The organism is Achromobacter veterisilvae (assembly GCF_900496975.1).
GTDB lineage: Bacteria > Pseudomonadota > Gammaproteobacteria > Burkholderiales > Burkholderiaceae_B > Achromobacter > Achromobacter veterisilvae.
In genome coordinates this window covers 1-57304 of the sequence record NZ_UFQC01000013.1, presented here as the reverse complement: position 1 = coordinate 57304, position 57304 = coordinate 1, and the positions used below count along the sequence as shown (strand labels likewise).

At 66.5% G+C, this 57304-nt stretch carries 51 protein-coding genes, 1 pseudogene and 1 riboswitch (1 of these 53 cut by a window edge); of the genes and pseudogenes, 32 read left to right on the top strand and 20 right to left on the bottom strand.

Annotated elements, in window-relative coordinates:
• A protein-coding gene (locus tag AVE30378_RS14125; protein WP_129241508.1) for a TonB-dependent receptor crosses the window boundary here: on the top strand, positions 1–1314 show its 3' portion. The gene continues 1140 nt to the left of window position 1, outside the view; 1314 of the gene's 2454 nt are visible here — the last part of the coding sequence; its start codon lies beyond the left edge, outside the window; the stop codon is at positions 1312–1314.
• 189 nt (positions 1315–1503) lie between these two features.
• Here the strand turns inward: AVE30378_RS14125 and AVE30378_RS14115 are convergent, their stop codons facing one another.
• Complete coding sequence (locus AVE30378_RS14115) at positions 1504–2385, bottom strand: LysR family transcriptional regulator (protein ID WP_165360186.1); 882 nt, start codon at positions 2383–2385, stop codon at positions 1504–1506.
• Between the two features lie 143 nt (positions 2386–2528).
• On the opposite strand from AVE30378_RS14115, the gene AVE30378_RS14110 reads away from it, so the two are divergent.
• From AVE30378_RS14110 to AVE30378_RS14095, 4 genes are read left to right on the top strand one after another with little or no spacing between them, the layout of a single operon-like run.
• Positions 2529–2960 (top strand): VOC family protein, encoded by a 432-nt coding sequence (locus AVE30378_RS14110; RefSeq protein WP_062684611.1) that lies wholly within the window; start codon positions 2529–2531, stop codon positions 2958–2960.
• Positions 2961–2984: 24 nt separating this feature from the next.
• The gene (pxpB, locus tag AVE30378_RS14105) at positions 2985–3716 is read left to right on the top strand and encodes a 5-oxoprolinase subunit PxpB (RefSeq protein WP_129241506.1); all 732 of its coding nucleotides are present in this window, start codon (positions 2985–2987) and stop codon (positions 3714–3716) included.
• Positions 3713–4705, top strand: a complete 993-nt coding sequence (locus AVE30378_RS14100) for a 5-oxoprolinase subunit C family protein (RefSeq protein WP_129241505.1) — start codon at positions 3713–3715, stop codon at positions 4703–4705. Before pxpB ends, AVE30378_RS14100 begins: the two co-directional genes overlap by 4 nt.
• A gap of 13 nt (positions 4706–4718) precedes the next feature.
• Positions 4719–5498, top strand: coding sequence for a LamB/YcsF family protein (locus tag AVE30378_RS14095; protein WP_129241504.1), 780 nt, complete (start codon positions 4719–4721; stop codon positions 5496–5498).
• Here the strand turns inward: AVE30378_RS14095 and AVE30378_RS14090 are convergent.
• Together AVE30378_RS14090 and AVE30378_RS14085 are read right to left on the bottom strand one after the other, a co-directional pair.
• Positions 5483–6184, bottom strand: coding sequence for a GntR family transcriptional regulator (locus tag AVE30378_RS14090; RefSeq protein ID WP_244235042.1), 702 nt, complete (start codon positions 6182–6184; stop codon positions 5483–5485). The two genes, AVE30378_RS14095 and AVE30378_RS14090, sit on opposite strands and share 16 nt — an antisense overlap.
• Positions 6185–6434: 250 nt before the next feature.
• Positions 6435–7073, bottom strand: coding sequence for a trimeric intracellular cation channel family protein (locus AVE30378_RS14085; protein ID WP_129241502.1), 639 nt, complete (start codon positions 7071–7073; stop codon positions 6435–6437).
• Positions 7074–7295: 222 nt separating this feature from the next.
• Here AVE30378_RS14085 and AVE30378_RS14080 point away from each other — a divergent pair, with 222 nt between their 5' ends.
• Positions 7296–8165 carry a universal stress protein gene (locus AVE30378_RS14080; RefSeq protein ID WP_129241501.1) on the top strand — a complete coding sequence of 290 codons (870 nt, stop codon included), beginning with the start codon at positions 7296–7298 and terminating at the stop codon, positions 8163–8165.
• Between the two features lie 191 nt (positions 8166–8356).
• Here the strand turns inward: AVE30378_RS14080 and AVE30378_RS14075 are convergent, their stop codons facing one another.
• The 4 genes from AVE30378_RS14075 to AVE30378_RS14060 form a co-directional block, all read right to left on the bottom strand.
• A complete protein-coding gene (locus AVE30378_RS14075; RefSeq protein ID WP_129241500.1) occupies positions 8357–9604 on the bottom strand; it encodes a muropeptide transporter in 1248 nt (415 codons plus the stop codon).
• Positions 9605–9711: 107 nt separating this feature from the next.
• Positions 9712–10326 carry a methionine biosynthesis protein MetW gene (gene metW, locus AVE30378_RS14070; RefSeq protein ID WP_129241499.1) on the bottom strand — a complete coding sequence of 205 codons (615 nt, stop codon included), beginning with the start codon at positions 10324–10326 and terminating at the stop codon, positions 9712–9714.
• Positions 10323–11582 carry a homoserine O-succinyltransferase MetX gene (gene metX / locus AVE30378_RS14065; protein WP_129241498.1) on the bottom strand — a complete coding sequence of 420 codons (1260 nt, stop codon included), beginning with the start codon at positions 11580–11582 and terminating at the stop codon, positions 10323–10325. The genes metW and metX overlap by 4 nt, the downstream gene beginning before the upstream one ends.
• Positions 11572–11653, bottom strand: a riboswitch (SAM riboswitch). (Overlaps the previous gene by 11 nt.)
• 86 nt (positions 11654–11739) lie before the next feature.
• Positions 11740–12495 (bottom strand): GntR family transcriptional regulator, encoded by a 756-nt coding sequence (locus tag AVE30378_RS14060; RefSeq protein WP_129241497.1) that lies wholly within the window; start codon positions 12493–12495, stop codon positions 11740–11742.
• A gap of 180 nt (positions 12496–12675) precedes the next feature.
• Between AVE30378_RS14060 and AVE30378_RS14055 the strand changes: the two genes are divergently transcribed.
• The 5 genes from AVE30378_RS14055 (at position 12676) to AVE30378_RS14035 (ending at position 17349) form a co-directional block, all read left to right on the top strand.
• A complete protein-coding gene (locus AVE30378_RS14055) occupies positions 12676–12957 on the top strand; it encodes a UxaA family hydrolase (protein WP_129241496.1) in 282 nt (93 codons plus the stop codon).
• 28 nt (positions 12958–12985) lie between these two features.
• Entirely contained in the window at positions 12986–14161 is a 1176-nt protein-coding gene (locus AVE30378_RS14050) for a UxaA family hydrolase (RefSeq protein ID WP_129241495.1), read from the top strand.
• A 185-nt stretch (positions 14162–14346) separates the two neighbouring features.
• Positions 14347–15360, top strand: a complete 1014-nt coding sequence (locus AVE30378_RS14045; RefSeq protein WP_129241494.1) for a Bug family tripartite tricarboxylate transporter substrate binding protein — start codon at positions 14347–14349, stop codon at positions 15358–15360.
• Positions 15361–15374: 14 nt separating this feature from the next.
• Positions 15375–16331, top strand: a complete 957-nt coding sequence (locus AVE30378_RS14040; protein ID WP_129241493.1) for a hydroxyacid dehydrogenase — start codon at positions 15375–15377, stop codon at positions 16329–16331.
• 10 nt (positions 16332–16341) lie between these two features.
• The gene (locus tag AVE30378_RS14035; RefSeq protein WP_129241492.1) at positions 16342–17349 is read left to right on the top strand and encodes an Ldh family oxidoreductase; all 1008 of its coding nucleotides are present in this window, start codon (positions 16342–16344) and stop codon (positions 17347–17349) included.
• Between the two features lie 49 nt (positions 17350–17398).
• Here AVE30378_RS14035 and AVE30378_RS14030 read toward each other — a convergent pair whose 3' ends face one another.
• Positions 17399–18295 carry an AEC family transporter gene (locus AVE30378_RS14030; RefSeq protein ID WP_129241491.1) on the bottom strand — a complete coding sequence of 299 codons (897 nt, stop codon included), beginning with the start codon at positions 18293–18295 and terminating at the stop codon, positions 17399–17401.
• Between the two features lie 121 nt (positions 18296–18416).
• On the opposite strand from AVE30378_RS14030, the gene AVE30378_RS14025 reads away from it, so the two are divergent.
• Positions 18417–18644 carry a helix-turn-helix domain-containing protein gene (locus tag AVE30378_RS14025; protein ID WP_129241490.1) on the top strand — a complete coding sequence of 76 codons (228 nt, stop codon included), beginning with the start codon at positions 18417–18419 and terminating at the stop codon, positions 18642–18644.
• On the opposite strand, the gene AVE30378_RS14020 is transcribed toward AVE30378_RS14025, so the two are convergent.
• Complete coding sequence (locus tag AVE30378_RS14020) at positions 18634–19173, bottom strand: hypothetical protein (RefSeq protein ID WP_129241489.1); 540 nt, start codon at positions 19171–19173, stop codon at positions 18634–18636. The genes AVE30378_RS14025 and AVE30378_RS14020 overlap by 11 nt on opposite strands.
• 58 nt (positions 19174–19231) lie before the next feature.
• On the opposite strand from AVE30378_RS14020, the gene AVE30378_RS14015 reads away from it, so the two are divergent.
• The 3 genes from AVE30378_RS14015 to AVE30378_RS14005 all read left to right on the top strand — a co-directional run bounded on the left by AVE30378_RS14015 (position 19232) and on the right by AVE30378_RS14005 (position 22338).
• Positions 19232–20125, top strand: coding sequence for an alpha/beta hydrolase (locus AVE30378_RS14015; protein WP_208742392.1), 894 nt, complete (start codon positions 19232–19234; stop codon positions 20123–20125).
• Between the two features lie 32 nt (positions 20126–20157).
• Complete coding sequence (gshA, locus tag AVE30378_RS14010; protein ID WP_129241487.1) at positions 20158–21729, top strand: glutamate--cysteine ligase; 1572 nt, start codon at positions 20158–20160, stop codon at positions 21727–21729.
• A 90-nt stretch (positions 21730–21819) separates the two neighbouring features.
• Positions 21820–22338, top strand: coding sequence for a lipocalin family protein (locus AVE30378_RS14005; protein ID WP_129241486.1), 519 nt, complete (start codon positions 21820–21822; stop codon positions 22336–22338).
• 4 nt (positions 22339–22342) lie between these two features.
• On the opposite strand, the gene AVE30378_RS14000 is transcribed toward AVE30378_RS14005, so the two are convergent.
• The 6 genes from AVE30378_RS14000 to AVE30378_RS13975 all read right to left on the bottom strand — a co-directional run bounded on the left by AVE30378_RS14000 (position 22343) and on the right by AVE30378_RS13975 (position 28281).
• Positions 22343–23287 carry a M14 family metallopeptidase gene (locus AVE30378_RS14000; RefSeq protein WP_129241485.1) on the bottom strand — a complete coding sequence of 315 codons (945 nt, stop codon included), beginning with the start codon at positions 23285–23287 and terminating at the stop codon, positions 22343–22345.
• A 44-nt stretch (positions 23288–23331) separates the two neighbouring features.
• Entirely contained in the window at positions 23332–24321 is a 990-nt protein-coding gene (locus AVE30378_RS13995; protein ID WP_129241484.1) for a Bug family tripartite tricarboxylate transporter substrate binding protein, read from the bottom strand.
• A gap of 145 nt (positions 24322–24466) precedes the next feature.
• On the bottom strand, positions 24467–25381 hold the full coding sequence (locus AVE30378_RS13990; protein ID WP_129241483.1) for a LysR family transcriptional regulator: 915 nt from the start codon (positions 25379–25381) through the stop codon (positions 24467–24469).
• Between the two features lie 19 nt (positions 25382–25400).
• The gene (locus AVE30378_RS13985; RefSeq protein ID WP_129241482.1) at positions 25401–26162 is read right to left on the bottom strand and encodes a GntR family transcriptional regulator; all 762 of its coding nucleotides are present in this window, start codon (positions 26160–26162) and stop codon (positions 25401–25403) included.
• A gap of 22 nt (positions 26163–26184) precedes the next feature.
• The gene (locus AVE30378_RS13980; protein WP_129241481.1) at positions 26185–27096 is read right to left on the bottom strand and encodes a fumarylacetoacetate hydrolase family protein; all 912 of its coding nucleotides are present in this window, start codon (positions 27094–27096) and stop codon (positions 26185–26187) included.
• Between the two features lie 63 nt (positions 27097–27159).
• Positions 27160–28281, bottom strand: a complete 1122-nt coding sequence (locus tag AVE30378_RS13975; RefSeq protein WP_129241480.1) for a cupin domain-containing protein — start codon at positions 28279–28281, stop codon at positions 27160–27162.
• Positions 28282–28492: 211 nt separating this feature from the next.
• Here AVE30378_RS13975 and AVE30378_RS13970 point away from each other — a divergent pair, with 211 nt between their 5' ends.
• From AVE30378_RS13970 to AVE30378_RS13945, 6 genes are all read left to right on the top strand, one after another.
• Complete coding sequence (locus AVE30378_RS13970) at positions 28493–28738, top strand: hypothetical protein (protein ID WP_129241479.1); 246 nt, start codon at positions 28493–28495, stop codon at positions 28736–28738.
• A gap of 150 nt (positions 28739–28888) precedes the next feature.
• A complete protein-coding gene (locus AVE30378_RS13965) occupies positions 28889–29539 on the top strand; it encodes a response regulator (RefSeq protein WP_129241478.1) in 651 nt (216 codons plus the stop codon).
• A 126-nt stretch (positions 29540–29665) separates the two neighbouring features.
• Entirely contained in the window at positions 29666–32434 is a 2769-nt protein-coding gene (locus AVE30378_RS13960) for an ATP-binding protein (RefSeq protein ID WP_129241477.1), read from the top strand.
• A 2-nt stretch (positions 32435–32436) separates the two neighbouring features.
• Positions 32437–33666 carry an EAL domain-containing response regulator gene (locus AVE30378_RS13955; RefSeq protein WP_129241476.1) on the top strand — a complete coding sequence of 410 codons (1230 nt, stop codon included), beginning with the start codon at positions 32437–32439 and terminating at the stop codon, positions 33664–33666.
• A 96-nt stretch (positions 33667–33762) separates the two neighbouring features.
• Entirely contained in the window at positions 33763–36981 is a 3219-nt protein-coding gene (locus AVE30378_RS13950; RefSeq protein WP_244235040.1) for a hybrid sensor histidine kinase/response regulator, read from the top strand.
• A 550-nt stretch (positions 36982–37531) separates the two neighbouring features.
• Positions 37532–37966: a hypothetical protein gene (locus AVE30378_RS13945; protein ID WP_129241474.1), complete on the top strand. Its 435-nt coding sequence runs from the start codon at positions 37532–37534 to the stop codon at positions 37964–37966.
• A gap of 98 nt (positions 37967–38064) precedes the next feature.
• On the opposite strand, the gene AVE30378_RS13940 is transcribed toward AVE30378_RS13945, so the two are convergent.
• Both AVE30378_RS13940 and AVE30378_RS13935 read right to left on the bottom strand, forming a co-directional pair.
• On the bottom strand, positions 38065–41409 hold the full coding sequence (locus AVE30378_RS13940) for an autotransporter outer membrane beta-barrel domain-containing protein (RefSeq protein WP_208742391.1): 3345 nt from the start codon (positions 41407–41409) through the stop codon (positions 38065–38067).
• A 415-nt stretch (positions 41410–41824) separates the two neighbouring features.
• Positions 41825–42619 carry an IclR family transcriptional regulator gene (locus AVE30378_RS13935; RefSeq protein ID WP_129241473.1) on the bottom strand — a complete coding sequence of 265 codons (795 nt, stop codon included), beginning with the start codon at positions 42617–42619 and terminating at the stop codon, positions 41825–41827.
• Positions 42620–42832: 213 nt separating this feature from the next.
• Here AVE30378_RS13935 and AVE30378_RS13930 point away from each other — a divergent pair, with 213 nt between their 5' ends.
• The 3 genes from AVE30378_RS13930 (at position 42833) to AVE30378_RS13920 (ending at position 46438) form a co-directional block, all read left to right on the top strand.
• Complete coding sequence (locus AVE30378_RS13930; protein ID WP_129241472.1) at positions 42833–44194, top strand: MmgE/PrpD family protein; 1362 nt, start codon at positions 42833–42835, stop codon at positions 44192–44194.
• A 21-nt stretch (positions 44195–44215) separates the two neighbouring features.
• Positions 44216–45403: an acyl-CoA dehydrogenase family protein gene (locus AVE30378_RS13925; RefSeq protein WP_129241471.1), complete on the top strand. Its 1188-nt coding sequence runs from the start codon at positions 44216–44218 to the stop codon at positions 45401–45403.
• Positions 45404–45469: 66 nt separating this feature from the next.
• Positions 45470–46438, top strand: a complete 969-nt coding sequence (locus AVE30378_RS13920; RefSeq protein WP_165360185.1) for a Bug family tripartite tricarboxylate transporter substrate binding protein — start codon at positions 45470–45472, stop codon at positions 46436–46438.
• Between the two features lie 22 nt (positions 46439–46460).
• On the opposite strand, the gene AVE30378_RS13915 is transcribed toward AVE30378_RS13920, so the two are convergent.
• A complete protein-coding gene (locus tag AVE30378_RS13915) occupies positions 46461–47480 on the bottom strand; it encodes a D-2-hydroxyacid dehydrogenase (protein ID WP_165360184.1) in 1020 nt (339 codons plus the stop codon).
• A 289-nt stretch (positions 47481–47769) separates the two neighbouring features.
• On the opposite strand from AVE30378_RS13915, the gene AVE30378_RS13910 reads away from it, so the two are divergent.
• The 6 genes from AVE30378_RS13910 to AVE30378_RS13885 are packed head-to-tail and all read left to right on the top strand — an operon-like array spanning position 47770 to position 54473.
• The gene (locus tag AVE30378_RS13910) at positions 47770–48747 is read left to right on the top strand and encodes a Bug family tripartite tricarboxylate transporter substrate binding protein (protein WP_129241468.1); all 978 of its coding nucleotides are present in this window, start codon (positions 47770–47772) and stop codon (positions 48745–48747) included.
• A gap of 48 nt (positions 48748–48795) precedes the next feature.
• The gene (locus tag AVE30378_RS13905) at positions 48796–50034 is read left to right on the top strand and encodes a CaiB/BaiF CoA transferase family protein (RefSeq protein WP_129241467.1); all 1239 of its coding nucleotides are present in this window, start codon (positions 48796–48798) and stop codon (positions 50032–50034) included.
• On the top strand, positions 50031–51236 hold the full coding sequence (locus AVE30378_RS13900) for a CaiB/BaiF CoA transferase family protein (RefSeq protein WP_129241466.1): 1206 nt from the start codon (positions 50031–50033) through the stop codon (positions 51234–51236). Before AVE30378_RS13905 ends, AVE30378_RS13900 begins: the two co-directional genes overlap by 4 nt.
• 45 nt (positions 51237–51281) lie before the next feature.
• Positions 51282–52058 carry an enoyl-CoA hydratase/isomerase family protein gene (locus tag AVE30378_RS13895; RefSeq protein WP_129241465.1) on the top strand — a complete coding sequence of 259 codons (777 nt, stop codon included), beginning with the start codon at positions 51282–51284 and terminating at the stop codon, positions 52056–52058.
• A 24-nt stretch (positions 52059–52082) separates the two neighbouring features.
• Positions 52083–53267, top strand: coding sequence for an acyl-CoA dehydrogenase family protein (locus tag AVE30378_RS13890; protein ID WP_129241464.1), 1185 nt, complete (start codon positions 52083–52085; stop codon positions 53265–53267).
• Positions 53268–53282: 15 nt separating this feature from the next.
• Positions 53283–54473, top strand: a complete 1191-nt coding sequence (locus AVE30378_RS13885; RefSeq protein ID WP_129241463.1) for an iron-containing alcohol dehydrogenase — start codon at positions 53283–53285, stop codon at positions 54471–54473.
• A gap of 94 nt (positions 54474–54567) precedes the next feature.
• On the opposite strand, the gene AVE30378_RS13880 is transcribed toward AVE30378_RS13885, so the two are convergent.
• Positions 54568–54960 carry a Zn-ribbon domain-containing OB-fold protein gene (locus AVE30378_RS13880; RefSeq protein ID WP_129241462.1) on the bottom strand — a complete coding sequence of 131 codons (393 nt, stop codon included), beginning with the start codon at positions 54958–54960 and terminating at the stop codon, positions 54568–54570.
• A gap of 15 nt (positions 54961–54975) precedes the next feature.
• Complete coding sequence (locus tag AVE30378_RS13875; protein ID WP_244235039.1) at positions 54976–56157, bottom strand: thiolase family protein; 1182 nt, start codon at positions 56155–56157, stop codon at positions 54976–54978.
• Positions 56158–56280: 123 nt separating this feature from the next.
• Here AVE30378_RS13875 and AVE30378_RS13870 point away from each other — a divergent pair, with 123 nt between their 5' ends.
• Together AVE30378_RS13870 and AVE30378_RS13865 are read left to right on the top strand one after the other, a co-directional pair.
• Positions 56281–57102: an IclR family transcriptional regulator gene (locus tag AVE30378_RS13870; protein WP_129241461.1), complete on the top strand. Its 822-nt coding sequence runs from the start codon at positions 56281–56283 to the stop codon at positions 57100–57102.
• Between the two features lie 92 nt (positions 57103–57194).
• Positions 57195–57304: pseudogene (locus tag AVE30378_RS13865) on the top strand (electron transfer flavoprotein subunit beta/FixA family protein); the annotation flags it as partial.

The window sequence follows — 57304 nt, the reverse complement described above, 5'->3', positions numbered from 1 at the left end:
GGCGAGGACATCGGCCATGCGCCGGATCCGAAGCGCAACTTCTTCCCCGACTGGACCTACTGGAAGGCGAAGGAGTGGACCGGCGACGTGCGCGCGGAATACGACCTCTCCGACGACTGGACCGTGTACGGCGCGCTGGGTGCGCGCAAGCACGACTTCGAAAGCCTGCAGACCACCTGGCTGATGCTCGACTCGGACGGCATGATCGGCTCCATCCCCGCGCGCCTGAACGAAAAACTGTGGAGCAAGACCGGCGAAGTCGGCATCCGCGGCCGCTTCGATACCGGCCCGATCAAGCACGAGCCCGTGCTGTCGGCCAGCTTCCTCGATATCGACTATTCGTCGGCGCGCGTGCGCTCCTCCAGCACGGTGTTCTCCGACCTGTACCATCCCGCCGACCTGGCCAAACCGTCCATCCCCAAGCCCAGCGACCTGGGCAAGACCAGCGAAACGCGGCTGTACAGCGTTGCGCTGGCCGACACCCTTTCGGCACTGGACGGCGCGGTGCAGTTGACCGGCGGCCTGCGCCAGCAGCGCGTGCAGTCGGTGAACTACAACCCCGCCACGGGCGACCGCGTATCGGACTACGGCAAATCGGCCGTCACGCCGGCGATCGCGCTGACGGTGAGGCCGACCCGGGAACTGGCGCTGTACGGCAACTACATCGAGGGTTTGAGCCAGGGCGGCACGGCCCCGGCCGAAGCCGCGAATGCCGGCGAAACTTTCAAGCCCGACGTATCCAAGCAATATGAAGTCGGCGTCAAGTACGACTTCGGCACCGTTGCGACCACCCTGAGCGCATTCCAGATCGAACAGCCCAGCGCCTACCTGGACCCGGATACGATGCGCTACCAGGCCGCCGGCAGGCAGCGCAACCGCGGCCTGGAATTCCTGGTGCAGGGCGAGCCGGTGCGCCGCGTGCGGCTCTTGGGCGGCGTGGCCTACACCGCCGGTGTCCTGACCAAGACGGAGGGCGGCGTGAACGACGGCCACGTCGCGCCCGCCGTGCCGCGCTGGCAGTTCAACGCCGCGGCGGAATGGGATACGCCTTTCGTGGAAGGCCTGACCCTGATGGCGCGTGTGCTGCGCACCAGCACGCAATACGTCGATGCGGCGAACACGCAGCAACTGCCGAGCTGGACCCGCTACGACGTCGGCGCGCGCTATGCGATGAACATCAACGGCACGCCGGTGACCTTGCGGGCGACGGTGGAGAACGTGTTCAACAAGCACTACTGGCTGTCGGCCGCGCGTGAAGGCCTGACGGTGGCGGCGCCGCGCACGGTCCTGCTGTCCGTGACCGCGGAGTTCTAGTGCGGCTGTCCGCCGGCGGCCCCTCGCCCGCGCCGGACGCCGCGTCCGCGCGGGCGGCGGCGCCCCGCGCCTGAAATGGCTGGACCTCCACAATCTCCTGGGGGTCGTCACCCTGATCTGGGCCGCGCTGGACCTGGCCGCGATCGCGATCCTGGGCAGCGGCCTCTACCTTTGGCGCAAGCGCAAGAACTAGCCGCGCGCAGAATCGGATTCGGAGGCCGCGCGCGCCAGGCATTCCGCCATCTTGCCCCCCACGCTCCCCGCATCGAACGGCAGCCGCCCGATGATCCCGATCTCCCGGTAGAACGCCGCCTCGCCCAGGGACACCAGGCGCAACCCGTCCAGGTCCAGCCCCCGCAACCGCGGCAGCAACGCCACGCCCAGCCCGTGCCGCACCATATTGGCGATGGCCTCGATCTCGTCCAGCTCCACCGCTTCGTGCACCGCGATGCGCTGCTTCTTCAGGAACAGGTCCACCACCCGCCCGCCGAACGACGCCCGGTCGTAGCGGATGAACGGCTGCGCCGCCAGCAACTCGCGCCACGGCGCCGGCTCCATCGATGCCGGCATCGCCAGCACCACTTCCTCGCGCAGCAGCGGCTGCCACCCCAGTTCCGGCGGCAGGGTGAAGGGCGGCCGGATCATCATGGCCATGTCCACCTCGCCCGCGTCCACCTGCCCCAGCAGCGACAGCGACACGCCCGGCACGACGCGCACGCGGACATCGGGATAGACCGCGCGGAACTCGCCCAGGGCGCGCACCAGCAGATCCTGCTGCACCGAGGCGATGGCCCCGATCCGCAGCGACCCGCTCACATGGCCGGCCCCGGCCGTGGCCGCCATGCGCTCGGCCATGGCGACCAGTTCTTCCGCCTGCGGCAGCATCTCGCGGCCATTGGCGTTCAGCACCGCCGCCCGCGCGCCGCGGTCGAACAGCGCCACGCCCAGGTATTCCTCCAGGCGCTTGATCTGGGCGCTGACGGCGGACTGGGTCAGGCCCAGTTGGGCCCCCGCGCCGGTAAAGGTGCCGTCGCGCGCCACCGCGATAAAGGTCTTGAATTCTTTGATCACGATCAATTTTTTCGATGCTAAGACACAAAAAATATCGTTTTTTGATCAAAAAAACAATTAATAAAATAGCGGCTGGTGCCAAGGCCAGCCCGCGCTCGCGGCGGTCCGCAATCCCATCGTCACTTTTTGTCCCGGAGCTTTTCATGACCGCTCAAACCAACCTGCCGCCGTTCCACCTGGCCTTCCCGGTCCGCGACCTGGCCGAAGCCCGCGCCTTCTATGGCGAAAAACTGGGCTGTCCGGAGGGCCGCAGCTCGCCCGAATGGATCGATTTCAACTTCTACGGCCACCAGATCGTGGCGCACCTGGCACCCAGCGAATGCGGCCACCGCGCCACCAGCGCCGTGGATTCGCATAATGTGCCCGTGCGCCATTTCGGCGCGGTGCTTTCCATGGAACAATGGGAGGCCATGGCCCAGCGCCTGACCGACGCCGGCACTGAATTCGTCATCGAGCCCTACATCCGGTTCAAGGGCGAGGTCGGTGAACAGGCCACCATGTTCTTCCTGGATCCGTCGGGCAATGCGCTGGAGTTCAAGGCGTTCAAGAATATGGATTCGTTGTTCGCCAAGTAAATCCGTCCTACAGGTTTCGTGTCGTTGAACGCCCTATCAGAACCCCCTTCTCCGGCCGAAACCTCCTGGCGCATCCTGCCCCAGGGTGACCGCTGCCTCATCGTTTCCTTTGGCGACCGCATCGACGCGGCGGTGGGCAGGACCTGTCTGGCCGCCGCCGCCAGGCTGCGCGACGCGCGGCTTCCCGGCGTGACCGACGTGGTGCCCTCGTTCGTCGCGGTGGCCGTGCACTACCGGCCCGGCGCGCACGGCGGCCCCACCTATGCCCAGCTTGCCGAACGCATCGGGCAACTGCTGGCCGAAGGCATCCGCGCCGACGCCTCGGGCGGCCGCGAAGTCGACATCCCCGTCTGCTACGGCGGCGAACACGGCCCCGACCTGGACGAAGTGGCCCGGGCCGCCGGCCTCACCCCCGAAGGCGTCATCGAACTGCACAGCCAACCCCGCAGCATGGTGTTCATGCTGGGGTTCGCGCCGGGCCACGCCTACCTGGGCGTGCACGACGAAAAACTGAACATCCCGCGCCGCCCGTCTCCGCGCACCGCCGTGCCGGCCGGCGCGGTGGCGGTGGCCAACCGCCAGACCGTGATCTACCCGAACCGCCTGCCCGGCGGCTGGAACATCATCGGCGCCACGCCCTTGACCATGTTCGATCCGGCCCGCGAGCCCGCCGCCCTGCTCCAGCCCGGCGACTCGGTCCGCTTCGTGCCCATCACCCCCGAGGAATTCGACCGCATCCGGGAGGCCGGACGATGAGCGTGACCGTGATCAAGCCCGGCATGCTGTCCAGCTTCCAGGACCGCGGCCGCGAGGGCTACCAGCACCAGGGCATTCCCGCCGCGGGCGCGATGGACGAACGCGCGCACCGGCTGGCCAACGCGCTGGCGGGCAACCCGGACGACCCCGCCACGCTGGAAATGACGCTGACGGGCCCCACGCTGCGCTTCGACGCGCCGGCGTGCTTCGCGCTGGCGGGCGCCGACCTGGGCGCCACCCTGAACGGCCGGGACCTTCCCATCCACCGCCCGCTGGTCGCGCGGGCCGGCGACACGCTGGCCTTCGGCGCCAGGCCGGCCGCGGGAGTGCGCGGCTACCTGGCGGTCCACGGCGGCTTCGCGCTGCCGCGCGTCATGGGCAGCGAAAGCACTTATCTGCGCAGCGGCTTCGGCGGTTTCCAGGGACGCGCGCTGGCCAAGGGCGACCAGGTGCCCCTGCGGGCCCCGCTGGTCGGCGGCCGCGACCTGGACGCCCTGCAGGACGCGCTGTGGCAATTGCGCGTCTACCTGCCGGCGGCGCTGGGCGCCAAGCGCCGGGACGCCATCCGCTTCCTGCCGGGCATGCACTGGGACGAATTCTCCGAAGCCTCCCGCCAGGACTTCGCCGGATCGGAATTCCGCATCAGCCCGCAATCCGACCGCATGGGCTACCGCCTGCTGGGTCCGGCGCTGTCCATGAGCCAGCCGCGCCAGATGCTGTCGGAGGCCGCCTGCTTCGGCACCGTGCAGGTGCCCTCGGGCGGCGAAGCCATCATTCTCATGGCCGACCGGCAGACCACCGGCGGCTATCCCAAGATCGCGCAGATCGCCACGGTGGACCTGCCCATCCTGGCGCAATGCGCTCCCGGACAGACGCTGCGCTTCCAGCCCATCGGGCTGGAAGAGGCGCAGCGCCTGGACAGCGAGCGCGAGCGCGCCTTTACGCAACTGCAAGAAGCGCTGGCGCCGCTGCGCGCGCTCCTGGCCTAGAAAGGAAACCGCCATGACCACTCGAATCGACCTGAACTGCGACATGGGCGAAAGCTATGGCGCCTGGACCATGGGCAACGACGCGGCGGTGCTGCAATACGTCAGTTCCGCCAACATCGCCTGTGGCTTCCATGGCGGCGATCCGGCCACCATGCGCAAGACCGTGGCGGCCGCCCTCGAGCAGGGCGTGGCGCTGGGCGCGCACCCCAGCCTTCAGGACCTGGCCGGCTTCGGCCGCCGCGTCATCCAGATCGGCCCCGACGAGGCCTACGACATCGTGGTCTACCAGATCGGGGCGCTGGCCGGCGTCGCCGCCTCGCAGGGCGCGCGGCTGCATCACGTCAAGGCGCACGGCGCCCTCTACAACATGGCGGCCAAGGACGAAGGCCTGGCGCGCGCCATCTGCCAGGCCGTCAAGGACGTGGATGCCTCGCTGATCCTGTACGGGCTGGCCGGCAGCAAGCTGATCGACGCGGCCCGCGCCATCGGCCTGGATGCCGCCAGCGAAGTCTTCGCCGACCGCTCCTACCAGGACGACGGTTCGCTCACGCCGCGCACGCGCGCCGGCGCGATGATCGAAGACGTGGACCAGGCGGTGGCGCAGGTCGTGCGCATGGTGCGCGAAGGCAAGGTGCGTTCGGTGGACGGCAAGGACGTGCCGGTGCGGGCGGACACCCTCTGCATCCACGGCGACCAGCCCAACGCCCTGGTGTTCGCCAACGGCATACGCCAGGCCCTGGAAAAGGCCGGCATCGAAGTGCGCACGCCTCCCCGGGGTCAGGCGCGCCCGTAGCGCGGCGCCAGGTCTTCCGCGTCCTGCAGCGCGGCGTCCCGGTACGCATCCACGACCGCCGGCAGCACATCCGCCAGGTAATCGCGCGCCAGGAAGGCCGCGCGCTCGACGTCCCGGACCGCCATCGCGTCGACGATGCCGCGGGTGCAGGCCTGGATGGCGCTGGACGCCATCGACCGCCGGGCCAGCAGGTAGCGCAGCGGCTCGATCTGTTCATATAGCTTGCTGAGCATGCCGGCCAGCGGGGTGTTGCCCGTGCTGCGGGCCGCGGCCAGGTAGAACTCGCAAGCCGCCGAGATGCAGGCGCGCACGTCGCCGCCGGCCAGCGCCGCGGCGATCGCGCCGTCATGGCGGCGCAGTTCGCCCAGCAGCGGCGCCAGGTCGTCGGCCACGGCCGCCTGGCGCAGGCAATAGGCCTCCAGTTCCGCGCGCAGCAGGTACAGGTGGCGGACCTGCGTTTCCGTATAGAGGGTGGCCCGGAAGCCCTTGCGCTGAACGTGCGTGACCAGGCCGCTCAATTCCAGCAGGCGCAGCGCTTCCCGTATGGGGCTGCGGCTGGTGCCGAAACGTTGCTCCAGTTCCTGTTCCCGTAGCGGCTGGCCGGGGCGGATCGTCCCGTCCACTATCAATTCACGAATCTGTTCCTGTAGGAAATATGGAATCGTGGCGGGCGCTTTGACGTCCAATCGGCTCCCCTTGTGCTGCGTGTGCATGGTATGCGAACCAGGCAAGATACTAGAAATTTCTTGAAACACAAATAAGAAAATTGTTGCGGATGTGCCAGATGCTCACTTCCGTCGCCTGGTAAACGCGCTGTGGCGTCCGTCGATTGGACCGCAGGCCAATTGTTGCGGATGTGTCGGAGGCTCACTCCCGTCGCCTGGTAAACGCGCTTTGGCATCCACTAATTGGACCGCAGGCCAATTGGTGCGGCGCTCAGTCCCAGTCGTCCCGGTAGACGAACTTGGGCATCTGCCAGTTGAACCGCAGCGCCAGCAGGCGCACCGCCAGGCCGGCGGCAAGCGCGATGGGCACGGCGGCGTTGGCGGACAGGCCCAGCGCCTGCCCTCCCAGGTACAGCCCGCCCGTCACGACCGACACGCTGGCGTAAAGCTCCTTGCGAAAGAGCAGCGGCACTTCGTTGCAGAGCACGTCGCGCAGTACCCCGCCCGCGCAGCCGGTGATCATGCCGCTGATCAGCACCACCGTGATCGGCAACTGCATCATCTGCGCGACCTGGCAGCCGATGACGGTGAACGCCACCAGGCCCAGGGCGTCGGCCAGGAGGAAGAGGCTGCGCAGGCGCCGCATGATCGGCGCGATCAATGCCGTCACGATCGCGGCGCCGCCCGTCATCCACAGGTACTCGGGGTGGATCACCCAGGTCAGGGGGTAATGCCCCAGCAGCACGTCGCGCAGCGACCCGCCGCCCAGCGCGGTCACGCAGGCGATGATGCACACGCCCATCCAGTCCATGTCGCGCCGGCCGGCGGAAAGCGCCGCGGTCATGGCTTCGGCCACGATGGCGACGAGGTACAGCGTATGCAGCAGGAAGGGCGAGATGTCGGAGAACATGGGGCGGTCGCGGTTGGGGCAGGCCCCATTGTATTGAGCCCGGGCCCCGGCGGGCGGCCATTGCCTGGACGCGCGCCATCCCTTACGCTGGGCGTTGCGTTGATATCGATCAAGCCCCGGTCCGGCAAGCAGCGAGACAATGGGGATATGCCCGCAAGGGCGGAACGGCCGGAGCGCACGGACGCGGGAGACGTCGGTCCGGCCACACCCGGGAGAGAACGTATGACACAGCAAACTGGCCCCATCCTGTTGGCGACCGACCTCAGCGCGCGCGGCGACCGCGCCCTGGACCGCGCGCTGCAGTTGGCCAAGGAACTCGACACCAAGCTCATCGTCCTGCATGTCATGGAATCCCATGCCACGCCGGCGCGCCTGACCACGCCCGTCTGGCGCCGCCTGTCGACGGACCACAAGGCCCTGGCCGAACGCGAGCTGGCGGAAGACCTGGCGGCCGCCGACGTGCCGACCGAGGTGGTGGTGGTCAGCGGGGATCCGCTGGCGCGCATCATGGAGACGGCCGACAGCTACGGCTGCTCGCTGATCGTCACCGGCATCGCGCGCGACGAAACGCTGGGCCGGCTGCTGCTGGGGACCACCGTGGAAAAGCTGGCCCGCCAGGCCCGCCAACCGGTGCTGGTCGTCAAGACCCGTCCGCGCAGGCCGTACCGCGACGTGCTGGTGGCCACCGACTTCTCCGACGGCTCGCGCCAGGCCCTGCGCGCCGCGCTGCAACTGGTGCCCAACGCCAACCTGACGCTCTTCCACGCCTACGACGTGCCGTTCCAGGGCAAGAACGTGCCGGACGAGACCGTCACGCGCAACTTCTACAAGGCCGCCGAACAGAGCGCCCGGGAGTTCACCACCGCGACGCCCGAACTGGCCAACGTCACCGCCCCCAAGGTGGTGCTGGAATGCGGCCAGCCGGAAACCGTGCTGTCCGAGTACTCGTTCAACCACCGCTCCGACCTGGTCGTGACGGGCACGCACGGCCGCACCGGCATCCTGCGCACCGCCATCGGCAGCGTGGCCGAACGGCTGCTGGAATCCCTGCCCAGCGACGTGCTGATCGTCAGGCTGGTGGGCGAAGAGTAAGGGCTGCGCCGGGCGCCTGCCGCAAGAGCGCCAGGTGTCTGACACCCGATACGCGATGGAGGTACGGATTGAAGCAATGCCCCCCGGGTGTCTGACACCCGGGGAACAGGAAACAGTCTGCCCATGGCAGCATGGGTTGCGCGCGCTGAAGAACGGAGTCCTCGTGGAGAGGATCTCGCGCTCCACCCATCCTACGAATCGCCTTGCTTTTCCATGGTTTCTATCGTGCCGCGCAACATCTTCAGCAGCACCAGGCCGGGCAGCGCGATCGCCACGGTCAGCAGGAAGAAACCGGGCCAGCCCATGCGCTCGACCAGCGGCGGCGTGAGGGGCCCGGCCAGATAGGTTCGGCCCACGGCCGACAGCGCCGACAGCAGCGCGAACTGGGTCGCGGAGAACTGCTGGCGGCACAACGCCATCAGCAGCCCGACGAACGACGCCGTGCCCAGGCCGCCGCACAGGTTCTCGATCCCCACGCCGCCGGCCATCAGCCAGATGCTCTTGGGGCTGACGGCGATCAGCCAGTACGCCAGGTTCGACACCGCCTGGAGCAGGCCGAAGGCCATCAGCGACCGGTACAGGCCCCAGCGCGACATGAGTGATCCGCCGGCCAGCGCGCCGATGATGGTCGCGGCCAGCCCCAGCACCTTGTTCACGGTGCCCACTTCGGTCGGGGAGAACCCCGCGCCGCGGATCAGGAACGTGGTCGACAAGGCGCCCGCGAAAGCGTCGCCCAGCTTGTACAGCACGATCAGCAGCAGCACGGCCACCGCCCCGCGCCGCGTGAAGAATTCGCGCAGGGGTTCGCCCACCGCCGCGCGCAGATTGCGCGGCGCGCTGGCGACGTGCTCGGGTTCCGGCGCCCACAGCGTGGCCAATGCGCACAGCAGCATCAGCCCTCCCATCAGCACGTAGGTATTGCCCCAGCCTATCCACTGGTCCGCCAGGATCAGCGCCAGCCCTCCCGACACGATCATGGCCAGCCGGTAGCCCATGACCTTGATGGCCGCGCCGGCCCCGCGCTCTTCCTTGCGCAGCACGTCGGTGCAATAGGCGTCGAAAGCGATGTCCTGCGTGGCCGACAGGAACGCCACCAGCACCGCCAGCAGGGCAAGGGGTTGCAGCGACGACGACGGCGACAGCGCGCCCATCGCCATGATGGCGGCCGCCAGCAGCAACTGGGTCAGCAGCATCCAGCCGCGCCGCCGCCCCAGCAGCGGCGGGACGTAGCGGTCCACGAAGGGCGCCCACAGGAACTTGAGGGTGTAGGCGGTGCCTACCAGGGTCAGGAAACCGATCTGCTGCAGCGGGACGCCTTCCACGGTGGCCCAGGCCTGCAAGGTGCCGCTGGTCAGGGCCAGCGGCAATCCGCTGGCGAAGCCCAGGACCAGCAACGGGGCCACGCGGGGGCTGGTATAGACATTGGTTGCAGCGGTAATGACGGTCTCCTGTAACGCGGCGGCGCGGCGCTACAGGCTGGCGCCGCGGGCTTGCGGCATTTTAGGGCCTGTTCGTCCGGGCCGCGGGGAGGATGCGTGTCGGAATGTCAGGGCGACGCGAAGCGGTACACCGCCAGGGTGCTGCGCCAACTGGGAAACAGCTTCACTTCGCGCCCCTCGTTGAAGGTGGCGCGTTCGAGGATGTCCAGGCGCAGTTCGCCGGCCAGTTGCTCGAAGTCGCGCAGCGTGCACAGGTGGATGTTCGGCGTGTTGTACCACTGGTAGGGCATCTGGCCCGTCACCGGCATGCGGCCGCGCAGGATGGCCCAGCCATGCGGCCAGTAGCCGAAGTTGGGGAACGACACCACGCCGAAACGCGCCACCCGCGCCATTTCGCGCAGGATGTGTTCGGTGCGGTGCATGGATTGCAGGGTCTGCGACAGCACCACGGTGTCGAACTGCTTGTCGTCGAACAGGGCGAGGCCGTCCTCGAGGTTCTGCTGGATGACTTCGACGCCGCGCCGCACGCAGGCGATGACGCAGGTGTCGTCCAGTTCCACGCCCGCGCCGCGCACCTGGCGGTGGTCGCGCAGGTGCGCCAGCAGCGCCCCGTCGCCGCAGCCCAGGTCCAGCACGCGGCTGCCGGGCTCGATCCAGCTTGCGATGCGCGCCAGGTCGGGCCGCAGGACGCTGTGCGCGGGGCGGGGAGTCACGGGATTCATTCGGAGCGTCCTTCGGTCGGGACCGCGGCGCCCAGGCCCAGCTCGCGCGCGATGCGTTCGTAGTAGCCGCGAACCACGGCGTGGTAGCGGGCGTCTTCCAGCAGGAAGGCGTCGTGGCCGTGCGGGGCGTCGATCTCGGCGTAGGTCACCGGGCTGGCGTTCTTCAGCAGCGCCCGGACGATTTCGCGAGAGCGCTCCGGCGGGAATCGCCAATCGGTCGAAAACGACACCAGCAGGAAATCGGCCTTGGCCGGCGCCAGCGCCCGGGCCAGGTCGCCGCCGGTGTTGCGGGCCGGATCGAAGTAATCCAGCGCGCGGGTGATCAGCAGATACGTGTTGGCGTCGAAATAGCGGGTGAATTTCTCGCCCTGGTAGCGCAGGTACGATTCCACCTCGAACTCGACGTCGTAGCCGTAGCGGTAGGCGCCGTTTTCGCCGGGCGCGCGCTGGGCGCGGCCGAACTTCTCGGCCATGTCGTCGTCGGACAGATAGGTGATGTGGCCGATCATGCGCGCCACCGACAGGCCGCGGCGCGGCACGGTGTCCTGCGCGTAGTAATCGCCGCCGTGGAAATCCGGATCGGTGATGATGGCGCGGCGCGCCACCTCGTTGAAGCCGATGTTCTGCGCCGACAGCCGCGGCGTGCTGGCGATCACCACGCAATTGGCGACGCGGTCCGGCAAGGTGATGGCCCAGCTCAGCGCCTGCATGCCGCCCAGCGATCCGCCCATCACGGCCGCGAAGCGCTCGATGCCGAAGTGGTCGGCCACCCGGGCCTGCGCGCGCACCCAATCCTCCACGGTCAGCACCGGAAAGGCCGCGCCCCAGGGCTTGCCGGTTTCCGGATCGATGCTGGCCGGGCCGGTCGAGCCGAAGCAGGACCCCAGGTTGTTGACGCCGATCACGAAGAACACGTCGGTGTCCACCGGCTTGCCGGGGCCGACCATGTTGTCCCACCACCCCACGTCGCTGGGGTTGTCGGCCGCCTGGCCCGCCACGTGGTGCGAGGCATTCAGCGCGTGGCAGATCAGGACGGCGTTGCTGCGCTGGGCGTTGAGCGTGCCGTAGGTTTCCACCGCAAGCTCGTAGGCGGCCAGCGACTGGCCGCTGGACAGCGGCAGCGGCTCATCGAAGCGGATGAAGGTGGGAGCGACGAGGCCGACGGAACCGGGATCAGCGGCATCGGGAGTCGCGGGGGCTGCGGGGACGAACCCGCTGGCCGAATCGCCGGCCAAATTCTGGGCAGGAGTGGTCATACGGACCTCTTTAGCTGGATTTATTGGAAGGCGCCCGCAAGCGGATCAGGCAAATCGGCGCCGAAACTTTGGATACTGCGGCAGGAATTCTAGCACTGCTTGCGCGCGGCGCAGTAGCGGGCGGCATCCCGCCCTGCCGCCCGGGCGCCCACGCCGGTCACGCGCCGGCCTCCCAGGGTTCCTGGCCCAGGTATTCGTAGCGCTCGGTATTCACGCGCGAAATCCGCCATTCGACAGGCTGCCGCTTGTAGGAAAAGGCCACGCGGCGGATCTCCAGCAAGGGGCTGCCTTCGGCCACGCCCAGCGCCCGCGCCTGCGCGCGCTCGGCCAGGCAGGTCCGCAGGCGCTCGTCGGTCGCGATCACGTTCACGCCGAAGACGTCCTGGTACAGCGCGTACAGCGTGCTGGCGCGGTCCCGCAGGTGCGCTTCGGTCATGCCCGGAAAGCACGACTCCGGCAGGCAGAGTTCGTCCATCATGACCACGTCGCCATTGAGCGACAGTACGTTGGAAAACTCGAACACCATCGCGCCCGCCGGCAGGTCCAGCTTTTCGCGGGCGATGGCCGACGCCTTCTGCCGGCGAAAGCGCAGCAGCTCGGTCGTGGGGTAGGACTTGTTCCCGTCCTGCCGCACGATGCGGAAGAACTTGAAGAAGTGGTGGTTGCGCGTATGCACCGCCACGTAGGTGCCGCGCCCCTGATGGCGCACCAGGATGTTCTCCGCGGCCAGTTCGTCGATCGCCTTGCGCAAGGTGCCGATCGACACGCCGAAGCGTTCCGCCAGGAGTTTCTCGGGCGGGATCGCCTCGCCCTGCTTCCACTCGCCTTGCGCCAGCGCGGCCAGCACGGCCTGCTTGACCTGCGCGTACAAGGGACTGCCAAGCGGCACAGTCGATGACAGGCTGGTGTTCATGGGTACATCGCAATAATCAGGAGCCCACAGTGTAGCGGCGGGGACGGAGCCAGCTCAAGTCATATAATTCATATATATGATTTAGTTGACATGGCGGATGCGTGGCCATAAGATTTCCTGGACGTAGCGTTCCGCGCCCGCCGCATCCGGCGGACGCCCAAGCCCAAGAGAGGAAAACAAATGATTCACGCCGTATTGCACGATGCGAAGGACACGGTGGCGGTCGCCGTGGTGGAAGGCGTCACCGCCGGAACGGAACTGAACGCCTGGATCATGGATGAGGACAAGATCATCCACCTGCGCGCGTCGCAGGACATCCCGATCGGCCACAAGGTGGCGATGAAGGACATGGCCGTCGGCGACACCGTCTTCAAGTACGGCGTCGACATCGGCCGCGTGGTGCAGCCCATCCAGGCCGGCCAGCACGCCCACGTGCACAACATCAAGACCAAGCGCTGGTAAGCCCCCCACCCCCGCACAGGAAACCACCATGTCCGTCATCAACGCCTCGACCACATTCCAGGGCTACCGCCGCGACAACGGCCGCGTCGGCGTCCGCAACCACGTCATCGTCCTGCCGGTGGACGACATTTCCAACGCCGCGGCCGAAGCCGTGGCCAACAACATCAAGGGCACCCTCGCCCTGCCCCATCCTTACGGCCGCCTGCAATTCGGCGAGGACCTGGAACTGCACTTCCGCACCCTGATCGGCACCGGCTGCAATCCCAACGTCGCCGCGGTGGTGGTGATCGGCATCGAAGAAGGCTGGACCAAGCGCGTCGTGGACGGCATCGCCGCCACCGGCAAGCCCGTCATGGGATTCAGCATCGAACTGCACGGCGACCACGACACCATCATGCGCGCCTCGCGCTGCGCCAAGGAATTCGTGCACTACGCCACCGCGCTCGGGCGCAGCGAATGCCCCATCGCCGACCTCTGGGTCTCCACCAAATGCGGGGAATCCGACACCACCTCGGGCTGTGGCGCCAACCCCACCGTCGGCAACGCCTTCGACAAGCTCTACGCGCTGGGGTCCACGCTGGTGTTCGGCGAAACCTCCGAACTGACCGGCGGCGAGCACATTGTGGCCGAACGCTGCGCCAACGACGCGGTGCGCGAACGCTTCATGTTCATGTTCAACCGCTACCAGGACATGATCGACCGCTGGAAAACGAGCGACCTGTCCGAATCGCAGCCCACCAAGGGCAACATCGCCGGCGGACTGACGACCATCGAGGAAAAGGCGCTGGGCAACATCCAGAAGATCGGCAAGCAATGCCGCGTGGACGGCGTGATCGACAAGGCCGAGATCCCCGACGGCCCGGGCCTGTGGTTCATGGACTCGTCCTCCGCGGCGGCCGAAATGGTGACCCTGTGCGCGGCATCGGGCTATGCGGTGCACTTCTTCCCCACCGGCCAGGGCAACGTGATCGGCAACCCGATCCTGCCGGTCATCAAGATCTGCGCCAATCCGCGCACCGTGCGCACCATGTCCGAGCACATCGACGTGGACACCAGCGGCCTGCTGCAACGCGAGATCGACCTGGGCCAGGCCGGCGACAAGCTGCTCGAATGCATGCTGGCCACGGCCAACGGCCGCTGGACCGCCGCCGAGGCGCTGGGCCACCGCGAGTTCGTCCTGACCCGGATCTTCGAAAGCGCCTGACCGCAAGACAGGCATAAAAGGGCGCGTCCGCAAGAAAGATTGCGGACGCGCCGTCATGTCCTCACCCGCATCATCCCGCAAGTCCCGCAGCACCATCGCAACAACACCAGCAGACCCGGGCGATTCCGCCGCGGCAGCACAGGCGGTTGCATTCCTACCCGGGCGCCACCCAAGGAGGAAGACAGATGAGTAGCGAACACGACCTCACCCCCGACGCCGCGCAACGCCGGCGCCTGCTCGGCGCGCTCGGCGCCGCCGGCTTCTGCGCCCTGGCGCCGTGGGAGCGCGCGCTGGCGCAGAAAAGCGCCTGGCCGGAGCGGCCGATCAACTATGTGGTCCCCTTCCCGCCCGGCGGGCTCACCGACGTGGCGGCGCGCCAGGTCGGCAAGGCGCTGAGCGACGCCGAACGCTGGAACGTGGTGGTGGAAAACAAGCCCGGCGGCAGCGCCAACATCGGCGCCGCGCACGTCGCCCATGCCGCGCCCGACGGCTACTCCTGGCTGGCGATCACGCTCACGCACGCGGCCAACGTCACGCTCTTCGCTGGCAAAGCCGGCTATGACCTGACCCGCGACCTGACACCCCTGGCGGGGCTGGCCTCGTCCCCCATCATGGTGGTGGTGAACGCCAAGAGCGACATCAAGAGCATGGCCGATCTGGCGAAGGCAGCCCGCGCGAAATCGCTGTCGGCGGGCTCCAGCGGCAACGGCACGCCCCCGCATCTGACCCTGGCGCTTTATCAGAAGCTTACCGGCCTGCCCATGATGCACATTCCATACAAGGGCGGCGCGCCGTCCCTCACGGACCTGATCGGCGGCCATCTGGACGTGGTGTTCTCCAACTATCCAGAATCGCTGTCCCACGTGAAGAACGGCTCGCTGCGCGCGCTCGCCATCACCACCCACGAACGCAGCGCGGACCTGCCCGACGTGCCCACGGTAAAAGAGGCGGGCCTGCCCGACCTGATCGTGGAGAACTTCACCGGCGTGCTGGCGCCGGCGGCCACGCCGCCCGAACTGGTCAAGCGCATCGGCGGTGCCATCGTCGCCCAGATCTCGCAGCCGGCCATGAAGCAGGCCCTGCTGCAACTGGGCTTCATACCGCAACCGCGCGGCCCGGAGGAATTCGGCGCATACCTGAAGTCGGAAGTGGAGCGCTGGGCAAAAATCATCCGTGAAGCCAACATCCAGGTCGCCTGAGTCGGGAAAAGCCAATGCATATTGTCATTTCGGAGTTCATGGATACGCCCGCCATCGAAGCGCTGCGCCAGCGGTTCGATGTGCGGTACGCGCCGGACCTGGTGGAACAGCGCGACGCGCTGCTCCAGGCCGTGGGCGACGCCGACGGCCTGATCGTGCGCAACCGCAGCCAGGTTGACGCCGCCCTGCTCGAAGCGGCGCCTCGGCTGCGGGCCGTGGGCCGCCTGGGCGTGGGGCTGGACAACATCGACCAGGCGGGCTGCGCCGCGCGCGGCATCGCGGTGGTGCCGGCCACCGGCGCCAATGCGCGCGCCGTCGCCGAATACGTGATCGGCACAACGCTTGCGCTATTGCGCGGCGCCTACTTTTCGTCGGAGGCGGTCGCGGCGGGGCAATGGCCGCGCCCCGCGCTCTCGCAGGGCCTGGAAGCGCAGGGCCGGACGCTGGGCATCGTGGGCTTCGGTGGAATCGGCCGCCTGGTCGCGCGCCTGGCGCATGGGCTGGACATGCGCGTCGTCGGCTGCGACGCGGCGCTGCCGCCGGACCACCCCGCGTGGGCGGAATCCGGCGTCGCCGCCCTGCCGCTGGACGCGTTGCTGGCGCAGGCGGACGCCGTCACGCTGCACCTGCCGCTCACTGCTGGCACCCGGAACCTGCTGGACGCCGGCCGCATCGCGCGCCTGCGGCCGGGCGCCGTGCTGGTCAATACGTCGCGCGGCGGCATCGTCGACGAAGCGGCGCTGGCCGAAGCGCTGCGGGCCGGCCGCCTGCGGGGCGCGGCGCTGGACGTGTTCGACCAGGAGCCCCTGCCCGCCGGCAGCCCCCTGGCCGGCGCGCCCAACCTGATCCTCACGCCGCATATCGCCGGGTTGACGCAGGAAGCCAACACCCGCGTTTCCGACATGGTGGCGGCCGGTGTGACAATAGCCCTTACCGGCGGCGCCGCGGCTGCGGCGGCCTCCGCCCCCTGACAGGAAGGATATGGCTCACATCTATCTGGACGAACTCCAACACCTCGCGGCGGCCGGACTGGCGGCCGCGGGCGCCAACCCCGCGATGGCGGACAGCACCGCGCGGGCGCTGGTCTACGCCGAAAGCCAGGGGCTCGGCTCCCATGGGCTGTCGCGCGTGCCGTTCTACGCCGGCCACCTGCGCGCCGGCCGCGCCATCGGCTCGGCCGTGCCGCGCATCGTGCACGAACGCGGCGGCGCGGCGCTGATCGACGCCGGCTCGGGCCTGGCGTTTCCCGCCTGCGCGCTGGCCGTGGAACAGGCCGCGTCGCGGGCCCGCGAACACGGCGTGGCCTTCGTCGGCGTCGCCAACAGCCACCATTTCGGCGCGGCCGCGTATCACCTCGAAGCCCTGGCGGACGCCGGCCTGGTGGCGCTGGCGCTGAGCAACTCCCCGGCCGCCATGCCCGCCTGGGGCGGCAAGCGCCCCCTGTTCGGCACCAATCCCATCGCCGCGGTGTTCCCGCGCCGCGGCGGGGCGCGCCTCCTGATCGACCTGTCGCTGTCGCAGGTCGCGCGCGGCAAGCTGATGATCGCCGCCCGCGACAACCAGCCCATTCCGCTGGGCTGGGCGCTGGACGCCGAAGGCCAGCCCACCACCGATCCCAAGGCCGGCCTGGCGGGCAGCATGCTGCCCGCGGGCGGCGTCAAGGGCGCGATGCTGGCGCTCATCGTCGAACTGCTGGCGTGCGCGCTGACCGGCGCCCACTTCGGTTTCGAAACGGAGTCGTTCTTCGTGGACGACGGCGGCCCGGCGCGCCTGGGCCAGGCCTTCCTAGCCATCGACCCGGGCGCCCTGGCCGGCAACGGCGCCTATCTGGACCGCGTCGAAACGCTGGTCGAAGCCATGCTGGAAGACGAAGGCGTGCGCCTGCCCGGCGACCGCCGCCGCAAACTGCGCGACGAGGCCCTCAAGCACGGGGTGGATGTGCCCGACGCACTGATGGCCCAGCTTCGGGAAATGGCCGGCGCGGGCTGAATGCGGGAAGTGCGGCGCGGGGCACCGGATGTCCGCCGCGCCCAGCCCGTCAAGCCGTCCGGAAAACCCACAGCATCACCGGCGCCAGCAGCAGGAACGCCACCGTGGACACCAGCACCGCGCCGGCCGCGGTGTCGCCCAGGGGCGTGTAGCGCTTCACGTACATATAGCTGACCACCGCGCAGGGCATGGCCATCTGCAGGCTCAGTGCGCCGGCCAGCACCGGTTCCAGGTCCAGCATCCACACCACCGCCAGGCCCGCCGCCAACCCCACCGCCAGCCGGATGACGGCGACCTTGGCGCCGGCGCGCAGGCCGCTGGACGGGATCAGCGCCAGCGCATGGCCCAGGCTCAGCAGCATGAGCGGCACGGTCACCGCGCCCAGCATGCGGGACGTCTCGACGACCCAATCGGGCACCGGCGCGTGCAGCATGCGCAGCCCCACCGCCACCCCCGACGCCAGCAGGATCGGGCTTTTCCAACTGCCCTTGGTATTCACCCCCGGCAGCAGCCGCACGGCGATGGTGTGCATGACGAAGGAATTCACCGCGAAGAAGGCCACCGCCACCGACAGGCCCGCGTCGCCGAACGCCATCTGTGAAATCGGCAGGCCCAGGTTGCCGGCGTTGGGCAGGAAGGCCGTGGGCAGCAGCGTGCGCACGGGCAGCTTCCACGCCCGCAGCAAAAGCGCGCACACCAGCGCGCACAGCGCCAGCGCCAGCAGGGTCGCGACGGCCACGTCGGCCAGCGCGCGGTCGTCCAGGTGAGTGGTGACGAAGGTGTGGAACACCAGCGCGGGCGTGGTCACCGACGTGACCAGCGTGGTGATGAAGGAACCGCCGAACGGAAGGTCGCGCTTGGCCCAGAACACCCCGATGCCCACGCAGGAAAGCAGGGGCAGCATCAGCACGATGGCCGAAAAATAGAACTGCGCGATGGCAGGCATACGACTATTCCGTCAAAGATAAGAAGACTGATGCGCCTGGGCATCGTTGCTTGCCGGGCGGCCGGCCCGGACCGCAGCATGAGGCGACTCGTCAACTGAAAAGCCTCCCGCCCCAGCCGCCATGTCCGCCACGCCCCACCACGAGCCCCTGTCGGCGCGCCAGGCCGCCTGCCTGCGATGGGCCGCGCTGGGCAAGACCAGTTGGGAAACCGCCCGCATCCTGGGCGTGAGCGAAAGCACGGTGAATTTCCACTTGCGCAACGCCTGCGCCAGGCTCGGCGTGCGGGGCCGGCGCGCCGCGGCGGTCGAAGCCCTGCGGCGCGGCCTGCTCAAGCCCCTCACGGCTTGATGACGACCGAACGCAGGAACTCGCGCGCCCGTTCGGCCGGCAGGCTTTCCTGGGTGCCCGCCGCCACCGCTTCGATCAGCATGGTGTCGGTCACCCACACCTTGGCCTGCAGCCATCCCGGCTTGCCCATGGCCTTGCCGTGCACCTCGATCACCTCCCCGTAGGGCGGCCATTCCATGGGCGGCATGGCCTGCATATTGGTATAGAGCGAACGCATCAGCGCCATGCCCAACGCGCGCCTGGCCACCGGATCCGCCGCGATGTCCGGCGGCAGCGGGGCCGACCCCACGGCGAATACCGCCTCGCCCACGTTGGCCGTGGCCAGGGTAAAACGCAGGGTATGGGTATCCAGCTTCAGGTCGCGGGTGTCCGTCATGACCCGGTCCGGAAAGGCCGCGCGTACGTGGCCGTCGGCCACGTCCACTTCGCGCCAGTTGTAAGCGGGCGAGCACGCGGCCACCAGCAGGGCCAGCCCCGCGATTGCGCCGGCTTTCTTGAACATGAAACGAAACAGCGATGAAATCGTCATTACCCGAGGACCGATGGTCTATTCATTTCGAGGAAGCCAGAAATTGTCGCCGATTTCCATGACCCCCGCGCCCGACGGCACGCCCTTGGCCAATTATGTCTGGCCGGCCGCCCCCAATGTGCCCCCGCCCATCGACGGGCCGGGCGTGCCCAGTATCTACCTATTGCACGGGCTGAGCGAGCATGCGGGGCGCTATGACCGGCTGGCGCGCTGGCTGGCCGCGCGCGGCTGGACCGTCGGCGCCCACGACCACCGGGGCCACGGCCATTCGGGCGGGCGGCCCGCCACCCTGAAGCGCCAGGACGACCTGACGGTCGACGCCGTCGAGCGCCTCCAGGCCTGGGCCCAGGCCCAGGGGCGCCCGCCCATCGTGCTGGCCCACAGCCTGGGCGCCCTGGTCGCCGTGCGGATCGCCCTGCGCGGCCTGGCCGGGATCGACGCGCTGGTGCTGAGTTCCCCGCCCTTCGTCGTCAACGTCCCGCTGTGGGTCCGCCGCACGCTGACCTGGATGTCCCTGCACGCGCCCGACCTGCGGGTGCCCCACGGGCTGGCCCCCGCCCGCATCTCCCACGACCGGGCCGTGGTGCAGGCCTATCGCGCCGACCCCCTCGTGCGCCGCCGCATGACGGGCCGGCTGGCCCGTTTCGTGGACGAGGCCGGCCGGGAAGCCCTGCGCGAAGCCCCGCTGCTGCCCTGCCGCACCCTGCTGATGGTGGCCGGGGACGACTCCATCGTCGCCGCCGAAGGCAGCCGCCAATTCGCCCAGCGGGCGCCGGCCGAACTGCTGACGCTGCGCTGGTACGACACCGCCTGGCACGAGATTTTCAACGAAACCGCCCCGATCGCCGATCCCGTCTACGCCGACCTGGACGAGTGGCTGGCGCGCACGGCGCAGGCATTGTCCCTGTCCCCAGTATTGACTCCCTCGGCACAGGAGGCTGGCACCCCGTAAAATCCGGCCACAGACCCAAACGAGAAGAATCCGTGACCGATACCGCCGCCAACCGACTGTCCCGCCTAGAGGCCAACCGCTCGCTGCTGACCCAGACTCTGCGGGGCATCGAAAAAGAAGGCCTGCGCGTGGACGAGCAAGGCCTGCTGGCCCGCACGCCGCACCCCGCCGGCCTGGGCTCGGCGCTGGCCAACGAGCACGTCACCACCGATTATTCCGAATCCCTGCTCGAACTCATCACGGGCACGCATACGGACGTCGACGCGCTGCTGGCAGAACTGACGAACACCCACCGCCACGTCTATAGCGTGCTGGACCATGAACTGATCTGGAACCAGTCCATGCCCGCCACGCTGCCGCCCGAGGCCGACATCCCCATCGCCTGGTACGGCACGTCCAATACGGGCATGCTCAAGCACGTGTACCGCCGCGGCCTGGCCGTGCGCTACGGCAAGACGATGCAATGCATCGCGGGCGTGCACTACAACTTCTCGCTGGCCGAAGACCTCTGGTCCGTGCTGGACGTCAAGCCCGGCACCGTCCAGGACCGCCGCTCGCGCGGCTACATCGGCCTGATCCGCAACTTCACCCGCTATTCCTGGCTGCTGATGTACCTGTTCGGCGCGGCGCCGGCGCTGTCCAGCGGCTTCCTGCGCGGACACGAACATCCGCTGCAGAAACTGGGCGACAGCACGCTGTACCTGCCCTACGCCACCAGCCTGCGCATGAGCGACCTGGGCTACCAGAACAAGGCGCAGTCGTCGCTCAAGCTCTGCTACAACGACCTGGACACCTTCCTGGGACGCCTGTACGACGCCGTGACGCAGCCCTGGCCCGATTACCAGAAGATCGGCACCCACCGCGACGGCGAATGGATCCAGCTCAACACCAACGTGCTGCAGATCGAAAACGAGTACTACTCCAGCATCCGCCCCAAGCGCGCCACCGGCCGATGTGAGCGGCCCGTCACGGCGCTGGCCGAACGCGGCGTGCAGTACGTGGAAGTCCGCTGCCTGGATATCGACCCGAATTCGCCCGTCGGCATCGACGCCGCCACCAGCCGCTTCGTCGACGCCTTCCTGCTGTTCTGCACCGCGTCCGACAGCCCCTTCTTCCCCGCCAACGGCTATTGCCAGCGCAGCGCCGACAACTTCTCGACCGTCGTGAAGGAAGGCCGCAAGCCCGGCCTGGTGCTGGACCGCGAAGGCCAGGCCATCGGCCTGGCGCAATGGGGCCACGAACTGCTGGACCAGATCGCGCCCTACGCCGCGCTGTTCGACTCCGCCCTGGGCGGCAGCGCCTATGCCGAGGCGCTGGCGGCGCAGCGCGCCAAGCTCGACCATCCGGACTCCACGCCGTCGGCGCGCCTGCTGGCCTCGCTGACCGACAGCGGCCTGTCCTTCCACGACTATTCGCTGGACCTCAGCCGCAAGCACGCGGACGCCCTGCGCGCGCAGGCCCTGCCGGCGGACCTGGCCTCGGCCTACGAACAGGCCGCCGCGCAGTCCGTGGCGGAGCAACTGCGCCTGGAGCAATCGGATACCGAAGATTTCGCCACCTACGTCGCGCGCTATCACGCGGCGCTGAAGGCGCCGCTCAAATAAGCCGCGTCGAATAAGGCGTATCGTTAGGGTTTTGGTCCGCGCCGGCTCCGGGCGCCGCGGGCCGCTCTGTCACATCAGGAGGTTTTCCCCATGCGCCGCACCGCAACATTCCTGCTGGCCTTGGCCGCCAGCGTGGCGGGGATCGTCCATGCCGCGCCGCCCATGCGGACCGTCGAAACGGTGGACCTGAAACGCTACGCCGGCATGTGGTACGAAATCGCGAATTTCCCCATGTTCTACCAGCGCGACTGCGTGGGAGACACGACCGCCGAATACACCCTGCACCCCGACGGCACCGTCGGCGTCAACAATCGCTGCCGCACCAAGGACGGCGATATCGATTCCGCCTCGGGCACCGCCAAGGTCGTGGACGGCAGCAACAACGCCAAGCTCGAAGTCTCGTTCTTCAAGCCGTTCAAGGGCGACTACTGGGTGATCGGCCTGGACCCGGACTACCGCTGGGCGGTCGTCGGCACGCCCGACCGGAAATACCTGTGGATCCTGTCCCGCTCGCCGCAATTGCCGAAGGAAGAACTCGACAAGGCGCTCGCGGCCGCGAAGGCGCAGGGCTACCAGTTGGACGAACTGCGCTACACACCACAACGGTAGCGTTTCACCCCACGTAATCGCGCGCCAGCCTCACGACGGTGACGCCCGGCTTGAGCTGCCGCAGCGACGGCATGACCAGGGTGCAGCGGTCATAGGGCGTCACGATGGGCTGGCCGTCCGCCCAGCCCAGAATCGACCCGGCTTTTTCCAGCGTCTCCAGGCCCGTCCAGGGTTCGGAGAACCGCAGGTCCATGGACGGCGCGACCACGGCGTCCGTCACTTCCAGCACGCGCTGCCCGGCCGGATCGGCCTGCAGCCAGCCGGACGGCAGGTCTGCCGCGTCGGCCACGCCGGATTCGATCAGCATGCGCGCCACCATGTCGCGGGCCACGCCGCGCGAGGCCGGATCGCCATGGAAGCCGCATTCGATCAGCAAGGCGCGGGCGTCTTCGCGCGCGGGGTCGCCGAACTGGGCGAAGTCGCGCATGCGCACGCCGTCCTTGTGGCCCGCGTCCACGATCACGTGCCGGGGCGCCTTCAGGCGCCGCGCCAGCGCGATGTTGCGCGGCAGCACCCCGGTCAGCAACAGCGGTTCGCCCGGCTCGTGCATGGAATGCAGGTCCAGCAGCCAGTCCGCGCGCTCCACCCAGGGACGCAGGGCCGCCGCGCGCCGGCGGTCGGCGGTGATCCCATCGTCCAGGCGCTCGGCGCTCCAGACGCGGTTCATGTCTTCCTGCACGAAGCGCGAGGCATCGTGGCTGGCCGGCGCGAAGCGGTCGAAGGCCTCCAGGTTGCAGAAGGCCAGCGTCAGGCTGCCGCGGCGCGGCCGCAGGCCCGCCGCCAGCAGGTCCTTCAGCGCCCAGGCGCCGCACAGCTCGTTGCCGTGCACCAGCGCGGACACCATGAGCGCCCGTCCCGGCGCCCCCGAATCGAAATGCCATACGCCCGGGGTGCCGGTATTGCCGGCGCGCTCGGCGCCGAGGTCGGGAACGGGAAGCTTGAATTCCATGAAACGTCGTCCGCTGATGTGCTGTGCCTTGCGCCTTGCCGCGCTTATTGGGCTTCGATCCTGGCGGCCTTGACCAGCTCGCCGTACTTCCTGGTTTCGTCGGCCTGGTAGGCCACCGGATCCAGGCCGGGCTGCGCCAACTGGCCGCCGGCTTCCTGCATCTTGGCGCGGAACTGTTCCGACTTCAGCGTTTCCGCCAGCGCGGCGCGCAGCTTGGCCGCCACCGGTTCGGGCAGGCCCGCCGGGCCGTACAGCGCGAACCAGACGCTGATGTCGACCGATTCGAATCCCGGCGTCTCGGCCAGGGCGGGCAGGTCCGGCGCCACCGGCGAACGCTTCTTCTCGGTCACGCCCAGCGCCACGATCTTGTCGCCGCGGACCTGGGGCAGGCCCGAGGACAGCACCAGCATGCCGTAATCGAGCTGGCCGCTCATCAGGTCGGTCACCAGCGGCGCCACGCCGCGGTAGGGCACATGCTCGGCGCGCGTGCTGGTGGACTGGTTGATCATCTCGCCCGCCAGGTGCAGGGTGGTGCCCACGCCCGACGATCCGTAGTTGAAGCTGCCGGGCGCGGCGCCGCGCAGCTTTTGCAGGTATTCGGCCGCGGTCTTCACGCCGGAATTCTTGCTGGCGGCCAGCAGCATGGGCTGCGAGGCGATCACGCCCAGCGCCGAAAAGTCCTTCACGCTGTCGTACTTGACCGCGCTGTTGATCATGCGGGCGATCACCATTTCGTTGGTGGAGCCCAAGAGCAGCGTGTAGCCGTCCGGCGCGGCGCGCGCCACGCGCTGCGCGCCGATCGTGCCGCCGGCGCCGCCCACGTTCTCGACCACCACGCTCTGGCCCAGGCGCTTGGCCAGTTCTTCGCCGAACAGGCGCGCGGTCAGGTCCACGCTGCCGCCCGCCGGATAGCCCACCACCAGCGAAATGGCGCGGTCGGGGTAATCGGCGTGCGCCGACGGCGAGACGGCAAGGGCGGCGGTGGCGCAGAGCGCGGCAAGCGCGCCGCGCAGCGGATGCGGTACGGATTTCATGGCTTTCTCCCTGGGGTACTGGCTTGGACGGCGGCGCCGTCTCGTTTGAAGTGTCGGGAGCTATTCTCGGCTCACCGGCGGGAGAGCCCCGTGCCGAATGGACACATTCGAGTGCCGATCTGGCTCGGGCCCATGGCCGGGCGCCTCAGGCCTTGCGGTTCGCCGTGGCTTCCCAGACCGCTTCGGCCAGGCCCGCCAGGCGGGCGCGCGGACGGTACAGGCGCACCTCGAAGGCGATTTCGTCGCTGCGCCCGCCCAGGGCCGCCAGCGCGCCCCGGCGGCAGTCCGCCGCCACCATGGACCAGGGCAGCCAGGCCACCCCCAGCCCCTTGGCGACCGCGCCGTGCGCGGCGTCCAGCGAATCGCTGCGCAGGAACGGCGCCAGGGAATAGGGCGTGGTTTCCAGGCGGTCGCCCACGATGCGCTCCATCGCCAGGCCGCCCGCGTAGGTGATCAGCGGCGCGGACTGCCCGCCTTCCTGAAGGACATGGCGGGCGCGGCCGCGCGAATCCGCCTGGCTCACGGGCACCAGCTTGTCGGTGCCCAGGGTCATGTAGCGGTACCGGCCGGGGCTCAACTGCACCGACAGCGCGGGATGTTCGTAGCAGCACAGCAGGTCCACCTTGCCCTGCTCCAGCCGCGCCGCCATGTCCTGCGTCCTGCCCGTGGACAACTCGACCTGGGTGCCCTCGGCCAGCACCTTGGGCGCGCGCAGCCGCAAGCGCGCGATCCAGTCGGCCACCAGCGTGCGGGCCAGGCTGCGGCCGGTGGCGATGCGCAGCACCGCCTCGCCGCCCGCGCCCGAACTGCGGATGCGGTGGCGCACCTGCCCCATCTGCTCCACCACCTGGACCGCCGTCTTCAGCAGGGCCTCGCCCTCGGCGGTCAGGACCACCGGCTGGCGCTGCCGCTCGACCAGGGGCGTGCCGGCCCAGGCCTCCAGCGCGCGGATGCGCCGCCCGAAGGCGGGATGCGTCACGTGGCGCGACTCGGCCGCGCGCACGAAACTGCCCGTCCGCGCCAGGGCTATCAGGTCTTCGAGAAGTTTCAGGTCGGCCATGGACGCCAAGCTTACGCCATCAGGCGCTGGCGGCCTGCCTGCCGGCCTGCTCGAGGACCTGTTCGATGAATTGCGCGGTCTTGCGGTAATGCGCGGCCAGCGTGGCGGCCGCCCGGTCCGCGTCGCGGGAAAGCGCGGCCTCCAGCAACAGGCGGTGCTCCTGGTCGACGTTGCGCTGCGGGCCGTAGGCCGTGACGCCCGCAAGCGCCGGGCGTCGGTAGCGCTCGGTCTGCGCATAAAGCTGCGCCGACAGGTCCAGCAGCCAGGGAGATCGGCAGGCGCCGATCAGCGCATGGTGGAATTCCCAGTGCCGGGCCTCCAATGCATCCTCCCGGTCCGGATCCGGACCGGCGGATTCGGCCGCGCGCCGCGCGGCCAGCGTCAAGGCATGGTAGGCCCCCACCAGCCGCGCCTCCCAGGCGTCGCCGGCATGGGCAAGCGAACGCCGCAAGGCGTCGCAATCGATCAGGATGCGGGTTTCGCACGCGTCCCACAGTTCCTCGGCGGACAGCGGCGCGACGCGGAACCCGCGCGACGTCGTCGCCACCACCATGCGTTCGCTGCGCAGCCGGTTCAAGGCCTCGCGGATCGGCGAAAAACTGCTGCCGTAGCGCTGCTTCAGCAATTCCAGCCGCAGGGACTGGCCCGGCGCGAACGCGCCGCCCATGATGTCGCGCCGGAGCCGGCGATAGACCTGCTCCGACAGCGTGATTTCCTCGACGCCGGCGGTCCCGTCGGCGCCGGGCTCGTCCTCGATGGGGCTCTTGATTCGCGGCTTCAACCTATGCTCCCGCCCGCAACGATTACACCGCCACCACCGGATGGCGCAGCGTGCCGATGCCTTCCACGCACGCCACCACCACGTCGCCCGGCCACAGCCATTCCTGCGGCTTGCGGCCCGCGCCCACGCCTTCCGGCGTGCCGGTGGCGATGATGTCGCCGGGTTCCAGCGTGATGCCGGCGCTGATGTCGGAGATCAGGAACGGCACCTTGAACAGCATGTGGCGCGTGTTCGAGCCCTGCTTTTTTTCACCGTTCACCGTCAGCCACAGGTCCAGCACCTGCGGATCCGGAATCTCGTCGGCCGTCACGATGCAGGGCCCGAACGGCGCGTAGGTGTCCTGCCCCTTGGAATAGATCCATTGGCCCGCGCGGCGGCAATCCCGCGCGCTCATGTCCAGCATGACGCTGTAGCCGAACACGTAGGACAGCGCATCGGCCTCGGCCACGCGCGAGGCGCGGCGGCCCATGACGACGGCCAGCTCCACTTCCCAGTCCAGTTGCTGCGTGATCTTCGCGTTGTGCTCGATGGCGTCGCCCGGGCCGATGACGGCGGTGGGCGGCTTGGAGAAAATGACCGGCTGCTTGGGCAGGTCGGCCGAGGTGTCCAGCGTGCGGCTGGACTCCGCCACGTGCTCCACGTAGTTCAGGCCGATGCCGAAGATGTTCTTGCGCGGGCGCGGAATGGGCGCCAGCAGCTTGACGTTGTCCTGCGGAAGCGCGGTGCCCACCGGCCATGCGCCGCGGTACGTTTCCATCAGGCGCGTGGCCTGCTCCACGGCGACCGGGCCCAGGTCGATGAAGTCCAGCATGTCGGCGGGCAGGTCCACGCCCCCCTTCTGCCCCAGCAGGGCCAGGTCCACTACATAGCCGTCGGCCAGCGCGCCCAGCCGGGCGGCGGCGGCGGGATGGGCGCGAAACGTTACCAAGCGCATAGATACTCCAGGAATCCAGGAAGGGTTGCGTCGGGCCCGGCGACGCCGGGCGGGAGATCGAATCTAGAGTTTCTGCCTGCCGCCGTTCTCCGCCAGCGCTTCCTCGCGGTACAGCGCCAGCGACCGCATGACGGGCAGGTCGTTGAAACAGAAAAGGCAGGCGTCGTCGTTGGACGACAGGTTGGCGTGTTCATGGATGGCCCAGGAAGGCACGCAGAAGATATCGCGCTCGGTCCAGTCGTAGCGCTTGCCGTCGATGACCGAAAAGCCGCTGCCCTTGGCCACCTGGTAGATGAAGCTGCCGGTATGGCGGTGCGCCTTGGTGTGTTCGCCCGGCCGCAGCATCTGCATGCTGGCGCCGATGGTGGGCATGACGGAGCCGCCGGTCGCCGGGTTCACGTATTCCAGCAGGATGCCGTCGTAGGGGCTGCCGGCGGCCGTGCGCGCATAGCGGCGCAGCGCCTCGTAGGTGGGTTCCCATTCGTACTTGAACAGGGGCGAATAGGGCTTGGTCCAGCCGGACACCTGCGGCCGCAGGGCCACGCCGCCCCAGGCGCCGCTGGTGTCGTCGACCGGGTGCGTCACCGCCTGGTTCAGGTCGGGGTGCACGGCGTAGAAGCCCGCCTCCAGCGCATTGACCAGCGGGATGTCCAGGCCGTCCTGCCAGATGCAGGTGGTGCCGTCCTCGGCCACGCCGTGCTCGTGCCAGGTGCCGTTGGGCGTCAGCACGAAATCGTTCGCGCCCAAGGTCATCTTGTGGCCGTCCACCACCGTGTACGCGCCCCGGCCTTCCATGATGAACCGCAGCGCGGAATGCGAATGCGCGTGCGCCGACGCCAGTTCGCCGGGCTGCATCACCTGCAGGCCGGAATACAGCCAGCCGACCGCCGCCGCCACGTCGCGGCGGCCGGGATTGTTCAGGTAGATCACCCGCCGGCCGGCTTCTTCCGGCGACACCAGTTCGGCGGAACGCAGCACATGGCCGCGCAGGTCGCGATAGCGCCACACCACCGGCACCGACGCGGACCGCGGCGCCCAGGGCTCTATCTTGTTCGCCACTGTCCACAGCGCGCCCGTCTCCAGCCGCGCCAGCGCTTCGTAATACGCCACCCGCTCGGGCGAGTCGGCCACATTGGCCCGTCCGGCGACGTTTTCACGGTAGGCGTCGTAGCGGTTCGCTTCCATCCCTTGCCTCTATTTTTATAAAACCAAAAGGATTTTCGAAAATATTAGGGAGATAGGGCCGATAGGGCAATGCGCGGGCACTAGGGGTTTTCCGCAGGAACGGGCGCCCCGGACAGAAATCCGGCGACGCTGCTTGAAAAATACTGTACAAAAACACAGTTCTTCGTGATACATTTCGCTCGCCCGAAAAACTGTCGTCCAGGAGAATCCTGTGTCAGAAGCTGCCCATCTCGTCCAGTACATCGTCGTTCCCTACCGCACCGCCGGCAATGGCGTGGCGCCCGGTGAAATCCGCCCGGCCAGCAGCGAATTCGGAGCCATCCGGATCGCGAACTCCATGGCCTCCAAGTTCGCGGGCGTTGCCGCCTATGAAGTCCTGATCGACAAGGAAACCGGCGACATGGAATCGCCGCGCATTCTTGCGCAGATCGGGACCGTGCCCGCGCTGGACGATTGAAAGCCGAAGGGCCGCCCGCAAGGCGGCCCTTTGACGTCGAGGCCCCGGCGTTCGCCCGGGTTGTCTTGACGCCTAGCTTAAGTCCACGTCTTGATGCAGAATTTACGGCGTACCGGGCGCCCGCTCGCACGCCGTCTTTCTGCTCCCTCAATGGATAAACTTCGAATTGTCCTCGCGGACGACCATCCACTCGTTTTGGTGGGCATACGCGACCTCCTGGAAACGGTTCCCAACCTCCAGGTCACGGGAGCCGTTTCCAGCTCGACGGACCTCATTTCGCATCTGGAGAACAACCTCTCCAATGTGGTGATCACGGACTACTCCATGCCGGGCGACGATGCCTACGGCGACGGCATGCGCCTGATCAAGTACCTGGTGCGGCGGCACCCCGGCCTGCACATCGTCGTGCTGACCATGGTATCGAACCCGATGATCATATCGGCGCTCTACGATGCCGGCGTCGCCGCCGTGGTTCTCAAGCGCGACAACCTGGCCGAAATCCTCACCGCGCTTTCCATGCTGCGCATCGGAAGAAAGTACTATCCTCCCGGCTTCCTGCGCGACTCCACGACCAGCATCCAGCGCAGGCCCATCGGCGAATGCATCAACAGCCTGTCGCCGAAAGAATTCGAAGTGCTTCGGCATTTCGTCCGCGGAGAAACGGTCACGCTGATCGCCGAAAACCTGAAGCGCAGCGTCAAAACGATCAGCGGCCAGAAGGCTTCCGCCATGCGCAAACTGAATGTGCAGACCGACCAGGAACTGGTTGCTTTCTGCATGGAGAGCGGGCTGTTCCAGTAGCCTCCATCCCTCCCGACTTTTAAGAATTGTCTTGTTCTTGGAGGATGGCGCGACTTCTATCATCGTTGCATGATCGTCGCCCCCCGCCTTCCCCGGAAGCTGAGCCCCGCCGCCCCCGGCGTGCCCATGCTTCTGCTGCATCTGTTTGCCGTGGCGCTGCTCGCGAGCATCCTGGTGGGAACGGCGCTCTGGCTGTACTGGTCGTTCAGCGGCGAAGTCTCCAAATACCGCCGGCGCATGAACGCCGCTGCCTACAACGCGCAGGTCTTCTTCGACCAGCGCGAAGGGCTGCTCAGGTCGGTCGCCGGATCCTCGGTGCGCAACACCGACGGCATGTCGCCCGCGCGCACCCCGAAAACCTTCGGCGAAACCGGGCAGATCAGCCTCACTCCGCTGCTGAAGGAAAACAATACCTACGAATGGGCGCTCGTCCTGACGCCCCGCGACCGCGCCGACGTGGCCGCCGCCAACGCGCGCATCGTGTACGCGCCGGCCCAGGAACCCGCCTCGCGGCGGCTTCCCCTGGAAACCCGGCGGCGCGCGGCGCCCATCTCCGCGCGCACCGGGCAATGGTTGTCCGAAACCCTCGCCCTGCGCGACCCCAGCCCCGGCCTGGACGGCCGCGCGCCCATCGTCTGGCTGCGTCCGCCCATGGACGAAGTCGACCGCTTCTTCCTCTACACCCCGCTCGATGCCTCGAGCCACGACCGCACCTGGATCGGCCTCGAAGTCGACGGCATCGCCGCGGTCATCGCGGCGGAATGCGCCAGCGACGGCGGCAGCTATGCGCTCTACGACAGCAACAGCCGCGTGGCCCTGCACGGCGGTCCCCTGCCCGCGATGATCGATCCGGTGGCGTCCCGCCTGGGGCAGGACTCGTTCGGATTCCAGGGCGGCAACTGGTTCCCCGAGAACCTGGTGCTGGTCAAGTCCGTCGGCGAAGCCGGCTGGAAGCTCGCCTACTACGTGCCGATGCACGACGTGCTGCGCCATGGCGCGGCCGCGTTCTGGACCGCGGGCGCGGTCTGCCTGCTCCTCGTGGCCGTGGTGCTGCTTGCCGTGCGGCACATCAAGAGAAAACTCGTCGAACCCGCGCTGCGCCAATACGAGGCGCTGACCGACAGCGTCGCGCTCAACGACAAGATCATCGAGGTCGCGCCGGTGGGGCTCAGCCTGGTCCGGCGCGCCGACGGCGAACTGATCATGTCGAACGAAGCCGCCCGGCGCCTGCTCGACGAACACGACGGCTGGCGCGGCGACATCCGCCACGCCACCGCCGCGACGGGCGGCCGCGAATACGCCCTGACGGACGGCCGCAGCGTCTACCTGGCGTTCGCCGCCATGACCTACCGGTCCGAGGACGTCGTGCTCTGCGGCATCAGCGACATCACCGGCCAGAAGGAAATCGAGCGCACGCTCAGGAACGCCAAGCTGGCGGCCGACAAGGCCAGCGAAGCGAAAACGATGTTCTTCGCCACGATCAGCCATGAAATCCGCACCCCGCTCTACGGCATCCTCGGCACGCTGGAACTCCTGGCGCTGACGGGCCTTAGCGGGCAGCAGCAACAATACCTCAACACCATCCAGCAATCCTCCTCGACCCTGCTGCGCACCATCAACGACACCCTGGACCTGTCGCGCATCGAAGCCGGGCGCCAGGAACTGGACGTCGCGGAATTCTCCCCGTCCGATCTCCTGGAACGCGTGGTGGCGAACTACGCGGCGCGCGCGCAAGGCAAGGGGCTGCTCATCTACGCCATCACCGACATCGACGTGCCCGCCGCCGTCCTGGGGGACGCCACCCGTATCCTCCAGGTCCTGAACAACCTGGTGAGCAACGCGGTGAAGTTCACCGAGGCCGGCCGCGTGGTGGTCCGCGCCGCCGCCGAGGCTCCAGGCCCCGGCCGCGTCTCGCTCCGGTTCCAGGTCGCGGACACCGGCGTCGGCATTCCCGCGGATTCCCAGGCGCAGCTCTTCGAACCCTACTTCCGCGCCCACGCCGGCCTCGAACGCGACATCTCCGGCACGGGGCTGGGCCTGGCCATCTGCCGGCGTCTGTCCGACCTCATGGGAGGCACCCTTTCCGTCGTCAGCGAAGAAGGCCTGGGCACCAGCATCGCCTTCGCCCTCACGCTCGACGTGCCCACGCCGGCGGCGCCCGCCCCGCTCAAGCGGCGTCCCGTGTACGTCGACGGGGCCGTTCCCGAAGTCGTCACGAACCTGTGCGGATGGCTGAACGCGTGGGGCGCCGTGGCCATGCCCTACCGCGGGCACGCGGATACGCCCGAATGCGAGGATGCGGTGCTGGTGCAGGCCTGGCCTCCCTCCGCGCAGGAGCCCCGCTGGAAGCACGGCAGGGTCCGCGTCCTGGCCCCGGGATCCAGCCGCGACTCCCTGGTGTCCGCCGTGGCCAAGGCCGGCATCACCAGCACCTTCAATCCCGCCAGCATCGGCCGGGCCGTCCGCATGGCGCAGGACGGCATCGAACGGCCCGCGCTGGGCCAGGCCCACGCGCAGCGGATATCGCTGGGGCTGCGCGTGATGGTGGTCGAAGACAACGTCATCAGCCAGATCATCCTGCGCGAACAACTGGAACACCTGGGCTGCACGGCGACGATGCTCTCCAACGGCGCCGAGGCCCTGCGCCACTGGGACGCCCTGGACCACGACGTCGTCATCACGGACCTCAACATGCCATTGATGGGCGGCTACGAACTCGCGCGCTCGCTGCGCAAGCTGGGCTACACCGGAGCCATCCTGGGCCTGACCGCCAGCGCCGCGCCCGAGGCCACCCGCCTGGGCCTGGACGCGGGCATGGACCAGGTGCTCCTGAAGCCCCTGCCCATCCTGGTCCTGGCGCAAACATTGCACGACCTTGCAGAGGATCTGAACTGAATATGCTGTCTGCCTACAAAGTGCTCGTTCTGGACGATCATGCCTTTCAGTGCGCCCACCTGAAGGACATGCTGGAAGAAGCCGGGTTCGGCCGCGTCGATACGCTGCAAAGCGCGGGCGACGCGCTGCGCGGCATCCGGGACGAAGGCTACAACCTCGTGGTCATGGACGTGAACATGCCCGTCATGGACGGCGCCCAGTTCATCCACGAGCTTGCCCGCCAGGACTTGAATCCCCTGCTCGCCATCGTGACCGGCTGCTCCCGCCGGATGGCCAACAGCATCAGCCTGATGGCGAAGGAAAGAGGCCTTGCCGTGCTGGGCGCCTTCGTCAAGCCCATTTCCCGCGAAGAGGTCGGCAGCCTCGCGGCGGGCCTGCTGCGCAAGCATCCCTCCGACACGCCGTCGGCCGGCCCCGACACAGGCTACGCAAGCAGCCTGCTCGACAGGAAAAGCCTGCAGAACGCGCTGCGGGACGGCAGCATCCGCGCGTGGTTCCAGCCCAAGAAATCGCTGTCGTCGGGGAATATCGTCGGCGCCGAGGCGCTGGTGCGCTGGCAGCACCGGGAACTGGGGCTGATGATGCCTTCGTCGTTCCTGAAAACCCTGCGGGAATACGGCCTGGACCACGAACTGTTGATCCGCATGCTGGAAGACGGGCTCAAGGCCTACCGCATCTGGCGCGGCCAGGGGCACCGCATTCCCATCTCCGTCAATCTACCCACGTCCCTGCTCGACAGGCCGCAATTGCCGGACGAGCTTTACTACATGGTCACGAATTCCGGATTGCCGGCCGAGGACGTGACCTTCGAATTGCTCGAAGATGACATGACCGTCGCCGCCGGGCAATACTATATGGGCACCAGCCGCCTGCGGCTCAAGGGCTTCGGGCTGTCGCAAGACGATTTCGGCAAGGGCTACAGTACGATGTACAGCCTTATCTCCACCCCGTTCACGGAATTGAAAATCGACCAGGCATTCGTTTGCGGCGCGGCAAAAGATGAAGTCAGGGCGGCAGCGCTGGTATCCTCGGTGCAGTTGGGCAGGCAATTGGGCCTGCAAGTGACCGCCGAAGGCGTGGAAACCATGCAGGACCTGCAATTCGTGCGCCAGATCGGCTGCGATTATGCGCAGGGATACCTGATTTCCGCGGCCGTCGACGTCTCCGCCTTCAGCCGATTGCTGGCCAACGAACCCACGCTTTTTCCTGCTCCTTGTACCCCCCCTCACTAGGGCCTGTGCGAAACTGCTTTTAGTGTCGATAGGCCCTGGACCCTAGCGCGAGATCGGCCCACATCGTCTATGAAACTGGATACGCCGCTGAGAAACGTGACACGCGCTTCGCGCCGCCTGAATACCGCGCTGTTCGGCATCCTGCCGCTCGTGATGGTGCTGGCCGGCGCCCTTTACTGGGGCGGCCAGCGCATCCTGCAGCAAGAAGAAGACAAGTTCCAGATCGACTTCTCGATTCTCGTCGGCTACGTCAACGCGCAAGAGCGGATGCTCCATGCCCTGCACACGCAGGCCTGGCGGCCCGACTCCCATAACCTGGTGTCCTCCACCCACGTCAGCGAGGTGGCGGGTTTCGATCCCCCCGCGTGGCGTTTCTTCGAGGGCCAGCACGCGCTCGCGTCCATGCCGTTCTCGCTGCTCTGTCAGCGGCCGGATGCCTGCCCCGTCGAAAACGGCGTGTTTGCCGGCATCGGCCCCTACCTGTCCGATTTCTACTCCAGCCACTGGGCCGCTTCGTATTACCCCGCCGCGCCGGTGTTCGTCGTTTCCCCCAGCCGGGAAGTCAGCCTCAGCGTTCCCGCCGTGGCCACGGACTCGGGATACGAGCCGCTGACGCGCCGGGCGTTCATGACCGTGGTCGAGGCGATCATGGACAAGTCGGGCGGCGCGGACCCCCAGGAATCGCAGCTCGGCGCGCCGGACAAGGTCGAATGGATACGCGACCCGGGATTGCCCGACGCCATGATCGGCATGCTGCCCACCAGCCTGCCCCTGGGCCTGCGCAACGAGGCGCCGGACGTCCGGCGCAACGTCTATGCCGCGACGCTGCTCAGCAGGGACCGGATCAGCATTTCCGAGAAGGTCCTGAACGTGCCGCTGTACGACCAGTTCTGGCTGGCCCGGCAGGGCAACGGCGTGCTGGTGGGCGAGGATCCGCCGCCGGGGCCCGACAAAGAGGCCGGCTTCCACTACGCCGCCGACGGGCTGGTCCTCAAGATCAACGACAAGAGCGGAACCTGGACCGGCTATTACAAGCTGAAGTACAGCAGCCTCTTCCAGGCCAACATGTGGCTGCCGGTCGGCGTCCTGCTGCTGCTGATCCTGGGGCTGGGCCTGGGCGCGGCCTATCTGCGCTGGTACAACCGGCGCGTGATCCAGCCGGCGGAGGCCGCGCATCGCGACATCGTCGAAAACGAGGAATTCAACCGCACGGTCCTGGGCACCGCGCCCGTCGCGCTCTGCGTGCTGTCGCGTCCCGACGGCAAAGTGGTGTTCAGCAACGCGCTGGCCTCGCAATGGCTGGGCATCGAGCCCGGCGGGGAACTGCACAACTCCCCCGACGCCAACCAGTTGCTGCGCCGGGCCCTGGGATCCGGCGCGCCCGGCACCATCGAGACCTTCCTGGCATATGACGGCCGGCCGCTATTCGTGACCTTCGCGCCCACCCGCTACAAGAAGCAGGACGTGGTGCTGTGCGCCTTTGCCGACATCAGCGCGCGCGCCGAAATGGAGCGCACCCTGGCCCTGGCCAAAGAGCAGGCCGACAAGGCCAGCGAAGCGAAGTCCACCTTCCTGGCCACGATGAGCCACGAGATCCGGACTCCGCTCTACGGCGTGCTGGGCACGCTGGAAGTGCTGGCGATGACGCCGCTGAGCGAAGACCAGCGGCGCCACGTCGACCGCATACAGACCTCCTCCGTGATCCTCCAGCAACTGATCAGCGACATCCTGGACATCACCAAGATCGAATCCGGTCAGCTTGCCCTGGAAGTCGATACATTCGACCCGCGCGAACTCTTCCAGGCGACGGTCGCCTCCTATGCCGGCATGGCCGAGCAAAAGGGCCTGATCATCTATAGCTGCGTCGACACCGCCGTGCCGGCATGCGTAAAGGGCGACGGCGGCCGGATACGGCAGATCCTCAGCAACCTCCTGAGCAACGCCATCAAGTTCACGGAATCGGGCCACGTCATCGCCCGGCTGCGGGCCGAGGATCTTCCCGGCGGCAAGGCGCGGCTCAGTCTGCAGGTGGTCGACAGCGGCGTGGGCATCGGTCCCGCCGAACAAGTCCGCCTGTTCGAACCGTTCTACCAGATCGACAGCGGCTCGCACACCATCCGGGGGGCCGGCATCGGCCTGTCCATCTGCGCCAAGCTGGCTGAACTCATGGGAAGCACCATCCACGTCACCAGCGAACCCGGCCTGGGCAGCAGCTTTTCGGTGGACATCGAACTTGAAAAAGCGGATGCGCCCGCCTGCAATCCGCCCCAGTTGCAGGACCTGAACATCCACGTGCGCAGTCCGCGCAAGGAACTGAGCGAGAACATCTGCCAATGGCTGGCCCACTGGGGCGCCCGCGCGACGGTGGTGCCGCCGGACTCCTACCCCGACAGCGGACTGGACGGCGTGCTGGTCGACGTTCTGCTGTCCGGCAACGCCAAACCCGCGGAATGGGCCGGCCTGCTCATCGTGGCGGGCGGCGCCGATACGCTGGACAGGCATCGCCCGCAAGTCGACCGGCATTCCATGCTGAGCATCGGCCAGGCCATCGAGCGCCTGATGTCCGGCGCGGCCGAGATTCCCCAGGACGCCGGTCCGGCGGCCTATACGCCCCTCAACCTGCGCGTGCTGGTGGCCGAGGACAACCCGATCAACCAGGTTACGATCCGCGACCAGCTCGAACAACTGGGCTGCCGGGTCGTGATCGCGCCGGACGGCGCCGAGGCGCTCGCGATGTGGAGCATCGAACCCTTCGACCTGGTGCTGACCGACGTGAACATGCCCCGCATGAACGGCTACGACCTCGCCGGCACGCTGCGCTCGCGGGGCGTGACGGTGCCCATCATCGGCGTGACGGCCAACGCCATGAAAGAAGAGGAAACGCGCTGCATGGCGGCCGGCATGAATAGCTGGCTGGTCAAGCCCATCGACCTGCGTTCGCTGTGGCGCCGCCTGCGCCCCCTCGCCGACGCGCAGGACGGGTCCGCGGCCGCGCCGCGGGCCTCCGGACCGGCCCCGGCGGGCGCGGCGGGCAAGGCTCCCGCCATCCCGTCCAAGTACCGGAACATCTTCCTGGAAACCATGACCCAGGACCTGGCCACTCTGGAAAAATCGGTACGCGAAGCCAACGCGCGCGACATGCGCGCCGTGCTGCACCGCATGCGCGGCGGCCTGGCGGCGGTCGAGCTCACCGAATTGCAGAGCCAGTCCGAGCGCGTGGAGAACCAGTTGCGCAACGATGGGCTGAGCGCCTCGGCCCAGGAAAACCTGGCGGCGCTGATCGCGGACATGAAGGCCATGCTGGCCACGGTATGACACCGCGCGGGATCAACCCGCGCTTCAAATTGAGAATATTCCTATAGAAGGACGATCGCACGGTTACTAGAATTTTCATTTTCCGAATGCTCAGTCTCCTGTATCGCATGCGCGCCGTCACCGCGGCGTCGTCCATAACCGATGGGTTGCTGGCAGATGCGATCAATGGACTCTCTAGTGAACCACGATGCCGCTGCGGCAAGCGCGCCGACACGCCCGGCTATCGAAGGGTTGAACTTTCAACCGGTGTTCTCAGCCAAGGGCCTGGTGCTTGAGTACGCGGTCGCCATCCCCACCCGCCGCTACGAATGGCGGCGCAGCGCTCCCGGCCAGCCCACGCGCCTCGTGCACGACGCCATTGCGTTCTTCCAGGCATTCAACGAACGCATCCCTTTTTCCGTGAACTACGGCGACCATCCCCCCCCGGATCGGCTGGTCGGCGGCCGAGGTATGCGCCTCGGGCGGGGTGGCCCTGAACGGCAACGAACTCCTTGCCAGCCCGGACCGGCCGCCGGAGCAACGTTTCGATGGCTCCTATCCGGCATCCCTCGTGACGTTCCATGCTCCCCTGGTTTCCCACCTGCACGCCCGCTCGCAACTCTTCTCCTCCTACACCGAATTCCACATCGGCCTGCGCACCAGGCTCATGCCCACCATCGCCAGAAGCGGGCCCAGTTCTTACGGAGCCCTGCGGGTCACCGGCCTGCACCTGAGGGTCCCCTCCGGTTTTTCCGAGTATTCCTCCCTGCGCGGCCGGTTCATCAAACTGCTGGAACGCGCCGACCTGGCCAAGCTTCCCGTCCTGGTCTCGAACGCGGACCACGCGCATGACCTGCACTGGATGCGCATGTTCCCGGACCTGCAATTCCAGGGGGACGTGCTGTCCCCGCCATTGGGCGCGGACAGCCTCAGGGCATTGCTCGCGCTGAGCGGCGACAACTGGCGCAACTTCCGCGTCGGCTCCCGCTACCCGCCGCGCGGCTAACGCAGGCCTCCAGACAAAAAAAAAAGCGCGGACGGAAGACATCTTCCGTCCGCGCTTTTTGCGTCCGGCGGCCAGGATCTGGCCGCCGCCCTGCCGCGCTACCAGCGGTAGCGCAGGTTCAACATGCCGCCGTAGCCGCGCTGGCTATCGTTGCCGGCCTGGCCGAAGACGTGCCCCGCCACCTGCACGGCCTTGCCGACCTGGCCCTCGGCGCCCAGCTTGAGTTCCAGCGCGTTGCGCGCCGGCACCGCGTCCAGCGTGCTGGTTCCCATCCGGACCGACGCGTTGCTGCTACTGTGCAGCCAGTTGGTTTCCAGGAACGGACGCACCGCCGGCCGGTCCGCCCCCGCCGGCGCGGCGGGATACAGCCGCACGCCCACCCGCGTGGTCAAGGCGTTATCGCTGCCGCTGCGCATGCGGGTGCCTTGCAGCGTGGCGTCCTTCGCGTCATAGCGGCTGTAGACCACTTGCGCATTGGGCGCCACCACCAGGTTGCCCAGGGCGGAATCCGCGGCGAAAGGAAGCAGCGCGTAGCCCGATTCCAGCGAAGCGGACCAGACGTTGGAGTGATAACGGGCGGAACCCAGCTCACTGCTGATCTGGTTGGAATAGCGGCCGTACTGCAGCCACGAGTCCGCATAGGCGCCCAGGCGGGTCGCGTCGTTCTGGTACACCGTCGCGTACATGCCCACGGAATAGCCTGACACCTTCCCTCGCGCCCGGGCGTGCACCTTCGTTCCCGAACCCGGCAGTATCAACGTGGACGTGGACCGGCTGCGCGCCTCGCCGTAACCTCCCATGAAGCCCGCGTACGCGGCCCCGCCCTGCCCGACCGGCGCCCGCAGCAGGTCTCCGCCCAATTGCAGGATCCCGCTGTCGGTATCGATGTCGACCTTGCCTTCCTGCATGCGCATCCCGCCATCGTGGCGGCCCTGCGCCCGCGCCCACACGCCGCGGCCGTCATCGGACGCCTCGTGGTAGGCCGGCGCGCGATCTTGCAGGCTGTGCGTGAACAGGCGGGTGGCGGCGCGCTGGTTGCCGAGATAGGCGCCGCTTTCCGGCGACACGTTCCTGAAACCGGGCGCCACGGGCGGCAGGATCTCCGGCGGCGCGATGGGCGGCCCCGGCGGGGTGACGGGCGGCTTCACCGGCGGCGTGACGGGAGGGGTCACCGGCGGCGTATAGTCCGAGGTCAGGTACCAGTCCGGCGCCACGCCCCCGTTGCCGCCGCGAACCAGGCTGTAATCGTAGCCGTTCAGGGCCAGGGTGGCGGAACCCGAACGATAGCCGGTCGATCCCGCGTCCAGCCGGAACGCGTCCGCCGCCGTCGTGCCGCCGTTGATCGTCTCGACGACCCGGATGCCGTATTCGGTCCGCCCGCCGACGCCGCCCGCGTTCACGATGCGCAGCGAGGTATTGCCGGAGGCCGTGCCGCCGTCGATCACGAGCCGGTCCGTAGGCGAACTGTCGTCGCCCAGGCGGGTGTTCAGCACCAGCGTGCCGCCGCCCACATAGTTATTGACGGTCAGCGTCTTGAATGCGCCGCCCGCGCCCGGCGAGGTGAACGCGACGGTGCCGGCGGCGTTCAGGGTGCCCAGCGACGAATCGCCGCGGACGTTCCAGGTACTGGAGCCGTCCAGCGACAGGCTGTTGACGCGGCCGATGCCGCGCTCGATCAAGGCGCCGGTCAGCACCGAACCGCTCTTGAGCGAGATGTCCGCGCTGCCGCTGTCCATCACGACATCGCCCTTCAGCGCAGCGTTGGTCGCGTCCAGGGCGACCTGTTCGGTTTCGATCACGGTCGACACGCCGCCGCTGGTGACGGTGACGGCGCGCGAGTGCAGCAATACGCCGTCCTCTTCCACGCCGCCCGAACGCGCGGTGATGCCGGAATTCTCGATCGTGAAGGTGTGGCTGCCGCCGGTGGCCAGCAGGCCGGCGCCGTCCTGGGTGCTGATGTGCGTGCCGTTCTTCAGCGTCACCGCGTTGCTGACGCCCGCGCTGGTGGTGTAGCTCCAGATGCCGCGCGCGTCGGCCCCGGACATGGAGAACTGGGTGTTGTCCAGGGTCACCGCCGCGCGGTTGCTCATCGCCAGGCCGGTCGCATTCCTGCCCGAGGTCGTCACGCTGGTGTTGCGCGTGGACATCTTGGCGCCCGCCCCGCTGACGAACAGGCCATAGGCGCCCTCGCCGTGCGTCGTGACGGAAGAGTCCTCCAGGGCGATCTCGGCTCCCGACAACCGTGCCAGCGCGCCGACCCCGCCGGCGCCGAAAGTCTCGATCTTTACCTTCTTGGCCTTGATCGTGGCCGTGCTGCCATATTCGCGAGAGGCATAGAGCCCGTAACCGTTGGTGCGCTGCGTGGTCACGGACCCGTCCTCCAGCGTCACGGTTCCCGCGCGGGCGTCGATGCCCAGGTCGGAACTCGTGATGTCGAAGCGGCGGGCCGTCAACGAGGTGCCGATGGAGGGCAGCCAGACGCCCGTAGCGCCCGTGCTGCCCTGAACGTCGATGGAAACGTTTTCAATTACAGCGGATGTATTTTCGGCATTGATGTTGATGCCGTAGACGTAGGTGCCATTGATGACGAGCGTCGCGTTGCGGATGTCCGCCGAGGACGCCTGCCCGCCGCCATAGGAGCCGCTCAGCACGACGGCGGCATAGCCGCCATCGGCGGCCCGCAGCGTGCCGCCGTCCATTTCGAGGCGCCCGCCGTTACCGGCGCTGGCGGCCACGCCGCCGCTGCCGACTTCGACGTCGGTATTACGGATGGAGATGAGCGAGCCCGCGCCGAACGCATTCAAGCCGCCTCCGGATCCGGCGGGGCCCGAACTGATCGTGGAATTCTCGAGCGTCACGGTCCCGCCCTGGCCCGCATAGACGGCATCGGCGTTCTTGCCCGTGGTAATGCTCAGGTTCTTGGCCGTGATGGTGGAGTTCGCGCCCTCGGCGCGAAGCGCGCTGCTGCGGCCGGCCGTGGAAATGCCGCCCCCGTCCAGGACGATCTTTCCGCCATCCTGCGCATAGGCGCCGTAGGAATAATCGCCCTGCGTCGAAATCAGGGAATCCGTGGCCTCGATCAGGCTGTCCGCCCCCTTGGCATGCAGGGCATGGGCATTCTGGCCTACGCCCACGCTCTCGACGATGCTGTCGACCAGCTTGACGTATCCCCCCGACGTCGCCCGGACGCCGACGGTATTCTTGGCCGATGCGGAGCCGGCCGTGATCGTGACCCTGTCGCCAATCACGGCGTTGCCGGCAACCGATACGTCGATGGCCGCGCCGGTCCCGGCATAAGTGACGGCATCTCCGATGTTCAACGTGACCCGCGTCGTCCCGGAGGGGTCGGACACGACAACCTGGCCCAGCTCTGCCGCCCACATCGTCGTGGGAAGCGCGGCGGCGAGCAGGCCCATCATGATAGGGCTGAGCTTGATTTGCATGGGGATATTCCTTGGCCCCTATCCGAGCCGTACCCATACAAATCCGAAAAGGCGTGAGATGGACTACGTACGTACCGGATAGCGGCGAGTACGTTGCAGTAGTCATCATGTTGCGGGCCACGCAGTGTGAAAAATATAAGATTATTCTTAAAGCGCACCGCTCACATCGTCGATCAATGCAAACAATTGCAAATACGACATATTTGGCTGAATTTCGAAATAAATGATGCGAAATTGACCCACTGCGCCTCTGACGGCAGCCACTTAGGTGTCCTGGACTGCGGCTCGATCAATTCCGATGAGATGCTCGATCAACTCCGACAAGATGCTCGATCCATGCCGATGAGATATTCGGTCGATTCCGATGAAGCTCGAACAATTCCTATGAGTCGAGGCAGCGGGCCTATTGCGCCCGTTATCGGCGCGCCTCATCGAGCCGGTTTTCTATCTGGGCGACGGCCTGCGCGATGCATCCCGCCACGGTAGCCGCGCGCGCATCGTCCAATCGAGCTTTGAGGGTGGCCACGCTGATGGCGGCGATGGCCTCTCCATCATGCCCGCAGATCGGTACGGCGACGGAGCGCGCCTCGGGTATTTCCAGCACATCCTTGACGGCGTAGCCGCGCGCGCGCGACGCGGCGATATCGCGCAGCAGATCCGCCGCGTTGTAGCGGGGAAAGTTGGCCTTGACGCGATCGGCGTTCGCGCTGCATATGCGCTGGATCTCGGCTTCAGGCAAGGTCGACAGTATCGCCAGGCTGCCTCCGCCCACGTTCAACGGGCGCCGCCGCCCTATGTCGAGCACAAATGCCTTGATCGGGAAGCCACCTTCGGCCCGATCGATACATAACCCGTCGAATCCCGAGCGCACCGTCAGGAATGCGGTGTCGCCAGTCTGCTCCGCGATCGCCTGGAGATGGGGAAAACAGATGTCGCGCAATGCCACCCTGGGGGCAGCGACAAGCCCCATTTCATACATGGCCGGGCCGAGGTAATAGCGCTTGTTGGCGTTGTCCTGCCGAACCATTTGTTCGGCGATAAGGCCTTGCAGAATGCGATGGGCCGTCGGCTTCTCTATGGCGCTCAGGCAGTGCAAATCCGTCAGGCGCATGCCCATGCGATTGTTCGCTGTGATCAGGCGCAACAGTGCGGCGGCACGTTGCAGGACCTGGGTTCCATTGTTGGCATCGCGCTTGGTTCGGATCAACATTTTTCACTATATGGACCTTATGGCGGTCCAATTATGCGACCAGCGCGCGGGTATTGGGTAGAGTAAGTACTTTGTTGTCTCAACATAGTCCAAATTATGGACTAATTGAATAGATGTCCCCGTACCCTTGCCCTCGCGCATGCGGGTGGAATCGGACGGCGACGAGACCTCGGCCCACTGCGGGTCGATGGCTTGAAAACAGGGAAGATCTGTATGACTCCTTCTGAACGGATTGGGGCATTTTCCGCGGCGTTCAACCCCGAAGTGCTGACCCCCGCGCTGCGCCAGGCTTGCGCGCGCTCTCTGCTGGATACCTATGCCGTGGGCGTGGCCGGCAAGAACGAGCCGGCCTCTTCGCGCGCCATGGCCTATCTGGCGACACTGGGAACCGGCGACGAGGCGTCGCTGTGGGGATGCCCCGGACGCGCCACCGCGGAAGCAGCGGCGTTCTACAACGGTGTCGCCGCCCACGTGCTGGATTACGACGACGTGACTTCGCCATTGCGCGGCCACCCCAGCGTGGTCCTATGGCCCGCGCTGATAGCGTTGGCCGAGGCCGAGAGCGCCGGCATGGGGCGGTTGCAGTCCGCCTATGCGGTAGGCTTCGAAGTGATGTGCAAATTGGCCAAGGCCGTTGCCGTCGATGCCTATGCAAAAGGCTGGCACGTCACCGCCAGCATAGGCATCATCGGCACGGTCGCCGCGTGCTCGCACCTATTGCGGCTGGATGCGGAAAAAACCGCGCATGCGGTCGGTATGGCGGTCGCCCAGGCGGCGGGCACGCGCGCGAATTTCGGCTCGGACGCGAAATCCTTCCAGGCGGGTCACGCCAACGCGGCGGCGATACGCGCCGCCCGGCTGGCGCAGGCAGGATTCACCTCGTCTCCCGACGCCATGGATGCCCAGCAGGGCTACGCCGCGCTCTATGGACAAGGGCAGGACCTGTCGGCGGCGCTCGCGACGCTGGGCCAGACGCCGCTGGAACTGATCTCCAGCGGCTTGGAGGTCAAGAAATATCCCCTGTGCTACGCGACCCACAGGGTCCTGGATGGCTTGCTGGATCTGCGGGCGGAACACGGCATCGCCCTGGCGGACGTGGAGCGCGTGGAAATCGAAACCAGTCCCGGCGCGCTGGTTCCGCTCATCCATCACCGGCCGGCGACGGGATTGCAGGGCAAGTTCAGCCTGGAGTACGCGGTTGCCGCGGCGCTGCTGGACGGCCACGTCGGCCTGGCCGCCTTCACGGACGAAAGCGTGCAGCGCCCCGCCATCCAGGCATTTCTTCCCTTCGTGCAAGGGCGCAGCACGCAAGGGGACTCGATCCTTCCGCGCTGGGCGCTGGTGCGCCTGTACACCCGCGACGGCCAATGCATCGAGCGCAAGGTCGACGCATTGCGCGGCTCCGCGGTCCTGCCCCTGACGGACGACGAACTCATGGCCAAGGCCACGGACTGCTATGGCTGGGTTGGGTTGCAAGCGGATGCGGGCGCCCAGTTGGCGATCGCGTCGGACCCGAAGGCCCGGATCGAGGATTTCCTCTCGATCGCGCGCTGGAAAAATCGAATCGAAATATAAGGCATGGAGCAAGGAGCAAACATGGATTTCACTTTGCCTGAAACCACCCGGATGATTCAGGACACGGTGCGGAACTTTACGCAGCGCGAACTGATTCCGCACGAACCCCTGATCATCCGGCGCGAGGCGGAGCGCGGCATGGGCGACGATCCTCTGATTCCAGCCGAGCTGGAAGCGCGGCTGCAGCAGACGGCCCGCGAAGTGGGCTTGTGGGGCATAGACGTGCCGGAGGAGTTCGGAGGCCAGGAATTCGGCATGCTGGCGAAGTGCGTGGTGATCGAGCAGCTCAAGCATTCGATCGTGCCGTTCGTCCCTCCTCCCGACAGCCCCAATCTCCATCTGCTGAAGGCCCTGTGCAAGGGGCCGCAGATCGACAAGTATCTGCTGCCTTACGCCAACGGAGAGAAAAAGAGCTGTATCGCGCTTTCCGAGGCCGGCGCCGGCTCCGATGCGGCCAACATCAAGATGCGGGCCGAACGGAGGAACGGCAAATGGGTGCTCAATGGCGCCAAGATGTGGATCAGCCACGCTCGCCGCGCCGACTTCATGATCGTCGTGGCCGTGACGGACCCGAAGCTCGGGTCCCGGGGAGGCATGACGGCGTTCCTGGTCGACAAGGGGACTCCCGGCGTCAGCATTCCGGTTTCCTACCCCATGATCGGTGAATTCCACCCTTATCAGGTGTTCTTCGATGAGGTCGAGCTGGAAGACGGCCAGGTCCTGGGCGACGTGGGAAATATATTCGTGCCGCTCACCAACCGGCTGGGCATACGCCGCCTGGACATCGCTTCGCGTTGCGTGGGATTGGCCAGCCGCTGCCTGGAAATGATGATCGAGCAGGCCAATACGCGCCAGACCTTCGGCTCTCCGCTGGCCGACAAGCAGGCGATCCAATGGTGGATCTCGGACAGCTATCAGGAAATCGAAATGGTGCGCCTGCTGATCCACCGCCTGGCCTGGAAGATCGACCAGGGCGTAGCCGATTTCCGGCGCGACGGTTCCATGGTCAAGGTGCAGGCAACCGAGCTGATCCAGCGTGTTGCCGACCGGGCCATCCAGCTTTTCGGCGGCATGGGCTTGTCCAAGGAATTGCCGCTGGAGTACATCGCCCGCATGTGCAGGGTGTTGCGCATCGTCGAGGGGCCCAGCGAAGTGCATCGCTGGGTGATTGCGCGCGATCTGCTGCGCAACGGCCTCCCACAACAATAAACCATGCCCAGAAGGAGACAACAAATGCATAAGAAGCAGTACTGGAAACCCAGGGTATTCCGGCAGATGGCGGCCGCCGCCGCGGTGGCGGCGTGCGGGTATAGCTATGCGGCAACGGCTGCGGCCGAGACATTTCCCAACCGCCCCATCACGCTGACAGTGCCCTATGAACCGGGAGCGACGACGGACCTGATCGCCCGCGCCATGGGCGAGCGCATGGCGCGCGAACTACAGTCGCCCGTCGTGGTGGAAAACAAGACTGGCGGTAATGGCATCATCGCGGCGCTTCATGTGTCTCGCTCCAAGGCCGACGGATACTCATTCATGCTGGCCTCGGACTCCACGGCGGTGCTCAATCCCCTGCTGTACAAGAAGCTGTCCTACAGCCCGGACAAGGATCTGACGCCTATCGGGCTGGTGAGCGACCTGCCCTTGGTGATGCTGGTCAACACATCGCTGCCCGCGCGGGATCTCAAGGAATTCGTGGCCTATGCGCACGCCCATCCCGGGAAGCTGAACTTCTCTTCCACGGGTATCGGCGGCACGTTCCACCTCTCCGGTGAACTGTTCAACCAGATGGCCGGCATACAAATGACTCACGTTCCCTATAAGGGCGGGGCTCCGGCCATGCAAGCCCTGGTGGCCAAGGAGGTCCAGGCGCTGTTCGGCGTGGTCGGATCCGCGCTGCCGCAGATCAAGGCTGGCAATGTGCGCGCCTTGGCCGTTGCCTCGAAGGAAAGGCTGCCCATGCTGCCTGACGTCCCGACTTTCGCGGAACTCGGCTATCCGAATTTCATCGTGACGGTCCGCTATGGATTCATGGCGCCGGCGGCGACTCCGCCAGACCGCATCTCCACCTTATCGGCGGCGATGAATACGGCGCTGAACGATCCGGACTTCCGGAAGAAATTCGGCGATCTGGGATTCGTCCTTCCGGCGAAAAGCAGCCCGCAGGACTATGCGGCCCTGATCCAGGCCGATCGGAAGATGTGGGCCGATGTCATCGAGGCCAAGAATATCTCGCTGGACAATTGAGCAGGCGCGGCGGCCTGGCGGGTCACTCGGCGATGCTTGCCAGTGGCCGGCCGGCCAGCCAGCGTTCCAGGTTGCCGAGGAAGCACGCAAATGCCCGCTCGTTGAAATCGGCGATACGGGCCGCGGAATGCGGAGTGACGATGACGTTGTCCAACGTCCAGATTTCGGATTCGGGGGGCAATGGTTCGCGCTCGAAAACGTCGAGGTAGGCGCCGGAAATCCGTTTCTCCCGCAGGGCTTGAATCAGGGCGGGTTCGTCGACGATGCCGCCTCGCCCGACATTGACGAGGCATGCACTTCGGGGAAGGGCTGCAAGCCTGCGGGCATCGATCAGATTACGGGTTTCGTCCGTCAAAGGGCAGCAAATCACCAGCCAGTCGGCTTCGCCGATGACGCTGTCCAATCGTTCCAGCGGCATCGTCTCGTCGAAGTCCGGCACCGCCTTGCCGCTGCGATTGATGCCGACGGTGCGGATGTCCAGGGACCGCAGGCATTTCGCCAGCACGGCGCCGATGTGCCCTGTACCGATGAGCACGGCGGTCTGCCGGTCCAGGGGAAGAGGACAGATCTCGTCGGGCATGGCTCGCCATGCGCGGGCCTGTTGATTGGCGTAGTGCCACGCGAATCGTTTGTTCAGCGCCAGGATGCCCGCCAAGGCGCTGGTGGCCACCGCCTTGCCGCTGGCTTGCGGGCTGGTGGTGACCACTACGCCCCGATCCTGGAATTTCCGGTACGCCGCGCTGTCCGAGCCGGCCGAAAAGATATGCAGCCATTTCAGGTGGGGGCAGGCACCCAGCAGGCGGAAGAAAAGACGGGTTTCTTCATTGGAGGCCGGCCGGCCGGGCATGGTGTGAATGTCCCGGCTGAAAAAAGCAACGCCGACGCTGTCCAGATCCTGTTGGCTGAGTTCGGACGTCGCCGCGATCAGCGTTATCTCGCCGCCATGCGCGGCGGCCAGTTCGGCAATCGCCTCGTGTCCCTGGTCTTTGATGTGCGCGGAAACCAGCACACAGGTTTTCCGGGGGAGGACTGGCTTGGGCATGTCTCTTTCCGTAGTGGAAGTTCTGATGGAATGCCAGCGATTCTGAGCCAGGAACCCGCCCGCCGTCCATCTCCAGGCCCTGATATTAGTCCGTAATGTGAGAGCAAATAGCGGCACCTCTCCCATACTCCTCCATAACACCCAACCAATTAGTTCATATTGTGGCCCTCTGGACGTTGCTTGTGCGTTGATGTCTGCCTAACATCTATACGCCTCGCGGCTCGTGCCTGAGCGTGCAGTCGTCATACGCAATCGATTTTTGAATTCAACAAAAAAACAGGAGACATCGATGTTTTCCATCAAGCAGTGGATGAAATTTCTGGCCGGAACGGTGTGTCTGGTGTCCGCCGTTCAGGCAAGTGCGGCCGACGCCTACCCCACCGAGTCGATCAAGTTGATCGTGCCGTATGTCCCCGGCGCCAGCACGGACACCCTTGCGCGTATGGTGGGCAAGGACCTGGGCGAGGAATTCAAGAAGCCGGTGATCGTCGAGAACCGCCCTGGCGCGGGCGGAACGATCGCCGCGGATTTCCTGCGCCGTCAGCCTGCCGACGGCTATACGTTCGGCTTTACGACCGACGGCATCATGTCGGTCAACCCGGCCGTCTACAAGAAACTGAACTACGACTCGCTGAAGGATTTCACGCCGTTGTCGATCGCCGTCAACGCGCCCATCGTGCTGGTCGTGCGCTCGGACTCTCCCTTCAAGACGGCTCAGGACCTCATCGCTCATGCCAAGGCGAATCCCGAGAGCCTGAGCTACGGATCGGCCGGCCTGGGCAGCTCCCAGCACATGGCTGGCGAACTGCTGAAAAGCATGGCCGGTGTGAACATCCTCCACGTCCCCTACCGGGGCGGCGAACCGGCGATGACGGACCTGCTTGGCGGCCAGATCAGCATGATGTTCGTCCAGTCGGCCTCCGCCAAGGAATTCGTTTCGGCCGGAAAAATCCGCATCCTGGCCATCGGCAGCCCAAAGCGCAACAAGCAATTCCCCGACATCCCCACGCTCGACGAAATCGGCCTGAAGGGCTACGACTCGGATACCTGGTATGGATTCAATATGCCGGCCAATGCCGACCCGAAGATCGTGGAAACGCTCAACTCGGCCATCGTCAGGTCTCTGAAGAAGCGCCAGGCGCAACTCGAAGGACTGGGCTACGACGTCGTCGCGAGTTCGCCGGAAGAACAGCGCACGAACATCGAACACAACCTGCAGAAATGGTCGGACGTCGCCAAGAAGGCCGGCGTCTACCACGTTCAATAAGTTCCCTTACGCGTTTACGCACGACCTCGGCAAAGCTGGACACATCACATGACATCGACGCCAAATGCCGCCGCGCTGGCGGGCATCACCGTACTTGACGTCGCGGGCCCCCTGGGGAACTACTGCGGCAAGCTGTTTGCTGACCTTGGAGCCCGGGTAATCCTGGTGGAGCCTCCTGAAGGCGCGCCCACCCGGCATATCGAGCCGCGGATTTCCGGTCGGGACGATCCGGATTCCAGCTTGACTTTCCAGTATCAGAATACGAACAAGGAGAGCATCGCCCTGGACCTGGACAGCGAGGCCGGCCAGGAAGTCTTCCGCAGGCTGGCCAGCCAATCCGCCTTGGTCATTGAAAGCGAACAGCCTGGCGCGATGGCGCGGCGCGGCCTGGGCTTTGCCGATCTGCGCGGGCTCAACGCGTCGCTCACGCTGACCAGCATTACCGCGTTTGGCCAGTCCGGGCCCTTCTCCCACTGGCTGGCAACCGATCTTACGGCGATGGGCATGGGCGGAATGATGTACTTGGCCGGCTATCCCGACACGGCGCCGATGGTGGCATGCGGCGAACAGGCCGTGGGCGCGGCCAACGTATTCGCCGGCGTGGCGTCAATGGCCGCGGTGTACGACGCCGAAACCAGCAATATCGGGCAGCACGTGGATGTATCCATGCAGGAATGCGTGGTCCTGGGCATGGAGAACGCCGTCCAGTTCTACGACCTGGAAGGCTCCATCCGCAAGCGCAACGCCGGCACGCAGCGGCTGGCGGGAACCGGCGTATTCGAGTGCCGCGATGGCTATATCTATCTGATGGCGGGCGGCGTGGGCAGCAACAAGTTCTGGGCGGTGACGACGGACTGGCTGATCGGCGAGGGCGTGGCGGGCGCGGAGCAGTTCCGCGAGCCGCGCTGGCTGGACCAGGCTTTCCTTGTGACGGAGGAAGCCAAGCAACGCTTCGGCCAGATCTTCACGCCGTTCGCGCGCACACTGACGAAAGCCGAACTGCACGCCAAGGGCCGCGAGCGCCGCATCCCCCTGGCGCCGATCTGCGATACGCGCGATATCTGCCAAAGCCCGCAACGTGAATATCGAGGGTACTTCGTGGACGTGACGGACGCTTGCGGCACCCGGCTTCGCATGCCGGGCGCGCCATATAAATTGTCCGAAACGCCGTGGGCGCTGCGCAAACGGGCGCCCCGGCTCGGCGAGCATACCCGGGACATCCTGGCTTGGGCCGGATTCACCCAAGACCAGCAGCAAGTGCTGCGGCAGCAAGGAACAGTGCAATGAGATCTCTATTGGCAGGCGTGCGCGTCATCGATTTCTCGTGGATAGGCGCGGGTTCCTATACGACCAAGATCCTGGCCGACCTGGGCGCGGAAGTGATCAAGATCGAATCTTCCCAACGCCTGGATACGCTGCGGGTGACGAAGCCGTTCAAGGACGGGAAGCCCGGCGTCAACCGCAGCGGCTACTTCGCGGACCGGAATTCGAGCAAGCGCAGCATCACCCTGAACGTCAAGGATCCGCGTGGCCTGGAGATGGCCAAGCGCTTGATCGCCGATGCCCACCTGGTGACGAACAATTTCACCCCGGGGGTGATGGATAAACTGGGATTGGGCTACGAAGCGGTCCGCGCCTTGTCCGAACGCATCGTCTACGCATCGATGTCCATGCAAGGCGCCGAAGGTCCCGAGAAATCCGACCTGGGCTATGGCCTGACGATCGCCGCGCTGACAGGGTTGCAGCACATGACGGGCTTGCCCGATCGCGAGCCCGCCGGCACTGGCACGAACTATCCCGACCACATTCCCAATCCCGGCCACACGGCCTTCGCCATCCTTGCCGCGCTGCGCCATCAACGCCGGACCGGGCGCGGCCAGTTCATAGACCTGGCGCAGATGGAGCCCACCCTGGCGTTCATCGGGCCCGCCCTGATGAATTATCTGGTCAACGGTGTCATCGAATCCCGCCATGGCAATGCAAGGCCGGGACACGCCCCCAGCGGGGTCTATCCCTGTGCGGGAGACGATCGCTGGATTGCCATCGAAGTTTGCGACGACGCTCAATGGGAAAAACTGGCGGCGGTTCTGGGCCTTGCCGTTCAAGCCGGCTGGGCCACCATGCAGGAACGCCTGCTGCACCGCCCGGCGATCGATGCCGAAGTGGCGAAGCGCACGGCAACACACGACATGGCTGGACTCACGCGAGCGCTGCAGGATGCCGGCGTGCCCGCGGGCGCCGTCTACGACGCTCGCGATGTGGTGAACGATCCGCAACTGGACTACCGCCGCCACTGGGTGACCCTGGACCATCCGGAAATGGGCCTGAGCACCTACAACTCGCCCCCTTATCGTTTTTCGAACGCGTATTCCGAACCGTCGTCGCCCGCTCCTCTGCTGGGCCAGCATACCGCTGAAATCTGCCGCGATCTGTTGGCGCTTGACGATGCCACGATCGAGAAACTGAGCGCCGAAGGCGTCCTGTCCTGACGGCCTCGCTCCGAATTTGAACGCATACATCGCAAAGGATAGACCATGGCATTAGATATTGCCGTCCAGGATCATGTCGCCACGCTGACCTTGAACCGCCCCGAAGCAATGAACAGCATCGACCCCGAGATGCGGGGGCAGTTGCATGCCGCCTGGAAACGGATCAAAGAAGACGACGACATCCGCGTCGCCATCCTGACCGGCGCCGGCGACAAGGCCTTTTGCACCGGCTCCGACCTGAAGAAAACCATGCCGCCCAAGGAGAGCTTCGCCGAGCTGGCTTTCGGCCGCGCGCATTCGGATCATCTGCTGGAAGGCCTGGATACCGACAAGCCCCTGATCTGCGCCATCAATGGGTATGCGATGGGCGGAGGCATGGAGCTTGCGCTGGCCTGCGATATCCGCGTTGCATCGGACAACGCTGTTTTCGCGCTGTCCGAAGTCCGCATCGGCAGTATCCCGGGCGCCGGCGGCACGCAACGCCTGCCGCGCGCCATCGGCGCCTCCAATGCGATGCTGATGCTCCTGACGGGCGACCGCGTGGACGCGGCCGAAGCCCTGCGCATCGGCCTGGTCAGCAAGGTGGTCGGCCGCGACGAACTGCTTCCCGCGGCGCGGGAGATCGCGCTGCGCATTGCGCAGAATGCGCCGTTGTCGGTGCGGTCAATCAAGCGCCTGGTCACCAGCGGCGCCGATATGCCCCTGCCCGCCGCGCTCGACAATGAACGCTATGTATTCGGCCTGCTGCGCGATACGGCGGATCGTATCGAAGGGCGGCGCGCCTTCCAGGAAAAGCGCCCGCCGGTCTACCAAGGCCGCTAGAACCAAGAACACCAGGAGAACAAATTGGATTTTGAATTGCCCGATTCCTCGCGCATGGTGCGCGAGACCGTAGCGCGCTTCGTACAGGAAGAGTTGGTTCCCCACGAAGCATTGATCATCCGCCGCGAGGCCGAACGCGGTTTCGCCGACACCGCCCTCATTCCGCCCGAACTGGAAGCCGCGCTGCAGGAAAAGGCGCGCAACATCGGCCTTTGGGGTATCGACGTTCCCGAGGAATTCGGCGGCCAGGACCTGGGCATGCTGACCAAATGCCTGGTGATCGAGCAACTCAAGAACAGTATCGTTCCGTTCGTGCTTCCGCCGGAAAGCCCCAATCTGTTCATGCTCAAGGAGCTCTGCAAGGGCGAGCAGGTGGATCGCTATCTGCTGCCCTATTCCCGCGGCGACAAGAAGAGCTGCCTGGCCTTGTCCGAGCCCGGCGCGGGTTCCGACGCCGCCGCCATCAAGACGCGCGCCGAGCGCAAGAATGGCAAATGGGTGCTCAATGGCACCAAGCTGTGGATCAGCGGCGCGCGCCGCGCCGACTTCATGATCGTGATGGCCGTGACGGACGCGGCGGCCGACAAGCGATCCAAATTCACGGCCTTCCTGGTCGACAAGGGCACGCCGGGGCTGAGCATCCCGACCTCGTTCCCGATGATCGGCGAATACCACCCCTACGAGGTGGTCTTCGACAACGTCGAACTGGATGACAGCCAGGTGCTGGGCGAAGTGGGCGCCGGTTTCGCTCCCTTGTCCAAGCGCCTGGGCGTGCGCCGCCTTGAAATCGCCTCGCGTTGCCTGGGCCTGGCCACCCGCTGCCTGAACATGATGATCGAACAGGCCAATACGCGCCAGACCTTCGGCGCGCCGCTGGCCGACCGGCAGGCTGTGCAATGGTGGATCTCGGACAGCTACCAGGAGATCGAAATGGTTCGCCTGATGGTCTATCAAATGGCCTGGAAGATGGACTCTGGCAAGGACGTCCGCCTCGATGGCTCGATGGTGAAGGTGCAAGGCACGGAGATGATCACCCGGGTGGTCGATCGCGCCATGCAGTTGTTCGGCGGCATGGGCGTATCGAAGGAGCTGCCCCTGGAGTACATCTCGCGCATGTGCCGCGTCATGCGCATCGTGGAAGGCCCAAGCGAAGTGCACCGGTGGGTCGTGGCGCGCGAACTGCTGCGCAGCGGCATTCCCGCGGCCTGACGGAAAGAGGCGGCCATGGCGGAGTTCTCTTCCATTTCTCCCGGCGTTCGCATCCACGCCGGGGCCGCCGCGCTGGACTTGCTGCCGCGCGAGGCCGCCCGGCTGGGCGCGCGGCGCGCCTTCGTCGTGTGCGGGAACAGCGTGGCGACACGCACGCCCTTGCTGGCCCGCATCCGCGAGCTTCTCGGCGATTCCTATGCGGGGGCATACACCCGCCTGGGCAAGGACGCGCCGCTGGAAGACGTGCAAGAAGCGGTTCGGCAGGCCGCCGCCTGCCGGGCCGACCTGCTCATCGCGGTCGGCGCGGGAAGCGTCTTGAAAGGGACGCGCGTCATCGCGATGGCGCTGGGCGAAGGGGGAGAGCTGGCGCGGCTCGCCACTCAATATCCCGAACATGGCGCCCCCGTGAGCCCGCGGTTGCGGCAGCCCAAGCCGCCGATCTTCAACGTGTTGACCGCCGCGACGTCGGCCCAGAACCGGGCTGGCGCCGCCTTGCGGCGCGGCAACGGCGGCCCGCGTTTGGAATTCTTCGACCCCAAGACCCGTCCCGCCGCGATTTTCTGGGATGCGGAGGCCTTGGCGAGCGCGCCGCCCTCGCTGGCGTTGTCGACCGGGCTGGGGGTCTACTGGCGCGCCTTGATGAATATCGGGGCGGTCCGCCAGGCCAATCCCCTGGTCCAGGCTTCGCGCTTGCATGCCTATACCTTGTCGCGCTCCGCCTTGCCGCGCATGCGGGATCCCGGCGACGTCCAGGCTCGCCTGGATATGTGCGCCGCGGCCTTGTTGCAGAATCGGGACGAGGACGACGGCGGGCGCCCCTTCGACGCGCATTGGGTGGCGCGTTCAGTCTATGCCCTGGGCGCCGCCCTGTTCAATGGTGTCCCGCATCTGGACCAGGGGGCCACCCACGTCTTGCTGACGGCTTCGGCAATCCGGCATTTTGCGGACCTCTGCCCGGATGCCGTCGCGCAAATGGGCAAGGCATTGGACTTGCCGGCGGCGCAGGCCGCGAGACCGGAATGCGTGGCCGAGGCGGTGCGATCGCTGATACAGGGATTGGGCTTGCCCGATCGCCTGGAGGGGGTGTCGAAGCAGGATCGGGAACAGGCCCTGGCGTCTTCCCTGTTCAACTTCAATGCCGATCGCACGCGTGAGCTGAGCCTGTACCGGGACCGGCTGCAAGCCATTCTTCTGGAATCCACCTGATCCCATAGCATCGTTCGGCCGGACCGGCGCCGAAAAGCACATGCCCGCCGCGCGCATGAAGCGCGCGGCGGGCATGTGCTTTGGATGCGTGCCGTCAATTCAGCGCGAATTTCGGTACGCGGTAGCCATCGGGATGATCGGCATAGACCATCTTGACCGGCGCATCGAGCTTGACCTTGTCCAGTTCGGAGTGGTCCATGTACGAAACCATGATGGGGCCTTCCTCAAGCTGCACGGCGACCACCAGATGCGGAGCGGGATAGGCCGGCAGGTATTGGCGATGGAACACCGTCCAGGCGATGATCCTGGCATTTCCCGAAATGGGCGTCCATTCGTACTCCATGCTGAGGCTGACGGGGCACATCGGGCCGGGCGGGTAGCGGAACACGCCGGATTCCGGACAGCGCTGCAACTTCATCCGGCCTTCGGCAATGCTCTCCCACATGGGCGCATCGTAGGGAGAGTACAAGCGGGGATTTTTCTTCATGATCCGGAACCTTCTTCACTGTCCATAAATGATGGACATGGCCTTGCCAGCTACGTCCGAAACGTACTGCACGAAACGGCAGTCGGGCACCTGCCGCTTCCCCTCTTTTCCGCGCGCCTGCCGCACAGCCTCGATCTGGTGGTTCCAGCCTTGCATGTACGACTCCGAGATATGGCCGCCATGCGTGTTGACGGGCAACTTGCCGCCAACGCCGATGCCGTTGTCGGCGATGAACCGGGCGGCTTCGCCAGGCTTGCAGAAGCCGAAGCCCTCCAGCGCGAAGAAGATATGCGGGCTGAAGCTGTCGTACACCATCAGGGCGTCGATGTCCTTGGGGCCCACGCCGGCGGCCGCGTATACCTGCTCGGCCGCACCGCGCTGCGCCGGGAGGTAAAAGTCCATCAAACGCGGCCCGAGGCTGGTGGCATGATGGTTGAGGTCGCTGCGGCCCAGGCCGTGGATCGTCACCGCCTTGTTGTTGGCGAGGCGGCGGGCGCGGCTTGCTTCCATGACGATGAGGGCGACACCGCCGTCATTGATGAGGCAGTAGTCGTTCATCCGCAACGGCTCGGCGATGTACGGCGCGGCAAGGTAATCGTCCAGGCTGAGCGGCTTGTTGCGCATGAGCGCGTTCGGGTTCAGGCTGGCCCATTGCCGCTGGCCGACGGCGACCTGTCCGAGATCGCTGTCGCCGATACCGTGCAATTGCTTGTAGCGCTGGAACATCAGCGCATACAGCGCGCCCTGCGACGTCAGGCCCCAGGGGCTGTGATAGACGTACGACAGAAAGGACCCGCCGCCCATCGCTTCCGGTCCACCGTACTGGACCGCGGCCGATCGCTGGTCGTTGCCGTAGACCAGCGCCACGACCTCGGCCATGCCCGCCTTGATCGCCATGACGGCCTGGAACACCGCCTGGACGGCATCCGCCTGCCCGCCCCAGCGGGGATCGATGTTCAGGATCTCTCCCATGCGCTCATAGGCCGTCGTGGGGCCGACGATCAGGCCGTCGACCTCGTCGCGCGAAATGCCGGCGTCGTCCAGCGCCCGCTTGAACGCAAGGGCGGCGTAGCCATAGGAGTCATGCGGCTTTTCGCCATTGCGCACGCGCTTGTAGTCTTCCACCCAATCGGTGTGGCCTATGCCCACCACGGCCGAAATGCCGGATGTGCTGGTGTCCAAGGTATCGGTTGCCACCTGATAAATCTCCCTCAATGTGGACTATTTTTTTAAAACTGGATATCGTTCCACCATTATCTAGGGGTATAGTCGGTTTTGACCACATACAAAAGTCTACAAAGTGAGATTTAGGAGCGTGCAATGAATGCAAGGTTTGAGGATAATGCGGTCACCGATGAAGGCCGCACCGGCACGCAGATGATTCATCGCTGTGCGAAGCTGCTGACGCTGATCACCACGAACAATCGTGTGGGAATGCGTCTGGTGGATCTGTACAAGGCGGCTGATTTCTCGCGCCCGACCGCGCACAGGATCCTGCAGGCCCTGGTAACGGAGCGCCTCGTCCGCCAGGATGGCCGGACCAAGAAGTACTTCCTGGGGTCGCTGGTCTACGAAATGGGCCTGGCGGCGGCGCCGCAATTCGATCTGCGGGATGTCTGTCTGCCGTTCCTGCAACGGGTGGCCGAAGCGACGGGCGACACAGCCTTCCTGACCATACGATCGGGTTTCGACGGGGTCTGCGCGGCGCGCGCCGAGGGTGCGTATCCGGTCAAGGCTTTTGTAACGGATGTCGGCCGGCACCGTCCCTTGAATATCGGCGGCGGTGCGATTGCCTTGTTGAGTTGTTTCGAGGATGACGAGATCGAGCGTATCTACCAGGCCAACAAGGCACGGCTGGATCGGGACTATCCAAGGTTCGATACCGCCACCATGTGGCACCACATCGCGCATGTGCGCAGGAAGGGGTACTTCATCAACGAAGTGCTCGAAGTGCAGGAGATCCTGTCGCTGGCCATGCCGATCTTCGACCGGCACGGGTTGCCGGTGGGCGCATTGAGCGTTTCCGCCTTGAAGAAGCGTCTCGCGGGCAGTTTTCTGCGAGAGAAGGTCGAGATACTGACCAACACCGTGCGCGAGATCCAGGCTGAACTACAGGCGGAATCGAGGGAAGACGAGGCCTAGGCCCGCCTGTCTGCATGCCGGTCCCGGCATTGGGAAATTACCGTCCCGGTCGTTGCGACGACCGGGATTTCATATGAAAAAGGAGCTATTGCATGAAAGTGCTGGTGCCGGTCAAGCGCGTCGTCGACTACAACGTCAAGGTGCGCGTCAAGTCTGATCAGACTGGCGTGGATATCGCCAATGTGAAGATGTCCATGAACCC

Bases quoted from the DNA above. Each gene is read 5' to 3' on its own strand.
- AVE30378_RS14110 (WP_062684611.1), top strand. From the start codon at position 2,529: ATGACCGCTCAAACCAACCTGCCGCCGTTCCACCTGGCCTTCCCGGTC.
- AVE30378_RS14100 (WP_129241505.1), top strand. From the start codon at position 3,713: ATGAGCGTGACCGTGATCAAGCCCGGCATGCTGTCCAGCTTCCAGGAC.
- AVE30378_RS14095 (WP_129241504.1), top strand. From the start codon at position 4,719: ATGACCACTCGAATCGACCTGAACTGCGACATGGGCGAAAGCTATGGC.
- AVE30378_RS14085 (WP_129241502.1), bottom strand. From the start codon at position 7,073: ATGTTCTCCGACATCTCGCCCTTCCTGCTGCATACGCTGTACCTCGTC.
- AVE30378_RS14080 (WP_129241501.1), top strand. From the start codon at position 7,296: ATGACACAGCAAACTGGCCCCATCCTGTTGGCGACCGACCTCAGCGCG.
- metW (WP_129241499.1), bottom strand. From the start codon at position 10,326: ATGAATCCCGTGACTCCCCGCCCCGCGCACAGCGTCCTGCGGCCCGAC.
- metX (WP_129241498.1), bottom strand. From the start codon at position 11,582: ATGACCACTCCTGCCCAGAATTTGGCCGGCGATTCGGCCAGCGGGTTC.
- AVE30378_RS14060 (WP_129241497.1), bottom strand. From the start codon at position 12,495: ATGAACACCAGCCTGTCATCGACTGTGCCGCTTGGCAGTCCCTTGTAC.
- AVE30378_RS14055 (WP_129241496.1), top strand. From the start codon at position 12,676: ATGATTCACGCCGTATTGCACGATGCGAAGGACACGGTGGCGGTCGCC.
- AVE30378_RS14050 (WP_129241495.1), top strand. From the start codon at position 12,986: ATGTCCGTCATCAACGCCTCGACCACATTCCAGGGCTACCGCCGCGAC.
- AVE30378_RS14045 (WP_129241494.1), top strand. From the start codon at position 14,347: ATGAGTAGCGAACACGACCTCACCCCCGACGCCGCGCAACGCCGGCGC.
- AVE30378_RS14040 (WP_129241493.1), top strand. From the start codon at position 15,375: ATGCATATTGTCATTTCGGAGTTCATGGATACGCCCGCCATCGAAGCG.
- AVE30378_RS14035 (WP_129241492.1), top strand. From the start codon at position 16,342: ATGGCTCACATCTATCTGGACGAACTCCAACACCTCGCGGCGGCCGGA.
- AVE30378_RS14030 (WP_129241491.1), bottom strand. From the start codon at position 18,295: ATGCCTGCCATCGCGCAGTTCTATTTTTCGGCCATCGTGCTGATGCTG.
- AVE30378_RS14025 (WP_129241490.1), top strand. From the start codon at position 18,417: ATGTCCGCCACGCCCCACCACGAGCCCCTGTCGGCGCGCCAGGCCGCC.
- AVE30378_RS14020 (WP_129241489.1), bottom strand. From the start codon at position 19,173: ATGACGATTTCATCGCTGTTTCGTTTCATGTTCAAGAAAGCCGGCGCA.
- AVE30378_RS14015 (WP_208742392.1), top strand. From the start codon at position 19,232: ATGACCCCCGCGCCCGACGGCACGCCCTTGGCCAATTATGTCTGGCCG.
- AVE30378_RS14005 (WP_129241486.1), top strand. From the start codon at position 21,820: ATGCGCCGCACCGCAACATTCCTGCTGGCCTTGGCCGCCAGCGTGGCG.
- AVE30378_RS14000 (WP_129241485.1), bottom strand. From the start codon at position 23,287: ATGGAATTCAAGCTTCCCGTTCCCGACCTCGGCGCCGAGCGCGCCGGC.
- AVE30378_RS13995 (WP_129241484.1), bottom strand. From the start codon at position 24,321: ATGAAATCCGTACCGCATCCGCTGCGCGGCGCGCTTGCCGCGCTCTGC.
- AVE30378_RS13990 (WP_129241483.1), bottom strand. From the start codon at position 25,381: ATGGCCGACCTGAAACTTCTCGAAGACCTGATAGCCCTGGCGCGGACG.
- AVE30378_RS13980 (WP_129241481.1), bottom strand. From the start codon at position 27,096: ATGCGCTTGGTAACGTTTCGCGCCCATCCCGCCGCCGCCGCCCGGCTG.
- AVE30378_RS13975 (WP_129241480.1), bottom strand. From the start codon at position 28,281: ATGGAAGCGAACCGCTACGACGCCTACCGTGAAAACGTCGCCGGACGG.
- AVE30378_RS13965 (WP_129241478.1), top strand. From the start codon at position 28,889: ATGGATAAACTTCGAATTGTCCTCGCGGACGACCATCCACTCGTTTTG.
- AVE30378_RS13960 (WP_129241477.1), top strand. From the start codon at position 29,666: ATGCTTCTGCTGCATCTGTTTGCCGTGGCGCTGCTCGCGAGCATCCTG.
- AVE30378_RS13955 (WP_129241476.1), top strand. From the start codon at position 32,437: ATGCTGTCTGCCTACAAAGTGCTCGTTCTGGACGATCATGCCTTTCAG.
- AVE30378_RS13940 (WP_208742391.1), bottom strand. From the start codon at position 41,409: ATGCAAATCAAGCTCAGCCCTATCATGATGGGCCTGCTCGCCGCCGCG.
- AVE30378_RS13935 (WP_129241473.1), bottom strand. From the start codon at position 42,619: ATGTTGATCCGAACCAAGCGCGATGCCAACAATGGAACCCAGGTCCTG.
- AVE30378_RS13930 (WP_129241472.1), top strand. From the start codon at position 42,833: ATGACTCCTTCTGAACGGATTGGGGCATTTTCCGCGGCGTTCAACCCC.
- AVE30378_RS13925 (WP_129241471.1), top strand. From the start codon at position 44,216: ATGGATTTCACTTTGCCTGAAACCACCCGGATGATTCAGGACACGGTG.
- AVE30378_RS13920 (WP_165360185.1), top strand. From the start codon at position 45,470: ATGGCGGCCGCCGCCGCGGTGGCGGCGTGCGGGTATAGCTATGCGGCA.
- AVE30378_RS13915 (WP_165360184.1), bottom strand. From the start codon at position 47,480: ATGCCCAAGCCAGTCCTCCCCCGGAAAACCTGTGTGCTGGTTTCCGCG.
- AVE30378_RS13910 (WP_129241468.1), top strand. From the start codon at position 47,770: ATGTTTTCCATCAAGCAGTGGATGAAATTTCTGGCCGGAACGGTGTGT.
- AVE30378_RS13905 (WP_129241467.1), top strand. From the start codon at position 48,796: ATGACATCGACGCCAAATGCCGCCGCGCTGGCGGGCATCACCGTACTT.
- AVE30378_RS13900 (WP_129241466.1), top strand. From the start codon at position 50,031: ATGAGATCTCTATTGGCAGGCGTGCGCGTCATCGATTTCTCGTGGATA.
- AVE30378_RS13895 (WP_129241465.1), top strand. From the start codon at position 51,282: ATGGCATTAGATATTGCCGTCCAGGATCATGTCGCCACGCTGACCTTG.
- AVE30378_RS13885 (WP_129241463.1), top strand. From the start codon at position 53,283: ATGGCGGAGTTCTCTTCCATTTCTCCCGGCGTTCGCATCCACGCCGGG.
- AVE30378_RS13880 (WP_129241462.1), bottom strand. From the start codon at position 54,960: ATGAAGAAAAATCCCCGCTTGTACTCTCCCTACGATGCGCCCATGTGG.
- AVE30378_RS13870 (WP_129241461.1), top strand. From the start codon at position 56,281: ATGAATGCAAGGTTTGAGGATAATGCGGTCACCGATGAAGGCCGCACC.